Origin of the sequence: Sciscionella marina DSM 45152 (genome assembly GCF_000379465.1) — a bacterium.
Taxonomy (GTDB): Bacteria; Actinomycetota; Actinomycetes; order Mycobacteriales; family Pseudonocardiaceae; genus Sciscionella; species Sciscionella marina.
Genome location: NZ_KB905380.1, coordinates 57,672 through 113,760, shown reverse-complemented (window position 1 = coordinate 113,760; position 56,089 = coordinate 57,672). Strand labels below are relative to the sequence as shown.

Here is a 56,089-nt window from a genome sequence, read left to right as displayed (position 1 = left end):
AAACGCTGCCACGGCCGGTCCGGCTCCGTGCCGAGACGCGCGGCCAGCTCGCCCAGTTGTTCCTCGGTGAGCAGTGCCGAGTGGTTCTGCGGATGCCCCTTGGTGGCCAGCCCGTATCCCTTGACGGTGTAGGCGAAGATCACCGTGGGGCGGTGGTCCTCGATCGCGTCGAAGGCTTCGTCGAGGGCGCCGAGATCGTGCCCGCCGAGGTTGGCCATGGCCTCGATCAGGGTGTCGTCGGGGAGTTCGGCGAGCAGTTCGGTGATCCGGGCGGCGTCCTGGCCGGTTCCGGGCAGGCGCCGGCGCAGTTCCCGGGCAGGACAGCGCAGCAGCCGCTGGTATTCCGGATTGGTCATGGCATCGATGCGCCGGCGCAGCGCCGTTCCACCGGGGCGGGCGAACAGTTCCTCGAGCAGCTGCCCGTATTTGCAGGTGATCACCTGCCAGCCCGCCGCGGCGAACATGCCTGCCAGCTTGTCGGCGGCGATACCGGGGACGACGCGGTCGAGCGACTGTCGGTTCAGGTCGACGATCCAGACGGTCTCGCCCAGTTCGGTGGCCGTCGGGTCCAGCACGGCCTCCCACACCGCGCCCTCGTCCAGTTCGGCGTCCCCGAGCAGCGAGTACTGCCGTCCGGTACCGGCGTTTCCGCCGCGGGAGTTCACATAACGCCGGGACACCGCGCCCCACATGGGCGCGGTGGCACCGATGCCGACCGAACCCGTCGAGTAGTCCACCGGATCCGGGTCCTTGCTGCGGCTGGGATAGCTCTGCAAGCCGCCGAACTCGCGCAGCCGGGGCAGATAGGACTCGTCCAGCTCGCCCAGCAGATAGTTGATCGCGTGCAGCACCGGTGCGGCGTGCGGTTTTACCGAAACCCGGTCCTGCGGGCGCAGCCGGTGGAACCACAGGGCGGTCATGATGGACGCCATCGAGGCCGAGGAAGCCTGATGACCGCCGACCTTGAGCCCGCTCGGATTCGGCCGCACCCGGTTGGCGTGATGGATGATCGCCGAGGAGAGCCACAGCACCCGCTGCTCGATTTGGCGCAGTGTCTGGAAGTCGATGTCGCGGGACTGCGGGCTGAGTGCCGGGCTTCTCATGGCAGGTACTCCGATCCGTGCTGTAATACAGAACATTGTTCTATAATCTGGCACAGACGATAACTGCTCCGGCTCGCCGATGCCACCGGGTGTCGTGCCGGAATGCGGGACGGTTTGCCGGAGTCTTGGTAAGCTCCGGCACTCGACAGCGAGTGAAGGTGCCAGGTGACCGTGACAGAGAAGACGAACAGCAGCGCGATGAACAGCGTGCTGAGCACCCTCCACGTGCTCGAGGAGGTCGCGGCGCGCCAGCCGATCGGGGTTTCCGAGCTGGCGCGGGTGATGGAGATCCCGAAGAGCTCGGTACAACGCTGCCTCGTCACGCTCCAGCAGGCGGGCTGGCTGCGCATCGTGGACGCCGAGCGCACGCGGTGGGGGGTGACGATGAAGGCCCTCGCGATCGGCTTGCGCGGGGCGGGGGAGGAAGATCTCCGGGAACTGGCCAAGCCGGTGATCAAGCGGCTGGCCGCGGACACCGGTGAGACGGTGCACTTCGCGCTGCGCGACGGGGACGACATCGTGGTGATTCTGCGTGAGGACAGCACGCACGCGGTCCGCGTCTTCGTGGAGGTCGGGGCACGGCTGCCGCTGCGCGCGACCTCGGCGGGAGTGGCGATCCTGGCCGCGCTCGGCGAGGACGAAGCGAGCGAGGTGCTCGGCCGCGAGGTCAAGGAGTTCCCGGAGCCGCTGCCGAGCGTCACGGAACTGTGGGCCGCGATCGACCGGTCCGCCGAGCGCGGTTATGCGATCAACATGTCCGCCTGGTACCGCCCGCACGTCGCCTCGATCGGGGTGGCGGTGACCAACGCCGCGGGGCGGCCCATCGCCGGGATCACCCTGTCCATCCCGGAACTGCGCTACGAACCCGAGCGCGAGGAGGAGCTGGCGCAGCTCGTGCTCGCGGCGGCGGCCGAGATCGGCGAACAGGTCTCGGCCGCCTGAGGCACGTCTGAGAGCACATCGCTCAGAACGCGCGGTGGTACTGCTTCGGCCAGGACTCGCGCGGTTCGGCGTTCCTGGCGCGCAGCGCCCAGTACGGGTCACGCAGGATCGCCCTGCCGACCAGCACCGCGTCGACGAGGCCGGGGATCGCCTCGCCGAGCTGGTGTGCCTCGGTGAGCAGTCCGGAGGCCGCCGTCCGGATTCCCGCGGCGCGGAACCGCGGGCCGTACGCCGCATTGTGCAGTGGTTCGGTCAGGCGCCGGGCCTCCGGGGACAGTGCGCCGGAGGACAGGTCGATCATGTCCACCCCGGCCGCGGTCATCCGGCTCGCCACCTGCAGCATCTCCTCGACCGTGAGGCCGCCGTCCATCAGGTCCTCGGCGGGTAAACGCAGCAGCAGCGGTTTGTCCTCGGGCCATCCGGAACGCAGCGCCCGCGCCATCTCCAGCGGGAACCGCATCCGGCCTTCCAGATCCCCGCCCCATTCGTCGGTGCGGTGATTCGCCAGCGGGGAAAGGCACTCGTGCAGCAGATATCCGTTGGCCCCGTGGAATTCCAGGGCCTCGTAACCGGCGCGATGGGCATAGCGGGCCGCTTGTTCGAGGTCCCCCAGCACCCGTGCACCGTCCGCGGCGGTCATCTCGGCGGGCACGGCGAGATCGGCGAACGGGACCGGTGAGGGCCCGATCGGCTGCCATCCGCCGTTCTCCGGGGCCAGTGGGCTCCGGGTTCCGGTGTTGTCCCAGGGCACACCGTGGGAGCTCTTGCGCCCGGCCGCGCCGAGTTGGATCGCCGGGATGGAGCCGATGGTCCGGATCGCGCTCGCGAGCCGCTGGTGCCCCTCCAGCTGTGTCTCGGTGTACAACCCGAGATCCCCGGTCGTGGTGCGCATATCGGGTGCGACACCGGTGCATTCCACGAACACCATGCCGACACCGCCCGCGGCCCGCGCGCCGTAATGGGCGAGGTGCCAGTCCGTCGGTGCGCCGGACTCGTCCGCGGAGTACTGGCACATCGGGGAAAGCCACACCCGGTTGGGCACGGACAGTTCGCGGAGCCGGATCTCGGTCCAGGGCGCGGTGGCCGTGGTCATCAGTGCTGCTTCTGTCATGAATACCTCCGATTCGGACCGTCTCGATCACTCGAGAGCTCGGCGAGCAGCAACTCGGCGGTCTGCTCGGGTGCCTCGAGGTGGAAGTGGTGGCCGCCGAGCTCGTGCACGACGAACCCGATCCGGTCGCGATACTGGTCCACCGCGGCCGGATTCAGCAGTCGGCGCACGGCGAGCGTGCTGACCGGGGTGGTCACGGCGGCGAGTGCCTCGTCCATGTCCCAGCGCAGAATCCCTTCGAGAGCCCGGATTCCCACCGATTCGGGAATGCCCGCCATTTTCGCGAAGATCGTCTCGGTGAAGCCGGGGTCGGTGCCCGGGACCGAGCCCATGTCGACCAGTCCGCGTACGCCCGCGGGGAAATCGGCCGCGAACTCGTCGAGCAGCCGCCGGGCCGCGCTCTCCGCGACCGGTGGGTAGAGCGAAAGGTAGTGGAACGTGTCGATACCGATCACCCGGTCGGCCACCGCGGGCCGCAGCCGGGCGAACTCGACCGCCACCGCACCGCCCATGGAGTGCCCGACCACGGTGGCGCGCGCGACGCCTTCCGCATCGGTGACCGCGGCGACGTCCCGGGCGAACTCCGCCATGCTCCAGACCTCGCGGGTGGAACGGGAGTCGCCGTGCCCGGCGAGGGCGATGGCGATCACCCGGTGATCGTCGGGGAGGGCGGCCGTCAGTGCAGTGAAGTCGGCGCGCCGGCAGCCCCAGCCGTGGATGAGGATCCAGGTGTGCCCGGTCTCGGGACCGCGCACCGTGTAACGGATCGAGGTCGTGTCGTTCCGCTCTACGGCACGCACGGCGCCGAACTCACTCTGCGTGGACATGCCAACCCCGTTCTGTCTGCTTGCTGGGCCTGTCGATCGAACAACACGAGACGATAGTCGATTGTTCCCTTCTGCAGCACGACGTTTCGTATTATGGTACGTCGACATTCGCAGTATAGGGAGGCGAGGATGCCAACCAAGCGGTACACCGGTTACCAGTCCTTTGCGTATCTGGAAGCGGGGACGGACTACACCGCGTTCACGCCCGCGGCCGATGTGGATCGGCTGCCCGCGCACGATCTCGGACTGAGCTCCGGGGAACGGGCGCGGGCCGAGCGGCTGCTGACCGAGAACATCGCGGTGTCCCTGCACGATCACCCGGTCCGGCTGCCCCGGGACGCCCGCACCGAACTGCTCGCGTGGAACCGGGAAGCACGGCTGGCCTACGGCTACGAGGGCCTCAGCCGTTCCGGGCTCGACGCGGTGTTCGACAACCTGGGCTGGGGCGCCTGCGAGTCCCGGAACGGGTGGAAATGGGACGACGTCATCACCGATCTCGGGATGCGGTTCTGCGATTTCGCCCACCAGGACTACGTGATCCGGGCCGAATCGGTGGCCGATATCCGGCGCGCGCACGCCGAGGGGCGGCTCGCGGTCATCGCCGGGCTGGAGGGAGCGGCCCTGATCGAGAACGAGATCGACCGGCTCGACGTGCTCCACGGACTGGGCATCCGGCAGATCGGGATCGCCTACAGCGAGGCGAACGCGCTCGGCGGCGGGCTGCGCGAAACCCGCGACGGTGGGCTGACCGCGCTCGGGCGGCGTGCGGTCCGCCGGATGAACCGGCTCGGCATGGCCATCGACATCTCACATGCGGGAGACCGGACCGCGCTCGACGTGATCGCGGCCAGTGAGGTGCCCGTGCTGATCACACACGCCGGGGCCAGGGGACTCTGGGACACCCCGCGGATGAAACCCGATGAGGTCATCCGGGCCTGTGCCGAATCGGGCGGCATGATCGGCATCGAGGCGGCCCCGTACACCACGGTCAGCCCGGGCCATCGCAGGCACAGCATCGAGTCCGTGATGGACCACTTCCGCTACTGCGTCGATCTCGTGGGCATCGAGCACGTGGGATTCGGCCCGGACACCTTCTTCGGCGACCATCTGGACCTGCACCGCGTGATGGGCCGGAAATGGGGAGTCGGCGACACCATCCGCTCCGGCCCGGAGTTCGAGACCGTCGAGGCGGTCGCCGGGCTGGAGAACCCCGGGGAGAACTTCCGCAACATCACCGGATGGCTGGTCAGACACGGTTTCGGCGATGCGGAGATCGCGGCGGTCATCGGTGGCAATGCCCTGCGTGTGCTCGACGAGATCTGGTAACCCTTACCCATACGGAGTTTGTGATGCAGCAGCAGGCAAAACACCGGAAAGTCCTCGGCGCCGCGATGATCGGGCACGCCGTGGAATCCTACGATTTCGTCATCTACGGATCGTCGGCGACGATCATCGCGAAACACTTCTTCCCCGCGGGAAACCCGGCACTGGCGATCCTGTCCACGCTTGCCGTCTACGGCATCGCCTTCGTGGTGCGCCCGCTCGGTGCCGCCGTGTTCGGCAGTGTCGGCGATCGCCTTGGCAGGCGCGCGGCGCTGTCCTGGGTGGTGCTGATCATGGCGGTGTCCACCGCGGCGATCGCGGCGCTGCCCGGCTATGCGAGCGCGGGGATCGCCGCACCGATACTGCTGTTGTGCGCGCGCCTCGCGCAGGGCATCTCGATGGGCGCCGAATACACCAGCGCGGCCTCCTATGTCATGGAGCAGGCGCCACGGGCCAAGCGCGGGCGCTGGATCAGTGTCGTGGGCAGTGCCACCTTCATCGGCTCCGCGCTGGCGACCTTCGCGCTGCTGGCCCTGGAACTCGTCTCACCGGCGGCGTACGCGGACTGGACCTGGCGGCTGGCCTTTCTGTTCGGCGGGATCATAGCCCTTGTCGGGCTCTACATGCGCCTGCGCCTGGACGAGACGAGCACCTTCCGCGAACTCGAGGCCGAGGGCGAGACCTCGGCCCGGCCGGTGCGGGAAAGTTTCCGCGAGTGGCGGGTTTTTCTGCTGCTGTTCGCGATCTTCGCGCTGCTCGCCGTGCTGATCCACAATCTGCTCGGGTTTCTGCCCACCTACCTCACGACCACCGGTGGGCTCGCCGAGCGCACGGTGCTCATCGCGGGCGGTGTCGCGCTCGTGGTGTGTGCGGGCGTGTGCCTGCTCGCCGGGATGTTCGCCGACCGGTTCGGGCGCAGGCCCTTGCTGCTCGGCGGGGTGGCGATCGCGGTCGCCGGTTCGGTCCCCGCCTATCTGCTCGCCGGCGGCGGCACGCTGGTCTCCACCCTGGCCGCCGAGATCCTGCTCGTCGTCCCGGCCGCGCTGGTCACCATCGCGGCCACGACCATCGCGGTGGAACTGGTCCCGCCGCGGGTGCGCGCCACCAGCACCGCGCTCGCTTACAACGTGGCCTACGCGGTGTTCGGCGGGACCGCACCACTGCTCGGCGCACTGCTCACCCGGCGGTTCGGGCAGCTGGCCCCCGGCGCCTACATCGCGGTCGTCGCGGCGATCGCGCTCGTCATCCTCGTCCTCGCGCTCCCGGAAACCCGCGGCCGGGCGGCAAACGATTTCCGGGAGCGCGCAAGGAAATCCGTCACACGTTGACCGGGGTGAGCGCCTCGCCCATCCAGCGGGCGATGGCGACCATTCGGGCGTCCGTGCCCGGCTGGCCCATCACCTGCAGCCCGAACGGGAGACCGCCGACCGCCATCAACGGGACGTTCACCGCGGGCGCGCCCAACAGGGAGCTCGGGAAGTTGAACGCCGGATCCCCGGTCGGCCATCGCGCGGGCGGAACACCGGGAACATCGCCGAGCCATTCGGGAGCGGAACCGCTCGAGGTCGGCGTGATGACGGCGTCCACGCGCGGTCCCAGCCGGGTGTAGGCGGCCTGTGCCGCGGCCCGGTCGCGCAGTGCTTCCTCGTATCCCGCGGCGCCCAGGTTCTCCGCGGCCTCGATGAAGAAGCGCTTGGCGCGCGCACTGACGCCCTCCGGGTTGTCCGCGACCACATCGCGGAACGCCCAGTAGTGCTCCCAGGCCAGAATCCTGCTGCCGAGTTCGGTCGCGCCGAGCAGGGCTCGCTCGAACCGCTCCAGCACGGGGTCCTCGGTGCGCCGCAGCACGGTCACCCCGGCCGCCGCCAGCTGTGCGAGGATCTGCTCGAAGGCGCCCCTACTGGTGGCATCGAGTCGTTGCCAGCCCTCGGTTTCCAGTACGGCGACGGTGAGCGGCCGGTGTGCGGGTGGCGGGGTGGCGGGCCCAAAAAGCGCGGGCTTGCCCGGATCACCGCCGGCGCGCGCGGCGATCGCGATCGCGATCAGCCACATGTCCTCGGGGCAGCCGGCGAGTACCCCATGCGAGGTCATGCTCGCGGTCTGGCGCTCACCGCGATTGATGGCGCCCTGCGAGGGTTTGAGCCCCCAGTTGCCGTTGTAACTCGCCGGCCGCATGAGCGAGCCCCCGGTCTGGGTGGCGATGGTGGCGGGGACCATCCGGGCCCCGACCGCGGCACCCGAGCCGGAGGAGGAACCGCCCGGGGTGTGCCGCGGATCGAACGGGTTCGTGGTCGGACTGGGTTCCGGGCCGCCGAGTTCGGTGGTCACCGTCTTGCCGAGGATGACGGCGCCTGCCTGGCGCAGCGCCCAGACTGCCGCGTTGTCGTGTTTCGGGAAGTTCCCCGCGAACGCGGCGCAGCCCATCTGGGTCGGCATGTCCCGGGTCTGCAGCAGGTCCTTGATGCCGATGGGGAGCCCGTCGATCGGGGAGAGCGGTTCGCCGCGTCGCCAGCGCTCGGTACTGGCCGCGGCCTGTGCGCGGGCGCCGGACTCGTCGAGCACCACCCAGGCGCGCACGACGGGTTCGCGCTCGGTGATCGTCGCGCGGCACCGTTCCAGATAGTCGCTCGGGGAATCGGTGCCCGCGCGGAAATCCTGGACCGTGGTGTGGAATCGCAGGCCCTCGAAGGTGGCGGGATCGTATCCGGGGACGTGCTCGGGGATCGCGGAATTCATGGTTTCTCCTTGTCGCCTGTGATCACGGTGTGGACTACCATGTGGTACGTCGTATCGTATCGCAGAACAGCAGCGGAGGAGAGCATGAGCGAGCTGGAACCGTGGCAGTGGGACGAGCCGACCTGGCGCGGGTACGTGGAAAAGGTGCGGGCCGGACGTCCGCTGGTGCCGGATTCCTGGCCGGGCGGTGCGAAGGTCGCGGTGGCCCTGTCCTTCGATGCCGATCACGAGACGCCGATGCTGCGGGACGGCGAAGTGTCCGCGGGCAAGCTGTCCCAGGGCGAGTACGGGGCCCGGGTCGGGGTGCGGCGGATCATGCGGCTGCTCGAGCGCTTCGGGGTACCGGCGACGTTCTTCATACCCGCCGTTTCCGCGTTGCTGCACGAGAACGAGGCCAAGTCCTATGTGGACGCCGGGCACGAGATCGCGCTGCACGGCTGGATCCACGAACGCAATACGGTGCTGCCGCCCGGAATCGAACGCGAACTGGCGCTGCGGGCCATGGAGACCCTGGAGAGGGTCTCCGGGATGCGCCCGGCCGGTGTGCGCACCCCGTCCTGGGATTTCTCCCCGCACACCCTGGCGATCACCCGGGAACTCGGGCTCGCCTACGACTCCTCGCTGATGGCCGACGACGACTGCTACGAGATCCTCGCCGGGGGCGAACCCACCGGAATCGTCGAGCTGCCGGTCGAATGGATCCGCGACGACGCGGTGTACTTCAACATGGAGCGGTTCAGCGCGCTACGGCCCTACACGCCACCGCGTGGGGTGCTCTCGCTGTGGCGCGACGAGTTCGACCAGGCCTATGCCGAAGGTGGGATGTTCCAGCTGACCATGCACCCGCACATCATCGGGCACCGGTCCCGGATCGCGATCCTCACCGAGCTGCTGGAGCACATCGGCGCGCACGAAGACGTCTGGTTCGGCACGCACGCGCAGGTGGCCGAGCACGTTTCCGGGTTGTGACGGCTATTCGGGTACCAGTTCGGCGGCGGGCCAGCGCTGTTCGGCGACGGCGATGCCGATCTGGCGGGTGACCTCGCGCGCGGCGATGTCGACCGCGGCCGGTACCCGCCCGGTGCGGGGCATGGCCAGGACGACGGTGCGCCACACCTCCGGCTCGGACAGCGGCGCGGCGCACAGCAGCCCGGTGGCGATCTCCCCGGTGAGCCCGATGGCGGGCAGGATGGTCCAGCCATGTCCGGCCTGCGCGAGTTTCTTCTGCAGTGCCATGGAATTCGTGCTCACCGTGCCGTCCAGGGCGCGGCCTGCCCGCCGGGCGCCGCCGTCGATCAGGGTGCGCAGTCCGTGCCCGGTCGTCGGCAGGACCAGGGGGTGTGCCGCGGCCTCGGCGAAGGGCACCGGCCGGTCGCGGCGCAGTCCTATCGGTGCGGGGGCGGCGATCCAGAGCTGCTCGCGGACCAGCCGGGTCACGTTCAGCGAGGGCGATCCGGTGATGTTGTACAGCAGGCTCAGATCGAGATCGCCCTCGTCCAGCCAGCGCTGCAGGTGTCCCGAATAGGCGGTCTGCAGCCGCAGTTCGATGCCGGGATGGTCCCGGGTGAGCCGGGCGACGAGTGATTCGGCGAGCAGTTCGGCGGTGCTCTCCAGCAGTCCGAGGGTGACGATCCCGGTCACGACTCCGGGCGTGGGGGCGAGCTCGGCGCGGGCGCGATCGAGCTCGGTCAGCGCCCGGCGGGCCCGCTCCACCAGGGCGCTCCCGGCCTCGGTGGTGCGCATGCCGGTACGGGTGCGGTCGAACAACGGGACACCGAGCTCGTCCTCGAGCGCCCTGATCTGCCGGGTCACGGCGGGCTGGACCAGGTGCAGCAGTTCGGCGGCACGGGTCACGCTGCCTGCCTCCGCGACGGTCACCAGTGCGTTGAGCTGTTTGAGGTCCATCGCAACCGCGCATATCTCCATCAGGAAAGAGTATTTCTCAGCTGAGGTCATAGTAATTCATGATGGAGCTCGAGGGCGAGACCGAGGAACGGGAGGGCAGCTGATGGACGGGCTCGAGGAGGAGGAAAGCGCGATCGTCGCGCTGGTCGGCGAGTTCGTCGACCGTGAGGTGAAACCGGTCGCGCAGGAGCTGGACCATACGAACACGTATCCGGAGAAGCTCATCGAACAGATGAAGGAGATGGGCATCTTCGGGCTCGCGATCCCGGAGCCCTGGGGTGCGGCAGCGGTCTCGGCGCGGTGCTATGCGGCGGTCACCGAGGAACTGGCGCGCGGCTGGATGAGCCTGGCCGGTTCGATGGGCGGGCACACCGTGGTGGCGAAGCTGCTGCTGGCCTTCGGCACGAAAAAGCAGCAGGACAGGTACCTGCCGCGGATGGCCACCGGCGAGGTACGGGCCACCATGGCGCTGACCGAGCCCGGTGGTGGCTCCGACCTGCAGGCGATGCGCACGGTGGCGCGCCGTGAAGGGGAGCACTACGTGGTGAACGGCGCGAAGACCTGGATCACCAACGCGCGCCGCTCCCAGCTGGTGGCGTTGCTGTGCAAGACCGATCCGGGCGCAGAACCCCCGCACAAGGGGGTGAGCATCCTGCTCGTCGAGAAGGGTCCAGGTTTCCAGGTCTCCCGCGATCTGCCCAAGCTCGGTTACAAGGGTGTGGAGAGCTGCGAGCTGTCCTTCGACGATGTCCGGGTCCCGGCGGACGCCCTGCTCGGCGGCGCGGAGGGCCGTGGTTTCGCGCAGATGATGCGGGGCCTGGAGATCGGCCGCATCCAGGTCGCCTCCCGCGCGCTCGGGGTCGGCCAGGCGGCGTTGAACGACGCGCTGCGTTACGCCCAGGAGCGGGAGAGCTTCGGGCAGCCGATCTGGCAGCACCAGTCGATCGGCAACTACCTGGCGGACATGGCCACCAAACTCGAGGCCGCGCGTCAGCTTGTGCAGCACGCGGCGCGCCGCTACGACTCCGGGGAGCGCGCCGACCTGGAGGCCGGGATGGCGAAGTTGTTCGCCTCGGAGACGGCGATGGAGGTCGCGCTCAACGCGGTGCGCATCCACGGCGGCTACGGCTATTCCACCGAGTTCGACGTGGAACGCTACTTCCGGGACGCGCCGCTGATGATCGTCGGTGAGGGCACCAACGAGATCCAGCGCGACGTCATCGCCCGGCAGCTGATCAAGCGCCACCGCATCTGAAGGGGGCGCGGCATGTCCGGACCGCTGACCGGTATCACCGTCCTCGCACTCGAACAGGCGGTGGCCGCCCCGTTCGCCACCCGCCAGCTCGCCGATCTCGGGGCGCGCGTCATCAAGGTCGAACGCCCGGCCGCCGGTGACTTCGCCCGCGGCTACGACCGCGCCGTACACGGGCAGTCCAGCTACTTCATCTGGCTCAACCGCGGTAAGGAAAGCGTCGAGCTCGACCTCAAGGATCCCGCGGACCGGGCGGTGCTGATGCGGATCCTCGCCGAGGCGGACGTGTTCGTGCAGAACCTCGCCCCGGGTGCGGCCGACCGCCTCGGACTCGACGCGGCCACGCTGCGCGCCGCCCGGCCCGAGCTGATCCACTGCTCGATGTCCGGCTACGGCCCCGGAGGTCCCTACCGCAGCAAGAAGGCCTACGACCTGCTCGTGCAGTGCGAGGCCGGACTGGTCATGGCGACCGGGACGCCGGAATCGCCGTCGAAGGCCGGTTTCTCCATCGCCGATATCGCCACCGGGATGTACGGCTACAGCGGCATCCTGACCGCGCTCTACGAACGCGAACGCACCGGGCGGGGCGCCACCCTGCGGATCGCGATGCTCGACGCGCTCGGCGAATGGATGAGCCAGCCCGCCTCCTTCGCGCACTACAGCGGAACACCTACACGGCGAACCGGGGCGAAGCATCCCTCGATCTCGCCCTATGGCCCGTATCGCACCGGGGAGGGGACCGTGTTCCTCGGTATCCAGAACGACCGGGAATGGTCCGTGCTGTGCCACACCGTGCTCGAACGTCCGGAACTGGCCGGAGATCCGCGCTTTCGGTCCACTGTGGACCGGGTTGCGAACGACGCCGAACTGACCGTGGTCATCGAGGCGGCGTTCGCCGGATACACCGCGGCGCAGGCCGTCGAACTGCTGGAGAGTGCGGGGATCGCCAATGCCACCCTGCGCACCCCGGACGAGCTCCTGGAGCATCCGCAACTGCGGGAGCGGGACCGCTGGCGCCGCGTGGACACCCCGGAGGGCCCGGTCCGTGCGATGCTTCCCCCGGTGGAATCGGATACCGGGGAACCGCTCATGCGCCCGGTCCCGGCGCTGGGTGCGCACAACGAATCGGTGCGCGCCGAGTTCGGCCCGCAGCAAGCCGAGGAGGCGTCATGATGAGCGAAACCGTTGAGCGAGAAGAACTCCTGCTCCCCGGGCCGGCGCAGGCCCTCGGTGCACTGCTCGGCGTACCGGTGCCCGATCTGGCCCGCGGCGCCGGGATTCCGCTGCTGTGGCATTGGATCTACCTGCTCGATCACCCGGCGCAGTCGGACCTCGGTACGGACGGGCATCCGGCGCGCAACACCGTGCCAGCGCCACCGAAACCGGGACAGCGGCGGATGTGGGCGGGCGGACGGGTGCGCCAGCACGGCGAACTTCGCTGTGCCGAGCACGCGAGCAGACGCACGAGAATCCTCTCGGTCCAGGAAAAACAGGGGCGTTCCGGTCTGCTGACCTTCGTGGTGGTGGGGCACCGGATCGAGCAAGGCGGCCGGTTGATCGTGGACGAGGAGCAGGACATCGTGTACCGGCCGATCCCGGAACGGGGCGGTGCGAGCGGCGAACCGGATTCCACCGTGCCCGTGGCGCCCGGGGAATGGGCCGTGGACATCTCGCCGGTGCTGCTGTTCCGCTTCTCCGCGCTCACCTACAACGCGCACCGCATCCACTACGACCGCGACTATTGCCGGGACGTCGAGGGCTACCCCGGACTGCTCACCCACGGGCCGCTGCAGGCGATCGCCATGGCCGAAAAAGCCCGCGATGGCGCCCCTTCCGCGCACACCGTGTTCGACTACCGGCTCGTCTCCCCGCTGTTCGACCACCAGGGGATGGTGGTCAGCGCGGTTCCGGGCGAGCAGGGGGAGAGGGTCAGCGCGGTCCGGGACATCCACGGGCGGCAGACCGCGAGCGGCAGGCTGCGCTCGCGGCAAGACTGACTCCGCCGGAGGAGCGCTACTGGTCCCGCAACGCGCGGCAGCCCGCACTGCGCAGGAAATCCACGATCACCTGCGGTGTGGTTCTGCTGTGCGCGAGGGAAAGGCGCAGATCCCGCAGCGGGGTACGCGGCCGGTGCGCGGTGAGGATTCCCGCGTCCAGGTCGGCGCGCACCAGCCAGTGCGGGAGAAAACCGATGCCACCACCGGCCGCGACCAGCCCGCTGGTGACCGGGAGGCTGTTGCAGGTGCTGAAGTTGGGCAGCGGGACGTCCGCCTCGCCGAACCAGCGCGCGGTGATCCCGTGGATGGCCGAGGGCGGTGGATTGATCAGGATCCGTTGCCCGGAAAGGTCTTCTGGTCCGATCCGGCCCGGGAGTCCGCGGTGTCCGTTGCTGACGATGGTCAGCGCGGTGTCGCCGAGCTCCTCGACGCGCACGTGCTCGCTCGGCTCGGCATTGCTCATGAACGCGAGGTCCAGCTCGCCCCGGTCGAGCATCCGGGCGAGGGCGACACTGGACGAGGCGGTGAGGCGCACATTCACCTCGGGGTGGCTGCGTTCCAGTCGTTCGAGCACCCTCGGCAGACAGGTCATGGCGAACAGGTCCGAAGAACCCAGGCGCAGCGTTCCCTGCCACGGATCGCCGGCCCGCAGCCGCTGGCCGAGCTCGTCGAGCAGGGCGAGCTCGCGTTCCGCGTAGTGCAGCAGCAGCGTCCCGTCCGCGGTGAGCCCGACCGCGGAGCCCCGCCGGTGGAACAGTGCGGTACCGGCGGCGGTCTCCAGCTGGCGGATGCGCAATGAGATGGCCGGCTGACTGAGCCCGAGGCGTTCGGCCGCCGCGCGGAAGGTGCCGAGCCGGACGATCCAGACGAACGCCTCCAGCTGACGCGGCGTGATATCCAGCATAAGGAAAACTTATCAGAAATGACGTGAATAGCTGATCAACGAGAGCCGAGTCGTTGCCTAGCATCGAGGACGTGAATTCAGCGTCGAAGCATGGTCCCGCCGTCACAGGGGTGGACACCCATGTGCACATCCTGCGGGTGAACGCGAGCCTGGCCGCCGACCGGCATTCCGCGCCGAGCCGGGACACCACGGTTCCCGAGCTGCTCGGTCTGCTGGACGCGCAGGGGCTCTCGCACGCGGTGCTCACCGCCCCGAGTTTCTACGGCCAGGACAACACGGTGCTCCTGGATGCCTTGGCGCAAGGGGGATCGCGGCTCCACGGCACGATCACGGCCGGGCCGGAGACGAGCGTGACGGAGCTGCACCGGCTCGCCCGCTCCGGGGTGTGCGGGATCCGCTGCAACCTGATCGGCCGCCGGGACACCGGGCTGCGGCCCCTGGCCGAGAAGGCCGCGGACGCCGGGCTGCACCTGGAACTGCTCGCCGAGTCCGACCGGATCCCAGCGCTCGGGGCGAGCGTGCTCACGGCCGGTGGCGTGCTCGTGCTGGACCATTTCGGACTGGACGCGGACCTGGGATTCGTGCTCGAGGCGGTCGCGGGCGGTGCCACCTGGGTGAAGCTCTCCGCGCCGTATCGCCTGCCGAACCTCGCGGTGGCCGCGAGCCGGGCAGCCGCACTGCTCGCGCATCGGCCGGATCGCTTGCTGTGGGGCAGCGACTGGCCGTGGGTCAGTCACGAACACGAGGGCTTCACGTATTCGTCCACAGTGGACTGGCTGAGCGAATGGGTTCCCGAGGAACGCATGCGCAGGGCCGTTCTGGTGGACAATCCGGCGCGGTTGTTCGGATCGGCGGCGATCGGGTGAGCGCGCCGAACGCCGCGGGCAGGTTGGACCGGCTGCCCGCGTCCCGGTTTCTGTGGACCTGCCTGGTGCTGATCAGCCTCGGGGTTTTCTGGGACACCTACATGCTCTACTCGATCGGGCCGTTGTCCTCGGCGTTCGTGAAGGCCCAACACCAGGAGCAGCTCGCGACCCGGATTCCGACCGCGCTGTTCCTCGGCACCTTCATCGGTGCGGTGCTGCTCGGCCGGATCGCCGACCGGATCGGCCGTGCCCGGGCCTTCACGCTCAACCTCACGGTGCTCGCGATCGGGGCCTGTGTGGCCGCGCTGGTTCCGGTGAACTTTCTGCTGCTGCTCGCGATCTTCGTGGCCGGTATCGGAACCGGTGCGGAGATCCCGCTCTCGGTGACCTATGTGCAGGAGCTCGCCCCCTCCGCGCGCCGCGGGCGGCTCAGCTCGCTGATGCTGGCGATCGGCTTCCTCGGCGGTACGACGGGTGGCATCATCGCGGCGGCGATGGCCGAGGTGTCCGGTGGATTCCGGATCGGTCTGCTGATCGCCGCGGCGGGTGCGCTGATCACCATCGGGCTCCGGCTCTGGGTCCCGGAATCGCCGCGCTGGCTCGAGCGCGGGGGCCGTCATGCCGAAGCGGAAGCGGTGCTGCGGCGGATCGAGTCCGCGGTACAGCGCGGGATCGGCGCCGAGCGGCTTCCCGAACCGGCACCGCCCCCCGCGGTTCCCGAGGCACGCACCGTCTCGACGATGACCCTGCTCAAACCCGCCTATCTGCGCAGGACACTGAGCGCCTGGCTGATCGAGCTCTGCCAGGGGTTCGGCTCCTACGGATTCACCACCTTCGTTCCGGTGATGCTGTACGCGCGCGGCTACGATCTGGTGCACGCGGTCGGCTACACCGCGCTGATCCAGCTCTCGTACCCGGCCGGCACGCTGTTGTCCTCGTTCATCACCGACCGGATACCGCGCAAATGGGGCATGGCCGCGTTCTACACGCTCAATGTGGGTATCGGCATCGGGTTCTATTTCGCCGGTACGGACTGGCTCGTCGTGCTGTGCGGATTCCTGACCTCCATGCTGATCTTCATCGACGGCCCCTTGCTGCACACCTATGAGGCCGAGATCTATCCGACCGAGCTCCGCGGCCGCGGAGCCGGTACCTCGTTCTCGATCAGCAGGCTCGGTGGTTTCCTCGCGCCGCTGGCCGCTTCGGCGATCATCGCCTCGCTCGGGGTCGAGGCAGCCGGGCCGTATCTGATCGTGATCGCCGCAGCGAGCTGGCTGGCCTGCGCACTGTTCGCCGCGTTGCTCGCCGTCGACACGAGCACCCGCAGCCTCGAACGGCTCGCGGAACCCGAAGCCGTATCGTGATCCGGTTCGCCGATCAGGAAGGACTGTCCATGTTGCACTCCACGAGAACACCGGCGCAGAAGCGGGCCGCTTTCCGCGAACGGCTGCACGGCGGTGAACTGCTCCGGCTGCCCGGCGCGTTCAACCCGCTTTCCGCGAAACTGATTCAGGACAAGGGGATGGAAGGCGTCTACCTCTCCGGCGCGGTGATCTCCGCCGACCTCGGACTGCCGGACATCGGGCTGACCACGCTGACCGAGGTCGCTGGGCGGGCCGGGCAGGTCGCCAGGGTCACCGAGCTCCCGGTGCTCGTGGACGCGGACACCGGATTCGGTGAAGCGATGAACGTGGCCCGCACCGTGCAGTGTATGGAGGACGCCGGGGTGGCCGGGATCCATCTCGAGGATCAGGTCAACCCCAAGCGGTGCGGGCACCTGGACGGGAAACACGTGGTGCCCGTCGCGGACGCGGTGCAGCGGATCCGCGCCGCCGTGCAGGCCCGCCGTGATCCGAACTTCCTGATCATGGCGCGCACCGATGCGCGCGGTGTGTCCGGAATGGACGAAGCCGTCGAACGCGCGAAGGCCTACGTGGACGCGGGGGCGGACGCGATCTTCCCCGAGGCGATGACGGGCCTGGAGGAGTTCGCCGCCATGCGCGCGGCCGTGGATGTGCCGATCCTGGCCAATATGACCGAGTTCGGCAAGAGCGAGCTGTTCAGCACCACGGCCCTTGCCGAGGTCGGCGTCAACCTCGTGATCTTCCCGGTCTTCCTGCTGCGGCTGGCCATGGGCGGCGCCGAACGGGCGCTGGACACGATCACCGAACACGGCACCCTGGACTCCCTGGTGCCGCAGATGCAGACCCGCGCCCGGCTCTACGAACTGCTCGATTACGAGTCGTACAGCCAGTTCGACTCGGGCGTGTACGACTTCACCGTCTGAACCGACGTCCCGTAGCGCGGCACGCGATGGGTGTTGCGCACACGGAAGCGCGCTCGTGTAGGCTTACTGAAAATGATTGTCATCTTCAGTGGAGCCTGGGGGTCGCATGTCGCAGTATCGGTCGTTGCCCATCGCGTCGGGTGGTGCAGGCGATGACCTGGAACACGCGCGGCGACGGCGGCATACGCTCACCTGGCTGGGCGGTCTTTCGCTGATCCTGCTCGGTACGATTCCCGTGGCGGTCGGGATCGGACCGGTGGGCATTCCGCCGGGGACCGTGGTCCGGATCGTCGGGCACCATCTGTCCGGCCTGCCCGCCCTGCCGGACTGGCCCGGCTCGGCGGACACGATTGTCTGGCTGGTGCGCATTCCGCGGGTGCTGCTCGGGATCGCGGTCGGCGCGGGCCTCGGCATGACCGGTGTCGCGCTGCAGGCTCTGGTGCGCAATGTGCTCGCCGATCCCTATATCCTCGGCGTGACTTCCGGGGCGTCCACCGGGGCGGCCGCGACGATCCTGTTCGGGGTCGGCGGCGGCATGGGGGCGGCGGGCCTGACCGGGAGCGCCTTCATCGGCGGTGCGGCGGCGACGGCCCTGCTCTTCCTGCTCGCCAGGGTCGGGGGACGGATCACCTCGATCCGGTTGCTGCTGGCGGGGGTGACGATCGGTTTCGTGCTCTCCGCGGTGACCAGTTTCCTGATCTTCCTCTCCGATGCCCCCGATGGTGCGCGCGCGGTGCTGTTCTGGATGCTGGGTTCGCTGGCGAGGGCACAGTGGTCGTCGATCGGTATCGCGGTCGTCGTGGTGCTGGCCGTGCTCGTCCTGCTCGTGTTCTGGGCGCGCCGGTTCGACGCCCTCGCGGTCGGGGACGACAGCGCGCGCACCCTGGGGGTCTCGCCGGACCGGTTCCGGGCGCTCTCGCTGGCCCTGGTCTCGCTGTGCGTGGGGGCCGTGGTCGCGGTCGCGGGGGGAGTCGGGTTCGTGGGCCTGGTGGTTCCGCACATCGCGCGGCTCTGTGTCGGTGGGGCGCATCGGCGGGTTTTCCCGGTGGCCGCGCTGATCGGCGCGATCTTCCTGGCGTGGGCGGATGTGTTCGCGCGGGTGGCCTTCGCTCCGCGGGAGCTGCCGCTGGGCATCGTCACCGCGGTGGTCGGTGCGCCCTTCCTGGCGGTTCTGGTCCGCCGGTTCTACGCGGGAAATGTATGAGCGGCAAGGAAAAGGGGACTACGTGATGATATCCGCTCAGCAGGTGTCGTTCGCCTACGCGGAAACGCCGGTGCTCGAGGAGGTCACGGCCACCGCCGGGGACGGCGCCATGATCGGGCTGATCGGGCCGAACGGCAGCGGCAAGACGACCTTGCTCCGGACCCTCTATGCGGCCCTGCGACCGGGATCCGGCCGGGTGGAGGTGGACGGAACACCCGTGGCACGGCTGCGGCCGATCGAACTCGCACGGCGGATCGCGGTCGTCGCCCAGGAAAGCGCGCCCGAACTGCCGCTGACGGTGGTGGACATGGTGCTGCTCGGGCGTGCGCCGCTGCGTTCGGTTTTCCAGTCCTACAGCCGGGAGGATCACCGGAAGGCGGCCGCGGCGCTGTATCGGATGGGCGCCCGGGAGCTCGCGGAACGCTCCTTCAATACGCTCTCGGGTGGCGAGAAACAACGGGTGCTGATCGCCAGGGCATTGGCGCAGGAAGCCGACCATCTGCTGCTGGACGAGCCGACCAACCACCTCGACATCCGTTACCAGCACGAGATTCTGGCCCTGGTACGGACCTTGGCGATCACCACGGTCGTGGTGCTGCACGACCTCAACCTGGCCGCGCGGTACTGCGATCGGCTGGTGCTGCTCGACGGCGGCCGGGTGGTGTCCTCGGGCGAGCCGGACACCGTGCTCTGTCCGGAGGTACTCGAACCGGTCTATGGGGTCGCCGTGCGGCGATTCGAGGAACCCGACTGTGTTCAACTCGGTTTCCGGCCGCATGCCGGGAAACCGGATTACGAGGCGACACCGCGGGCCTGATGGCGGGCGAGGAAAGGAATGCGTTGTGCGATCTGGAATGCATGCACGTTCTGGAATGAAGGTGGCCGGTATGGCCTCGGCCGCCGTGCTCGTGCTGAGTGGCTGCGGTTCCGGTGATTCCGCCGACCGTTCGGCGAACAGCGAGAACGGGTTTCCCACAACGGTCCAGAACTGCGGTCACCGGGTGGCGATCGAGCGCCGCCCGGAACGGGTGGTCGCGCTCGGCCCTTCGGAGGTGACATCCCTGTACACGGCCGGTGCCGCCGGGAAACTCGTCGGGCGGGACGACGCGGGGATGAAAAGTGCCCCGTACACACCGGAGATCAGGTCCGCGGTGAGCAAGGTTCCGCAGCTGGGGTCGGGCGGTGAGCTCACCCGGGAGAACCTGATCGCCATGCAGCCGGATCTGGTCGTGGGCTCGGTCAGCGAGTCGATCACCCCGGAATCCCTGGAAGCGGTGGGGATTCCGATGCTCAGTCTGCGCGGGAACTGCGGCTCGAACCATGCGCCGGGGGCCAGCGACGGTACCGCGGACTTCGAGGATGTGTTCAGCGATCTGCGGCTGTACGGCCGGTTGCTGGGTACCGAACGGCAGGCCTCCGCCGCGGTTGCGAACATGCGACAGCGGATCGAACAGGCCACCTCGACGGCCCCGCTGCGCGGCAGGACCGCGGCCGCGGTGATCGTGTTCGACAGCTCCCTCGAGGCATACGGCCGCCGCTCGATGGCGCACACCCAGCTCACCGCACTCGGCGCCAAGGATGTGTTCGGGAACTCGGACAGCCGGGTGCTCGAGGCGAACATGGAGGAAATCGCCGCGCGCAACCCCGATGTCATCATGATCCTCTCGTACAGCGATACCGCGGAAGCGGCCAAGAAGAAGTTCCTCGCCCTGCCGGGAGCTTCGAACTTGGCCGCGGCACGCAACCACTCGCTGTTCGTCCAACCCTATGAATACTCGTCTCAAGGCACCTTGTCGGTGAACGGTCTGGAGAAGATGGCCGGGAACATGCCCCGGCAGCGCTAGCCGACCGAGCGCCGGTGTCGAACAATCCCCGATACGCACAGGAGAATGCATGACCTTGACCGAAACACTCCCGGCCCTGGTGTGGACGGACCTGCTCGAGCGCTGGGATGCGCAACAGAGCGTCTATGTTCCGGGAAGGGAGAGCGGATTCGAGGCGATGTTGTCGGTCCTCGATGCGTTGCTTCCCGAGGAGATCGTCGTTCTCGACCTCGCCGCGGGCCCTGGCTCGCTCAGCAAACGCCTTCTGGAGCACCGGGAGAACGCGCGCAGCGTGGCGGTGGACCTGGATCCGGTGCTGCAGGCCGTCGGCCGGGGTGCGCTCGGCGAAATGGGCGGACGCCTGCGCTGGGTCACGGCCGATCTGCGCGAGCCGGACTGGACCGATCGGCTGGGGGAGCGGCGGTTCGACGCGGTGCTGTCCTCGACGGCGCTGCACTGGCTCACCCCGGATGCGCTCACCGAGCTGTACAAGTCGTTGGGCGCGTTGCTGCGTCCGGGCGGTGTCTTCCTGAACTTCGACGGATTTCCGTTGTCCAATCCCACATCCGGCTACGCGGCAGCGGCCAGGGCGGTCGACCGCGCCCGCCAGGACCGTGCCCTGGCCGTGGGTAGTGAGGCCTGGCAGGACTGGTGGGAGGCCATGCGTGCGGTACCCGAGCTGAGCGCGGCCTTCGCCGAACGCGACCGGGTGCTCGCACCGGCCCGGGGCCGCTTGTTCTCCGGTTCGGATCGGCCGGAGGGCACCACCCTGGAAAGCCACGAGTCAGCACTGACCGCAGCGGGCTTCGTCGAATTCGCCGTGATATGGCAGGACTTTCACCGCAAGATCTTCCTGGCCGCGCCTTAGCGTCCAGCCTACCGAAACTGAGGGGAATCAGGCCGTGGACCCGAAACTCACGAACTATCTCTATCGGAATCCCAAACTCTACGATGATGTGTTCCGTTACGCGGAAACCGGCGACAAGCTGAAAGAGATGTGTCACGCCCTGCTGGTGCGCAACGGCAAGGAACCGCCGAGCTCGATCCTCGACATCGGCTGCGGAACGGCCTTCAAGCTCGCGCATTTGCGGGCCAAGGGGTACGACTGTACCGGCGTCGACTACCAGGAGGCGATGGTCTCGTACGCCCGGGAACAGTACCCGGACATGCGGTTCGAGGTGGGGGACATCCGGGATGTCCGGGTGGGTGGCAGGTTCGACGTGATCACCTGTCTCGGCTGGGTGATCGAGAACGTCCACTCCTGCAGCGATATCGCCAAGGCGATGGCCACCTTCGAGGCGCACGCGAAACCCGGCACGCTGCTGGTGTTCGACACCCACAATCCCATCGGGGACCTGCACGGTCTCGGCTCGCGCAAGGATTTCTCGATCGACCTGGAGGGGTTCAAGGCGACCGGTCAGGCCTCGTTCACCGTGGACCGCCGCAACCAGATCCTGACCAGGCACCGGACCTGGTCGCTGCCGGAAGGCGCCACCGAGCAGGACATGGCGCGGTACCGGTTACTGTTCCCGATGGAGCTGGAGCGCTATCTCACCTCGCACGGTTTCCGGGACATCGAGATGTACGACAACACCGATATGACGCCGACCGAGCTCGAGGGATCGATGCTCTATGTCACCGCGGTCTACGGCGGCGGCAACGCGCAGCGGACCGGCCGGGCAGTCCCGCCGCCGAAGGAGTGATGGCGTGACCGTGACGGAAACCGCGCCACGCAACGGATTCCGCCCGCTGCTCGCGCTCGGCACCCGGCTGACCGGGGTGCAGCTGGCCCAGGTCGCCCTGACCACCACCGACATCGCCATGCTGGGCACACTCGGGGTCAAGGCGGTCGCCGCGGGCGGTCTGGCCGCGCTGCTCTACAACCAGATCCGCACCATGACGGTCGGAATGGTCACCCCGGCAGGCAATCTCGTCGCCGGGGCGCTCGGCAGGCACGAATCCGGTGCCACGAGCGGGGAGCGGACGGTGCACGACGAGGTCCGCGGCGTGGTGCGGGCCGCGTTCGCGGTGGCCACGGTGGTCGGCGCGCTGGCCGCCGGGGTGGTCATCGGGATCGGCTGCATCTTGCCGTGGTTCGGCCAGTCTGCGGATGTCGTGGCCGTCGCGTTCCCGATGATGGCCGCCCTGGCTCCCGGGCTGATTCCCATGCTGTGGCTGCAGGTGCTGCGGCAGTTCGCGGTCGGCATGCACCGGGCCGGTTCGCTGCTCGGGGTCACGATCGCCTCGATCGGGGTGAACCTGGTCCTGGACGGCGGATTCCTCTACGGCTGGCTCGGCCTGCCCATCATCGGGGTGACCGGGATCGGCCTGGCCACCGCGCTGGCCCAGTTGCTGGGTTTCCTCGCCTATCTGCTGCTCGTGCGCCGCGATCCGCACCTGAGGCCGGCGCTCTCGCTGCGCGGCTGGCGGGTCGAGCGGGAGCGGGTGACCGAGATCGTCCGGCTCGGTACCCCGGCCTGCCTCACCTACGGTTCCGAGGCGGGCATCACCTCGGTGGCCACCCTGGTGATGGGGAACTTCGGACCGGTCGCGCTGGCCGCGCACAACCTGGTCAACCAGATCACCTACATCGTCTACCAGGTCAGCATCGGGATTTCCCAGGGCGCTTCGATCCTGGTGAGCCATTCGGTCGGGCGCGGTGACCGGGCCGAGCCCCGCCGGATCGCGTACCGGGCTTTCGCGCTCGCCGGTGCGCTGCAGCTCGTGCTCGCCGCGGTCTACCTGCTCGCCCCGCGCTCGGTGCTCGGCCTGTTCCTCGGCTCGAACGACACCGTCGTGTTCGGCACGGCGACGACCCTGCTGTTGCTCGGTATCATCCAGCAGATCACCAAGGGCGGGCAGAACATCGCGGTCGGGCTGATGCGCGGGCTCGGCGACACTAAGGCCGGATTCCGCAGCAGCCTGGTCGGCTACTGGGGCGTGGGTGTTCCGGGGATGCTGCTGTGCGCCTACGTGTTCGGCTGGGCGGCCGCCGGGGTCTGGGTCGGGCTCTGCCTCGGATTCGGGGCGACCGCGGTACAGTTGCTGGTGCGGTTCTCCCGGACGGAGGCCCGCCAGCGGTAGGTCGCCGTCCGGCGTGCGAGGGCTGGTGGCGTGGGCGAGCGGATGCAGTCAGGGTGGTTTCCGGCTCTACACCGGATCCGAAGTCGCGCGGTTGATGCTGATCAAGCAGATGAAACCGCTCGGGCATCGGGCAACGCGGCACGAGCGTGGAGACCTTCGGGCCGAACACGCACCGCGGCCGCATCCACGAACGGCTCAGTGGGGTGCTCGCCGACGGTCACGAGGCGGTGAGATCGCGGTCGGCGGCAGAAGCCGCCGACCGGCAGGATCACTTCGGTTCGAGCAGGAACACCGGGATGCGGCGGTCGGTCTTCTTGCGGTAGTCGGCGTACGACGGGTAGGCGGCGACCGCGCGCTCCCACCACTCGTCGTATTCGGCGCCGTCGATCTCGCGCGCCACATAGGTCCGCGTTACGGTCCCGTCCTGCAACGGGAACTCGGGGTGCGCCTTGATGTTGTAGTACCAGGTGGGGTGTTCCGGGGCGCCGCCCTTGGAGGCGACGGCCGCGTACTTGCCCTCGTGCTCGACCCGCATCAGGGGCGTGTAGCGCAGCTTGCCGGACTTCGCGCCGCGCAGCGTCAGCAGCACGATCGGGGAACCGCGGATCTCGATTCCCTCGGTGGTTCCGGTCTCGAGGATCTTCTTCGTCTGGTCCTGTACCCAGCTCGTGGGGCTCAGCTCTACGGTTTGATCTGACATGCCGTGGTCAACACGCTCCGGGGCGCGACTATTCCCGGCCGGTTCAGCGCAGGGCGTCGGGGTGGTCACTGGCCGGGCCGTCCGCATTGCGCGCCGGCGGCTCGAGTGCCGCCGGACGGGCTGGTCCAGCATGCGCAGCCGCGCCCCTGAGCCACCGAACCCGGCGAGGCGTGGATCAGCGCCACGCAGAGGCCCGCGGCCACCAGCCCGTCTTCCCGTTCACCGTCGATTCGCACGGCGCGAGCGCGATGTTCGTGTACCCATGGTCGCGGTGACCCGGCTGCGTCGAGGTCCCGGCGCGGATATGGGGCTACCCGTGGCTGAGCCTGGGCGCCTACCAGGTCGAGTTTGTGGCGGGCCCGCCACCGGACAAGGCCGACATCGGGCGGCGGCCAGGAACTCGCCGCGCCGGTTTCCGAGGAGCGGGGCAGCTCGTGAGCGACCGCGCGGTTCGCTGGGAGCGGAACCACTGCCCTCCCGGGCGTGCCGGTGCCAGGATGAGGAAATGGCGGACATCCTCTCGTTCCAGCAACATCGCAGCCAGCGACACCGCGACCGGGCGCACGAGGACGAGCCGGAACCGCTGTGGCGTGAGCTGCTCGGTCAGCGCCTCCGGGCGACCAGGGAAGAGCGCGGCGGCCGCCTGGTGGACATCGCGGAGCGCGCCGGTATTTCGCCGCAGTACCTCTCCGAGATCGAGCGTGGCCGCAAGGAACCCTCGAGCGAGATGATCGCCGCGGTCACCGGTGCGCTCGAGATCGACCTCACCGGCCTGCTCACCGGCATCGTCGGGGACGTGCATCAGCAGCGGAACACGGGACCCGTTCCCGGGCACCGGCCCACGGGCCCCGTGCTCATGGCCGCCTGATTCGACCGCCGAATCAGGGACGGTGGTCAAGGACGTGGTCGGCGAGGCCGTAGCCGACCGCGCCCGCCGCGTCGAACACCCGGTCGCGGTCGGTGTCCCGGCGCAGTTCGGCGATCTCGTGCCCGGTGTGCGCCGAAAGGATCTCCTCCATCTGCGCGCGCACCCGCACGACCTCGTCGGCCTGCAGGATGAGATCCGGGATCGCGCCGCGGCCCTGTGCGGCGGGCTGGTGGAGCACCACCCGGGTGTGCGGCAGCACCCGGCGGTACCCGGATTCGCCCGCGGCGAGCAGTACCGCACTGGCCGCGACGGCCTGACCGACGCAGGTGGTGGCCACCGGTGCCTTGATGTAGCGCATGGTGTCGTAGAGCGCGAGCATCGCGGAGGGATCACCGCCCTCGGAATTGATGTAGAGGTTGATCTCCAGCTCCGGGTTGTCCTCCTCGAGATAGAGCAGCTGGGCGATCAGCGCGTTCGCCACCCCGGAATCGATCGCGGTGCCGAGGTAGACGATGCGGGCCGAGAGCAGGTGCGAGTAGATATCGGTGATCCGCTCGCCGCCCGCGCCACGGGTGATGACGTTGGGGATGGTGTAGGTGCTCATGCCTTCGCTCCCGCCGTCGAGCCGAGGCCCAGCTGATGGGTGCGCACCGGCACCACCTGGCCGAGGTCCTCGACGATGTGATCGATGAAGCCGTACTCGCGGGCCTGTTCGGCGGTGTACCAGCGATCGTGGAGTGAGTCGGAGAAGACGCGCTCCAGTGGTTGCCCGGTGTCCTCGGCGATGAGGCCGAGCACCGTGTCCCTGGTGTGCCGCAGATCGTCGGCCTGCACCTCGATCTCCACCGCCGATCCGCCGATCCCCGCCGAACCCTGGTGCATCAGCACCCGGGAATGCGGGAGAGCGAAGCGTTTCCCCGGGGTTCCCGCCGAGAGCAGGAACTGGCCGGCGCTGTAGGCGACGCCGAGCACCAGGGTGGACACATCGCAGGGCACGATCCGCAGCACGTCCCGGATGGCGAGCATCGCCGGAACCGAACCGCCCGGCGAGTGGATCCACAGCGCGACATCCCGGCGGGGATCCTCGCTGGCCAGCGACAGCAACTGGGTGGCAAGCACGGTTCCGTTGTCGTCGTCGAGCACGCCGTCGAGCACGAGCACGCGCTGGCTGAAGAACCGTTCGCGCATCCGGTGATCGAACAGCGGCTGCTTTTCGTTTTCCGTCATACCGCAGACGATGCCTTCACCCGGCGTGCGGATGCCTGCTTTGCTGCCCTCAGCAGAACCGCCCTCGGCAGCGCGGAGCACGCGTGGTCGACGGGTGTCGTGTCGTGGACCGGTGTTGTGCGACATCCGGGCAATGGTGGCGCTTCCACGTGACGGGCATGCTCTCCGGTGGGAAGGAGGCCGGATTCGATGACGGATGTGCGTGGTACGCCGGGATATCGCAGGCGCGCGAATTCCGCGGCGTGCTGCGGGCCCACGGTATCGAGTCCGCGCCGGCGATCCACCCGGAGCAAGCGCATCTCGTGCGGTCCTGTCCGGCCCGGACGGATGTCCTCGCCCGCATTCTGAACTGGTTCGAGCGGCACATGCCCGCTGATCGGAGGGACAGCGAATGACGACGGATGTGGTGGTGATCGGCGCCGGGGTGCTCGGCGCCTCGATCGCACTGGAGCTCGTCCGCCGGGACATGCGGGTGACCGTGCTCGACAAGGCAGGAGATGCGGGGCACGGTTCCACGGGTGCCTCGAGCGCGGTGGTGCGGTTCAATTTCTCCACGCTGGTCGGGGTTTCCGCGGCGTGGGAGGCCAGGTTCGGCTGGCAGGACTGGGCCGAGCATCTCGGCGCCGAGGTGGGTGAGCTGGCCCGGTTCGAACGCTGCGGGCTCGCGATGCTGGATGCCGATCCGGCACCACGTTCGGCGTATCTGCCGTTCTTCGACGAGGTGGGTGTGCCGTACGAGCAGTGGTCCGCCACCGAACTGCGGGAGCGGATCCCGGGAATCGACGCGGGCCGGTACTGGCCGCCCAAACCGATCACCGAGGACCGGTTCTGGGCCGAGGCGACCGAAACGCTCGGCGCGGTCTACACCCCGGACGCGGGATTCGTGACCGACCCACAGCTGGCCGCGCGGAACCTCGCCGATTCCGCACGCGCGCACGGGGCCGAGTTCCGGTTCCACGCGGAGGTTCGCGCGATCGCCCGGCCCGGGAACCGGGTGCGGGCGGTGACGCTCACGGACGGGACCGTGCTCCCGTGCGCGGTGGTGGTGAACGCGGCGGGCCCGTGGTCCGGCCGGATCAACGAACTGGCCGGGGTGGGTTCGGACTTCACGGTGCGCACCCGCCCGATGCGTCAGGAGGTGGCGCACGTGCGGGCCCCGCAGGGCAACGGAATCGGGATCGCGGTCGCGGACATGGATCTCGGCACCTATATGCGCGGCGAGTCCGGCGGCGGGCTGCTGGTCGGCGGCACCGAACCGGAATGCGATCCCTTCGACTGGATCGACGACCCGGACAGGGTGCACCCGCATCCCACGATGGCGGTGTTCGAGGCGCAGGTGACCCGCGCGGCTCGGCGATTCCCGGAACTGGCCGTGCCGAACCGGGCCCGCGGAGTGGTGGGGGTCTACGACGTGGCCGCGGACTGGACCCCGGTCTACGACCGCACCGAACTCGGCGGGTACTACGTGGCCATGGGCACCAGCGGGAACCAGTTCAAGAACGCGCCGGTGGTGGGGAAGTTCCTGGCGGCGATCATCGAACAGACCGAACAGGGCATCGATCACGACGAGCATCCGGTTCGGTTCACCGGCGAGCACACCGGACGCGTGCTCGACCTCTCGGCGTTCTCCCGGAAACGCCCGTACAACGCGGAGAACTCCGGCACGGTCATGGGCTGATCAGGTGAGGAGCACCGGACGAATGAGTGATATCGAGATTCCGGAGACGCGCATCGGCGCGGAAACCGATGAGGCGGCTGGGGTGCGGTTCCCCGATCTCTACCGGTGGTTGGAGGCCGACACCGCGGAGGTGAACCGCTGGCAGGACGCACAGGGTGAGGCGGCGGCCGCCTATGTGCGGGACTGGCCGCACTTCGACCGGCTGCGCGAGCTGGTGGAGCGTTACGACAGCGAGCGGTTTGGCTCGGTACCGGTATTCGCGGGCGGGTACTGGTTTCGGATCGAGGCGGTTCCCGGCGCCGAGCGGCCCAGCGTGCTGGTGTCCGGGGAACCCTATGGCGAGGCGCGGGTGCTGTTCGACCCCGGGACGGAGAACCCGCCGAAACCGCCGTTCCTGTCCTGGATCTCGCCCTCGCCCGATGGCCGCGTGCTCGCCGTCGGGGTGTGCACGGATGGCAGTGAGCGCAACACGATCCGCCTGGTGGACACCGAGACCGGCGCGCTGCTCCCGGATCCGCCGCCGCAGTTTCTCAAGGACAGTTGGACCGGCGGGGCGAAATGGTTGCCGGACTCCTCGGGGTTCTTCTTCACCGCGACCGACGAGGATCCGGTCAGCGCGGCACATCGGATCGTGCTGCACCTGCGCCGCGGTACACCCTCCACTGTGGACATCGAGGTGCCCTGGCTGCCCGGGGACGACTACCGCGCCGTGCTCGCCTCGGCCGACGGCCGGCGTGTCGTTGCGGTGCAAGGGCTCTTCGATCCGGTTCCGGTGGCGGTGGCGGAACTGACCGATCCGGTCGCGCTGCACTGGCGGCCGTTCGTCACCGATCCCGCGCTGAATCTCGCGGGCTTCCTGCTCGGCGAGGAATGGATCGCGGTCACCGACGCCGGGGCGCCGCGCGGTCGGGTGGTGGCGATCGGCCTGGACAGCCCGGCCCCGAACGATCCGGGCACCTGGCGCACCGTCGTGCCGGAGTCCGAGGCGGTGGTGCGGGCGGTGCGCCCGGTCGGGGATGTGCTCTATGTGCACGAGTTCGCCGACACCTACGCGGGACTGCGCGTCGTGGACCGGCAGGGCGCTGCGCGGGGAACGGTGGCGTTGCCGGGCAAGGGCGCACTCGGCGAGCTGCCGTTCGCCATCATGAACATTCTCGGCCCGGTACCCGAGGACCAGCTGGTGTTCTCGTTCAGCACGCTGACCAGTTCCTGGGGCACCTACCGGCATCGGCCGGGCACCACCGTGCTGGAGACCCTGCGCGAACCGGCCGCCCGGCTGGAGAACTGCGTGGTCGAGGACGGCTGGTCCACCTCCCCGGACGGCGCCCGGGTGCCCTATCACCTGGTGCGCCGCCGTGACCTCGCGCTGAACCGGCCGCGCCCGACGCTGTTGTGGGGTTACGGCGGGTTCGGCGCACCCTGGCTGCCCCAGTTTCCCGGTGCCATGGCCGCATTCGTCGCCTCCGGCGGGGTGTTCGTGCACACGCATCTGCGCGGTGGCGGGGAACTGGGCCGGGACTGGTGGGAGCAGGGCCGCCTGCAGGGCAAGCAGAACGGGTACGCGGACCTGTACGCGATCGCCGAGGACCTGATCGCCACCCGGGTCACCAGCCCGGATCTGCTCGCGCTCGCCGGCGGCTCGAACGGCGGGCTGCTGGCCGGGGTCGGCGCGACGCAGCGGCCGAACCTGTTCCGGGCGGTCGTGCCGCGGGTGCCGTTGCTCGATCTCATCGGCGGCTGCCGGGACGGCTACGGCCGGTGGGTGATCGACTCGGATTTCGCGCGTGTGGACGATCCCGAGGAGATCCGCCGCCTCGCCGGGTTCTCGCCCTATCACCTGGTGCGCGACGGGGTGGACTATCCGGCGGTGTTCATCGAGGCCGGGCACACCGATCCGCGCTGTCCTGCGTGGCATGCGCGCAAGTTCGCCGCCCGTATGCAGGCCGCCACCGCAGGAGATTCGCCGGTGCTGCTGCACATCTGGCGCGGTTCCGGACACGGCTGGGCCACCGACAGGGACATGCTGCTCACCCAGGAGACGGAGTCGCTCGCCTTCCTGGCGAAAGTCCTTGGCCTGACCCCGCCGGACTGATCGGCGTGATCAGGAGACCGAGCGCATCCCGCGCGGATCGGCCGTGGCCGGTTCATTGCGATAGGCCGCGGCGAGGGCACGCAGTTTGAGTCCCAGATGCAGGGTCAGCCGGTCCTCGCCACGGCTCAGCGCGCAGCCGCTGAGCCGCTCGATGCGTTTGAGCCGGTGGTACAGCGTGGCGCGGTGCACGTTGAGCTGCGCGGCGGTACGCGCGACATCGCCCGCGTTGTCCAGGTAGGTCTCCAGGGTGGCGAGCAGTTCACCGGATCCGTGTTCGAGTGCGCGTAGCGCGGGCACATCCGAGGCGGCAAGCAGGTTGCCCGCGGGCATGGTGAGCAGCAGTTCGTACGGCCCCAGCTCGCCCCATCGCGCGACCGGACCGAGCGAGGGGATGAGCGCCGCCCCGCGTGCGGCCAGGAACGCCTGCCGGTAGGAATCGGCGATGTGCCCGATCCGGTCGACCACCCCGCCGATCCCGAGCACCAGCCGCCCGCTGCCGTCGGTGAGCCGGGCGAACCGCTCGGTCAGCCGTGCGCAGATCTCGTCCAGTTCCTGGCGCGCGGGCGGTTTCCGCCTGCCGAGCAGCAGCCAGGCCCTGGACCGGTTGGCGGCCATGAGCGCACACCCGGTGGTGGTCGGATGCAGGTTCCCGGCCTCCTCCACCGCGGACTCCAGCGCGACATCCTCGGAGGCGACCTCGTCCGGGCCGAGCCGCTGCACCCCGATGATCTGGAAACGCACGCCTTCGCTGGGGAACAGCTGCTCGGCCCGGAGATCGTCCACCGCCTGGGACCGGATCGCGCGATCGGCGGACACCAGCTCCCACAGGATCGCCTCGTGCCGGGCCTTGGTGCGTTCGTGCACGACGAGGCGCCGGTAGAGCACCGCCCCGGCGCGGTCGGCGACCTCCCGGGCGGCCTTGCGGTGCCGTTCGCTGAACGAAGAGCCCGAATCGATCAGCCACAGATAACCGAGCAGCAGCCCGGCGCAGCGGATCGGCGCGCACAGCCGGTGCCGCGCCTGCTCCACCGGGGCGGTAACCCGGCCTGGGCCGGTCCACTGCGCGATGCCCTGCGCGAACACCACCTCGCGGATGTCCGGCTCGATCGAGCGGTTGAGCACCGAGGAGACTCGCAGCTCGTCCTCATCGCCGAAATGCCTGCTCGCCGCGAGCAGCCGGAGCGAGGGATCGTCGATCGCCACCGAGCGCTGCAGCCGTTCGGCCAGATCGTCGACGATCTCCTGCAGATCGTCCGCCATGACCAACGCACCTCCCATCGAACACCGTGCTCGACTCCCCACTGTGCACCGGTGCGGCCGGGAAGGCGAGCGACAGATGATGCGCCCGACCTATCGATGGTGCGACAGTTGACGCGGATGATCCAGTCCGAGGTCCGCCGGGAGCTTGCGCAGGGTGAACCAGAGGAACAGGGGTTCCGTCGCCCACCGCGAGGCGGGGTTGTTCGCGTCCACCCCGGCGATGGCGGGTTCGCGGACGGCCGTGACGGCAAGGCCCGCGGTGTTCAGGGCGGTGATGTAGTCCTGCAGCGGTCGCGCCCAGCCGGAGAACCGCATGGTCAGCCCGTCCCGGCTGTCCACCGAGTCGAACCGTTTCTGTTCGAAGTAGCTGCGTCCTTCGGTTTCCATGACCTGCTCGGTGAACGGGTGCACCACGGAGACGAACACCTCGCCCCGATCGGCGAGGACCCTGGCCAGTTCCCGGGCCGCGCCGGGCAGATCGTCCACATCCATGAGCATGTTGTAGGAGACGACCTTGTCGAAGGTGCCGTCGGCGAAGGGAAGCCCGGTGATCGGCGCGACCCGGTAGGCATCGGCCGAGTCCGCCGCACGTGCGGCCTCCACGAGTGTCTCGACCACATCGACCGCCGTGACCGTGTAGCCGAGGGCGCGCAGCTCGCGGGACACGCGGCCCTCACCGCAGCCGACGTCGAGCACGTTTCCCTTGCCCTCGCCGAGGAATTCGTGCAGCGCGCCGAGGTAGTTCCAGAAAACATCGTGCCCAGGTGTCCTGGCCCACGCGATCCACTGCTCGGCGACTTCGGTCCAATGCTTCCGATCCCTTGCCGTGTCCATGAGCGGCATTCTCACGTCTCCTGCGGGACGTGTCATCCGCGTTATTCGGCCGGTCGCGAGCCGTGCAGGATCCGCACCTCGCTGAGCACCACCGGGCACCCGGCGATGAGCGGACCGAGCTGGTCCAGGAACGCCGCAATCCGGTCCGGCCGGTCGATCAGCACCACTTCGGCCGGCGTCCGTTCCCAGGAGCTCACCAGCCGTTCGGTGTGCAGTGCACCGGATGCGCCGTAACCCTCGCAGCCGTGCAGCACGGTCGCCCCGGTCAATCCCTCCTCGGCCGCGCGGTGCACGATCTCGCTGAACAACGGCCTGCCGTGGCAGCGGTCGTCGTCGTGCAGGTGGATGCTCGCCCGTGTGCCCGGCTCGCCCGTGTCCATGGTGGCTTCAGTGCTCGAGGAGTTCGACGTGCTCGAGGGTCATCATGCCCCCGAGGGGCAGGTCCTCCAGATCCCGTGCGAACTCCGAAACCGGCTCGTCCTCGTCGATGATCGTGATCACCATCGGCAGTTCGTCGTTGAGCCGGAACACGTGTTCGGTGTGCACCCGCCGATGCGTCCCGAATCCCTCGATTCCGTGCTGTACCGTGGCTCCGGCCAGCCCGGCGCGCTGCGCACGGTGCACGATCTCGGCGTAGAGCGGTGCCCCGTGCCAGGTTTCCCTGTCGCTCACGTAGATCGTCAACCGGACGCGTTGCATGGTCACGCCTCCCGTGTTCGGGCTCAAGGCTCACCGTCAAGTGCACTCCGCGGGCGGGCATCAGTCAACTGTGCAGCACAGCCGCGCCGAATCGCGGTGACCTGCGCGATGGGGCCAGGCCGCCGAGACGCGGTCGCTCGACCCGCGGTGGACCGGGTCCCGGGGCGGCTGTACTTCGGTCCTGGGGGTTCACCGCGTGCGTTCGTAGTGGCGGCGTGCCTTCTCCCGGTTGCCGCAGACGGCCATCGAGCACCAGCGGGCCCGGTTGGCGCGGCTGCGATCGAGCAGGAACAACCGGCACTCGTCGTTGGCGCAGGGGCGCAGCCTGCCGGGCAGTCGTTCCTCGGTGGCGGCCCAGGCGAGCACGATCTCCACGGCCAGCCGGGCGTGCGGGGGAGTCCGGACCGTCCAGCGCAGACCGTCCGCGGTGAGCTCCGGCGTCTGGTGAACTCCGTCGAGCAGCGGGCGCAGCGCGGTGGGGGAACTTTCTCCGCGCACCACCGCTTCCACGAGGTCCCGCGCCTCGCGCAACAGCCCCAGTTCCGCACGACCGCCCTCGCCGCCGTGCTCGCGCGCCCACTGCCTGCCGCCTGCCGGGTCACCGAGCGCGTCCTGTTCCTCGCCGTTGATCAGTGGCCTGCTGTTGAGCAGGTCCAGCAGTGCGTCCATGGTGCGCCATCCTCTAACCAGATCGGATCCATTGACAGGTTAGTACATCACATGCTTGTCTGGCCAGGAATTAACCGGATCGAACTTTTGAAGGGGTTAGGCATGACTTCGGTGCACCACAGAACCACCACCGTTCGCGGGCAGGAGATCTTCTACCGCGAGGCCGGGCCGGCCGAGGCTCCCGCGATCGTGCTGCTGCACGGGTACCCGACGAGCTCGTTCATGTTCCGCGAGCTCATTCCGCTGCTGGCCGGCGACTATCATGTCCTCGCGCCCGATCACCTCGGTTTCGGCCGCTCCGCCGCGCCGGGCGTGGAGGAGTTCACCTACACCTTCGATGCGCTCGCCGAGCTCACATCCGAACTGCTCGGGCAATTGGGCCTGAACCGCTACGCCCTCTACGTCCAGGACTACGGTGCCCCCATCGGCTGGCGGCTCGCGCTCGCTCACCCGGAACGGATCACCGCCATCGTCACGCAGAACGGCAACGGTTACGAGGACGGATTCGTCGACTCGTTCTGGAACGACGTCTGGGCCTATGCGGCGAATCCCGGTCCGGAGACCGAACCCGCCGTTCGTGCCGCGCTGAGCCTGGACGCCATCCGCTGGCAGTACCTGCACGGCGTGCCCGATCCGAGCCTGGTCAGCCCGGACACCTGGGAGCACGACTTCGCCCTCGTCTCCCGCGCGGGCAACGACGAGGTCCAGCTGGCGCTGCTCCGTGACTACCGGAACAACCGCCCGCTGTACCCGCTGCTGCATGAATTCCTGCGCAGCGGCGAGGTTCCGGTGCTCGCGGTGTGGGGCTGCAACGACGAGATCTTCGGCCCGGCCGGTGCGCAGGCTTTCGCCCGCGATGCCCGCGATGCCGAGGTGCACCTGATCGACGGCGGGCACTTCCTGCTGGAGAGTCATCTGGACGTGGTCGCCGGTTATCTGCGCGGCTTTCTCGGCCGGGTGCTCGGCACGAACCAAGAGCGCATTGCACGATGACGCCACCTGCTGCGCTGCAACGTCGGCGAAGTACCTTCGCATGCCAGATCGGCGCTGCCATGGCCTCCAGTGCCGGCTGGCACGGCGGGCATTGTCGTCAATGACCATAGCTGCCGCTATGGCTCAATCCTCAGCCTTGCTGATCCCGGGTGCCGGTGCCCCGTAAAGACACCGCCGATCTGATCCCCGCTCGCAACGGAAGTCATCATGCAACGAACTCTGAACAGACCGGTATAGAACCGCGCTAGTGTGGCTGCATGCCGGACGTCATCGACTGGACCCCGAAGGCACGCGTGGTGCTCGAGGCCGCGGCGGAACTGTTCTACGCGCACGGGATCCACGCCGTCGGGGTCGATGTGATCGCCGAACACGCGGGGGTCACCAAGAAGACGCTCTACGACCGGTTCGGTTCGAAGGAGCGGCTGGTCGTGGAGTACCTGGCCGAACGCAACAGGCAGTGGTGGGCTTTTCTGGACCGGTATCTGGAAAAGGCCAGGCCCGATCCGGTGGCCCGGGTCGCCGCGGTCTTCGAAGCGGCGGCGCGGTGGGCGTGCGAGCGGGGCCGGAAAGGGTGCGCCATGATCAACGCGCACGCGGAGGTCGGCGACCCGGCCCATCCGGCCTATTCGGTGCTGACCGAGCAGAAACGCCGGATGCTCGCGCTGTTCACCGAGCTGTCCACGGAGGCGGGCGTCATCGAACCGGAATCGGCCGGAGCGCACCTCATGTTGCTGCATGAGGGCGCGCTCGTCTGCGCGGGCATGCACAGCGTCGGGGACGCCTTCACCCGCGCGGGTAAGGTCGCCGCGGATCTGCTGCGCTGACCGCGCCGCCGGCGAGACGGGGCTAACCTGGTCCGCGAATTCCCGAGAACTCCGGATACCGGCAGAGGAGCCGAACATGTCAGAGAACGCGGATGTCGTCGTCGTCGGAATGGGGCCGGGTGGGGAGCATGTCGCGGGCTCGCTCGCCGCGGCCGGGCTGGACGTGGTAGGGATCGATTCCCGGCTGGTGGGCGGGGAATGCCCGTACTTCGGGTGTGTGCCGAGCAAGATGATGATCCGCGCGGGGAACTCGCTCGCCGAAGCGCGCCGGGTGCCGGTGCTGGCCGGGGATGCGCAGGCGCGCGCGGATTTCGCGCCGGTGGCGAAACGGATCCGGGAAGAGGCCACCACCGACTGGGACGATGAGATCGCGGTCCGCCGGTTCACCGGCAAGGGCGGCCGGTTCGTGCGCGGGCGTGGCCGGGTGACCGGTCCGGACACGGTGCGCGTCGGCGATCAGGAGTTCATCGCGGACCGGGCGCTCGTCCTGGCCACCGGAACCGATCCGGCGGTGCCACCGATCCCGGGTCTCGCGGGGACCCCGTTCTGGACGAACCGGGAGATCGTGAAGGTCGAGCAGGCGCCGGAGTCGATGGTGGTGCTCGGTTCGGGGGCGATCGGCATCGAGCTCGCGCAGGCGTTCGCCAGGTTCGGCACGGCCGTGGACATCGTCGAGCTGGCCGGCCGGGTGCTGCCGCTGGAGGAGCCCGAGGCGAGCGAGGTGCTGGCCGGAGTACTCGCGGCGGAAGGGATCGGGGTGCACACCGGGCAGGCCGCCGAACGGGTCGCGCACGACGGGCAGCGGTTCACGGTGTCCCTCGGATCGGCGGAGCTCACCGCCGAGGCGCTGCTCGTGGCGGCCGGGCGCACCGTGGACCTGGCCGGGCTCGGGGTCGGCGCGCTCGGCCTGGATACCGGTGGCAAGGCCCTGGAGACCGACGCGTTTCTGCGGGCCGCCGACGGGGTGTACGCGGTCGGGGACATCACCGGCAAGGGCGCGTTCACGCACATGTCGATGTATCAGGGACAGATCGTGGTCGACCACATCCTCGGGCGGGACACGATCGGCGCCGAGTACCACGCCGTGCCGCGGGTGACGTTCACCGATCCCGAGGTCGGCGCGGTCGGGCTGACCGAACAGCAGGCCCGGGAACGGGGTTACCCGGTACGCACGGCGACCGCGCAGGTGCCGTCCTCGGCGCGCGGCTGGATACACAAAGCGGGCAACGAGGGGATCATCAAGCTGGTCGAGGACAGCGATACCGGGGTACTGCTCGGCGCGACCAGCGCGGGCCCGCACGGTGGCGAAGTGCTCTCCGCTCTCGCCGTCGCGGTACACGCCAAGGTACCGGTGCGACGGCTGCGGCAGATGATCTACGCCTATCCGACCTTCCACCGCGGTATCGAGGACGCGCTCGGTCAGCTGGCGTGAGCGTCACCCGGCATGCCAGCTGGCTGGAGCTGTTCTTCGACCTCGTCGTCGTGGTGGCGGTCAACCAGCTCGCGCACCTGCTGCACGGTGGCGCCGCGCACGGCCCGGGCGCGCTGGACATCGTCGCGTTCTTCACCCTGTACCTGGCGATCTGGCTGGTGTGGGTGACCTTCACGCTGTATTCCAACGTCGTCGCCGAGAAGGTGCGGGTGTCGGCGATGTTCGTCGGCATGGCCGGGATCGCGGTCATGGCCGCCGCCGTGCCGCACAGCATGGACGGCCGCGCCGCGGTGTTCGCCTCCGCCTACCTGGCCACCACCGCGATCGGGTCCAGCGCGTTCCAGCGCTCCGGGACGGTCGTGCTCAGCTGGACCGCAGCCTCCCAGAATGCCGGCCTGGTGCCGTGGATCGTCTCGTTCTGGGTCGGGAATCCGTGGGGCAAGCTGGGACTGTGGCTGTTCGGGCTCGCGCTCACCTTGACGGTCAGCGTGTTCGCGAGCCGTGGGGATCACGACGAACTGCTCGCGCGGCTGAACGAACGGGCGCGGCGGCGGGCGGAGTCCCGGCTTCCGGTGATCGAGGCCGCGCAGTTGGACACGCGGCATCTGGGGGAGCGGCTGGGCCTGTTCGTGATCATCGTGTTCGGTGAGGCGATGCTGCAGGGTGTCCGGGCGGTGGCGGGAGTCGAGGACTGGCGGCCGGGTGCCGGTGCGGGCTGGTTGCTGTTGCTCGCCGTGGTGTCCGCCTTCCTGTTGCTGATCACCTTGTGGTGGTTGAACATCCGGCACGGTTTCGCCGAGGAGACCCGGTTCCCGGCGGCGCTGGTGTTGCCCGCACACTTCGTGGTGATCGCCTCGATCACGACCGTCGCCGCCGGTCTCGGGGCGGTCGCCGCCGGGCCGGTCGCACACCTCGCCCCGTCCTCGGCCTGGCTGATGTGCGGTGGCACCTCGGCCTTCCTGCTGGTGATCGATTTGCTGGTGGCACACGCGCGCCGATGGCCGCTGCGCGTGGCCGCGCTCCTGGTGCCGTTGGTGGCCGCGATAGCGGCGCCATGGCTGCCCGCCGCGGTGCTCGTGACCGCGATGGCGGTGGCGGCCGGTGCTCAGCTGCTTGCCTTGAGCACCAAGCGGATCACCCGGGCTTGATCAACTTCGGCGAGCTGTTGACACTGCCACCGAGTCGCCCTACCGTTCCTGCAGACGAAAAACAAATTCCATATTACAGAATGTTATTCGTTCTGTGGTGACTGCCCGGCGCACCGGGATCCGTGGTGTGCGTCTGACCGACATGAGTTCGTGACCGGTAGCAGGCAGGGAGCGCTGATGTCCGTACAACGAGGTACCCGATCGGCAGCCGAACGGCACCCGGTCGATCAAGTCCCGCCGCCATGGCAACTGCTCGCCGCCGGCGTGCAACACGTGGCCGCGATGTACGCGGGGGTGGTGGCGCCACCGCTGATCATCGGCGGGGCGGTCGGCCTTTCCCCGCTCGAGCTGAGCCTGCTGATCGGGGCCAGCCTGTTCACCGCGGGCATCGCCACCATGCTCCAGTCGCTCGGTGTATGGCGCATCGGTTCCCGGCTGCCGCTGGTCAACGGCGTCTCGTTCGCGACCGTCGCACCGGTTCTCGCGATCGCGAAGCAACACGGCACCCAGCAGGCGCTGCCGATCGTCTACGGCGCCACGCTGATCGGCGGCGTGTTCGTGGTGCTCGCCGCACCGTATTTCGGCAAACTCACCAGGCTGTTTCCCACCGTGGTCAGTGGCACCGTGATCACTCTGATCGGGCTCTCGCTGTTCCCCGTCTCCATCGGCTGGATCAGCGGGACCAACGCGAGCGCGCCCGATTACGGTGCCCCGCGCAACATCCTGCTCGCCGCATGCACGCTGGTGATCGTGCTGCTGTGCAACCGGTTCCTGCGCGGATTCGCCCAACGCATCTCGCTGCTGATCGGCCTTGCCGCGGGCACCCTGCTGGCCTGGCCGCTCGGCGCGGTGCACGCGAGCTCGCTGGCCCAAGCCCCCGTGTTCAGTCTGGTCACCCCTTTGCATTTCGGCGCACCACAGTTCGATGTGGCCGCGATCGTGTCGATGTTGATCGTGATGCTCACGGTGATGACCGAGAGCACCGCCGACATGGTGGCCCTCGGTGAGGTGGTGGACCGGCCCGCGGGTGAGCAGACCATCGCCGCCGGGCTGCGTGCCGATGGTCTCGCCACGGCGGTGAGCGCGGTCTTCGGGGGCATGGCGTGTTCGGCGTTCGCGCAGAACATCGGATTGATCGCGCTGACCAGGATCGTGAGCAGGTACGTGGTCGCGGTGAGCGGTGTGATCCTGTTGCTGCTCGGTCTTTTTCCGGTCGCCGGTGGGGTGGTCGCGCTGGTACCGCATCCGGTGCTCGGCGGTGCCGGTATCGCGCTGTTCGGTTCGGTCGCCGTCAGCGGCGTGAAAACCCTCGCCTCCGCGGATCTGACCGTGCCGGGCAACGTGCTGATCGTGGCCACCTCGATCGGGATCGGGCTGATTCCCATTGTGGCTCCAGGGTTCTACCACCGCTTCCCGCCCATGGTGCAGACCGTGCTCGGCTCGGGGATCTGTGCGGGCGCCGTGGTGGCCGTATTGCTGAACCTGTTGCTGCGCGGCGGGAAGCAGCGAGATCCGGTCACGGATTCCTGAGCGGGCGGGTGCCGCGCAGGAATTGGGCCACCGCGGTCTCCACGAGTTCGTCGAGCAGCTCCCCGGCGATCATGTCGCCGTTGATCATGGTGGTGATGCCGTGCACGGTCGCGTACAGGACGAGGCCGATCCGCTCGGGATCGCCGGGCTCCAACGCGCCATGAGCCTGCCCCTGCTCGATCAGTTCGATCAGTGGCCCGAAGGCGGCACCCGCTGCCTCGGCGATCCGGGGTGCCTCCGGCCGGTGCTTGCTGGTGTACATCAGCTCGAGCAGCGCGGCGTTGTCCGTGGCGAAGTGGGCGTAGGCGGTCACGCTGTCGCGCACTCGCGCGGAGAAGTCGTCGGCCGCCTCCGCGAGGGCGGATCGCAGAGTGTCCGCCAGCCGCAGGAAACCGCTTTCGGCGAGCGCGTCGAGCAGCGCCTGGCGGTCCGCGAAATGCCGGCGTGGTGCGGCATGGCTGACGCCGATCTCTCTGGCCAGATCGCGGAGCGAGAGCTGATCGGCGCCGTGCTCGCGCAGCCCGCGTTCGGCCGCGTCGAGCAGGGCGGTGCGGAGGTTTCCATGATGATACGAGCGCGGTTCGGCTTCGGGCACGGCGCCGAGCTTAGCCGTGAGTGTTTCCTTTGACAACATTGTTTCCGCTGTCTACATTGAGGTCATGACACCATTCTCCACTTCGAATGTCCCCTCCATGGCCGGTTGCACCGTCGTCGTCACCGGTGCGAACAGCGGGATCGGCCGGGTCACCGCGCGAGTGTTCGCCGACCGTGGTGCGCGGGTCGTGCTGGCCGTGCGCAGCCGAGAGAAAGGGCAGACCGCGGCTGCGGAGATGACCGGCCGTGTCGAGGTTCGCCTGCTCGACCTCGCCGATCTGTCTTCGATCCGCTCCTTCGCGCGGGAGTTCACCGAGCCGATCGATGTACTGATCAACAACGCCGGACTCACCGTGCCGCCACTGCATCGCACCGCCGACGGGTTCGAGCTGCAGTTCGGTACCAACCACCTGGGCCATTTCGCCCTGACGAACCTCCTGCTGCCGCGCATCCGGGAACGCATCGTCACCGTGGCCTCCCTCGCGCACCGGATAGGCTCGGTCGATCTCGCCGACCCCAACTGGGAACGCAGACCGTATCGGGCGATGCGGGCCTACGGGCAGTCCAAACTCGCCAACCTGTTGTTCACCGCGGAGCTCCAGCGCCGGCTCGGTATCATCGGTTCCACGGTGATCGCGACGGCTGCACATCCCGGAATGTCGGCCACCAACCTGGTGCGGTCCGAAGGGCGCGGCGCGGGGTTCCGCATCGGGAAAGCCGTGATCGATCTCGTCACCCAGAGCGCGGAAGACGGTGCCCTGCCCACGCTCTACGCCGCCACCGCCGAGATTCCGGGCAACAGTTACGCCGGTCCGGGTGGTCTCCTGGAAAGCCGCGGTGCGCCGAAACTCGTCGGGCGTACGGCGAAGGCACGGGATGCCGTGGCGGCGCGAAGGTTGTGGGAGCTCTCCGAAGAGCTGACCGGCGTCGCGTTTCCCTTGCCGATCCCGGGTGCCGGGGGAGCGGCCATCAGCAGGTCCACCACATAGGTCTCGGTCACCAGTTCATCGGGGAAAATCGCGCGCAGGCGCTCGCGTTCCTCGGTGAAAAAGGCCCGGTTCGCCGTCTGTTCCGGCACCAGGAACGCCGAGCGGCTGCCGATGTCGGCGAGATGCGTGCGGAGTGGAACCGTTCGCCGCCAACGGATGTGTCTGCGCGGCACACGCAGACCGGTCAGGCCCGCGAGCCGGACGGCTTGACCGTCGTCCGGACATTCCGCGGACCGCGCGGGTATTCCGCAATGGTGCGCGATCCGCGCATGCTGGTCGCGGATCCACGGTACGTCGAAAGCCGTGGTGTTCCACCAGATCGCGAGCACGCTGCCCGGGTGTAGCACGCGCAAGGCCTCCGGGACCGACCGTGTCGGTCCCCAGCCAGGACTGCGCATAAGTGATCAGACCCTGCGAGGAATCGGCGAGGGGGAGGGTATTGCCGTCACCCCGGACGATCGGCGCGGCCGGAAGGGCTCGGCGAACCTCCGCGGCCACCCTCCCCCGGGATCCACAGCGATCAGCCCGGCGCCCCGCTGTTGCAGAAGAGTCGACGCGATCCCGGTGCCCGCACCGATATCGGCCACGCGAATACCCGCCGGCGGCCGGTTCAGGAACTCTCGATGCCCCTCGACGAGCGCGTGAGATCGCGGTCATCCTCCCATCATCGGTGATCGAGCTCGGGCCGTCCTTGTCCGGGTGTGCGGATGAGCGGGGTCACCCAGCCTGCGGTGCCTTGTTGTTCGCCGCCAGCTCGGCGAGCGCGTCGAGCAGCACCGTGACCTGAAGTTCCGGATCGAACGCGCGCTGGACGCCGAGGCCGATGCCGAGCGCGAGCAGGTGGGTGGCGACATCCTCGGCGGGCGCGGGCAGGGTGATACCGAAGGTCTCGGCCTGTTCGTGGAGTAGTTCGGCGAGTGCGGTCGTGACGCGGCGGCGCCGGTCGGCGAGCGCGGCCCGGACTTCCTCGATGTGCCTGGTGCTGGTGGCGAATTCCACCTCGAGCGCCGTCCAGCCGACATCGCCGATGTTGGTCTCGGCCCACCGGCCGAAGGCGGCGAGCTTGTCCTCGAACGTGTCCGCGCCGACCAGCAGGGTGACGACGGCGGCGATCCGCTCGCGCTGCACGGCTTCGAGGACGGCGAGGCCGAGCTCGTGCTTGGTGGCGAAGTTGGAATAGACGGCGCCTTTGCTGTACCCGGCCGCCTCGGCGACCTGGCCGAGCGAGGTCGCGTTGTAACCGCTCGCGAGGAAGAGGTCCTTGGCGGTCTCGACCAGGCGCGCGCGAGTCTGCTCCTGCGTCTCTTTTCTGGTCAGCCGGGCCATGGACACACCGTAGCAGTTGGGATACCGTTGACATTCAAATACCGCTGGTTTTTGAATGAGGTAGACGATGAGCGCACCGAGGCGCGGACTCGCGATCGGTTGTGGCGGCACCTTGGGATTCGCCTGGACCGCGGTCCTGCTGGGCGCCGTAGAGGAGGCTCTCGGCTGGGATCCGCGCACGGCCGATGCGCTGATCGGTACCTCGGCGGGCTCGGAGCTCGTGGCGGCCCTCGGTGCGGGCCGGAGTCCGGCCGATCTGCTTGCCGCGCTGGATGGCTCCCCGCACGCCGACCCGGTGCTGAGCGCGCACGTGGATCGGGCTCCGGGCCCGGTTCCGCCGCGCCCGGCCCTCGGTTTCCCCGGACTCGGCCTGGTCCGGACGGGGCTGCGGACCCGCCGGCCGTACACCGCCGCGGCGGGCCTGCTCCCCCTCGGACGCGGCGATGCGAGCTGGCTGCGCGCCTACGGCGATGCCCTCGCCGCGCCGCACGGCTGGACCGCGCACCAGCGGACCCGGATCGTCGCCAGTGACACCGGAACGGGCGAGCGGGTCGCGTTCGGCAGCCCCGGTGCGCCACGGGCGGAGCTCGGCGAGGCGATCGCGGCTTCCTGGGGGATTCCCGGCTGGTTCCCGGCGGTGGAGATCGCCGGTCGCCGCTACCTCGACGGCGGCTCGGTCTCCTCGGTCTCGGCCGATCTGCTGCTTCCGCTCGAACTCGACGAGGTGGTCGTGCTGGCACCGATGACCTCCCGCGGTGGTGCCCGGGCGCGCGGACTTTCCCGCGTCGAACGGATTCTCCGCGCCCAGATGACCAGGGGACTGGATCGTGAGGTCGCGCGGCTCGAGGCGGCCGGAACCCGGGTGATCCGGATCGAGCCGGCCGCGGCGGACCTGGCGGCGATGGGTGCCAACTTCATGCGGGCGCGCCGCCGCGCGGTCACGCTCGCGACCGCGCGGCGCACCGCGGCGGACACCGTCGCCGAGGCTCTCGGGCACGGCGAACGTCAAGGAACACGAGCACGACCGAATTGAGGAGTCGTTGGTATGAGCCGGTATCCCACGATAGAACTCGACGGTGCACTGGTCGCGGTGACGGGTGCGGCGCGCGGCATCGGGCTGGCGACCGCCCGGGCGTTCGCCGAACGGGGTGCCTCGGTCGCGCTCGGCGACCTGGACCACGAGCTGGCCCGTGCCGCTGCCGATGAGCTCGGCCCACGAGCCTCGGCCCATCGGCTGGATGTCACCGACCGGTCCTCGGTGCGGGATTTCCTTGCCGAGGCGCAGGAATCGCACCACGGGCCGCTGGAGGTGCTGGTGAACAACGCCGGTGTGATGCCGAACGGGGCGTTTCTCGAACAGTCCGACGCGGTCGACGAACTGACCATGAACGTGAACGTGTACGGACTCATTCACGGAATGCGTGCCGCCGCCCCGGGAATGATCGAACGTGGCCGTGGGCACATCGTGAACGTCTGCTCGCTGGCGGGAAAATTCCCGGTCAAGGGTCTCGCCGTGTACAACGCGAGCAAGTTCGCCGCGGTCGGTCTCACCGCGGCGACCCGGCTCGAACTCGAGAACACCGGGGTGAGCGTGAGCGCGGTCCTGCCGAGCGCGGTCAAGACCGAACTGTCCTCCGGAATCGACTACGGCCCCTTGCCCGCGGTCGAACCGGAGGACATCGCGGCCGCCGTGGTGCGATCGGTCGGCAACCGCAAGGCCGAGATCGCGGTTCCCGGCTATGTCGGCACCGCGCAGGTCCTGTCCACACTCGTTCCGGAAACCGTGATGCGTGCCGTGCGCGCCGCCGTCCGCGATGACCGGGCCATCACGGCGGTGGACACCGAGGTGCGCAGCACCTATCTCGACCGGATCGGCAAGGGCTGATCGCCTTGGCGCTACTGGGATTCCGGACTCAGCTCCGTCGAAGCCCCGTTGGCCGCACCGGTTTCCGGCCGGTCCCGGAGTCGGCGAATCCGGCCCACCGCGAGGATGGCGAGCAGGCATGGCGCGATCCCGCAGGCGAACAGCATCGAGTAGTTGGTGCCCTCGGGGGAGGCAACGGCCAGTAGCAGCGGGCCATAGAGCGGAACCAGCGAACTGGGCAACGTCAGCGCGATGTTCACCACCCCCATTTCCCGTGCCGCCTCGTCGTCCGCGGAAAGAAGTTCGGCGGGCAGGCCGAAATGGCCGCAGTAGTATCCGCCGCAGCCGAGCCCGGTGATCGCCGCACCGAGGTAGAGCCCTGGCATGCTGCGGAGCGCCACGATGGTGAACAGCCCGATGGCGAGCAGCAGGCCCGCGAACACCATCGTCTGTTTGCGGCCGCCGATGCGATCGTTGAGCCAGCCCGCGAGCAGACTGGTCGGGACCGCGAGGCCGTAGGTGATCAGGTTCACCAGGAACGCCACGTGCGGCACCTCGGCGGCTGCGATGCCGAGCCCATCGGAGAGGAAGTAGACGAGATAGGTGGACAAGGTCCCGGTCCCGATGGACAGCAGGAAGATCACCAGGCAGGCCCAGGCGAAGTCCGGATTGCGGCGCGGCCGGACGGCGAAGGTCCGGGTCAGATCGCGCAGCGTCAGCGGCGCACGGTTCTCCTTGGCGAGCCGCCGGTCGCGCAGCACCACGCACAGCACGAGCACGGTGACCGGAGCCGGGAGGGCGGGGAGGACGAACATCCAGAACGGCGGAAGCGTGGAAACCGCCTGTGCGACAAAGCTTCCGAGTACCAAGGAGACGGGGAAGCAGATCCCCATCAGCCCGCTGACCAGGCCACGCCGACGCGCCGGGATCTGGTCCGGGAGCAGCGCCACGACGGCGGTGAGGGTTGCGTTGTAGAAGGTCTGGGTGATGCACCAGCCGAGCACTACGATGGCCACGGTCGACGCGAAGGCGACCATGATCAGTCCCGCGGTTCCGGCGAGAACTCCGATGACCAGCCACGGTTTGCGCATCCCGAACCGGGATGCGGTGCGGTCGCTGAGCTGGCCGAACACGGGGTTGGCGATGACCGCGCACAGCGCGCCGAGGCCGAGCGCGAGCGCCAGCCCGCCGACCTTGCCCTGCGGGTCGATCTGCCCGATGCGCAGGGCGACGGTGAGGTTCGCCGGGGTGATGATGGCGAGATAACAGGCGAACAGGGTCGCGATGTAGGCGACCACGAACCCGGTTCCGGGGTGCCGTGTGGACTGTCCGCCAGTGCCCGTGTGCGTCATTGCTTTCTCCCGGGGAAGGATCGATAACGCGTGACACACAGAGGAAAGCGGGCCACGCGGCCGCCGCCGCGCGGCGACGCTTCCGGCTTCCCGGGCGTGAGACAAGAAGAATAGTCCGGTGTGCGGCGCGCTGTGTCAAGTCCGGGAACCGGGAAGCGATCCGATGCCGCCGGGGGAGAGGGTGTGTTCCACCGCGGCCACGATTCCACCGGCCACGCCGGCGAACCGGCCGAGTTTGCTGTGAGTGAGCACCAGGTTCCGGGTGGCCAAGGGCAGCGCCCGACGGTAGACGACGCTGCGGATCCCGGCCAGTACATCGTCCCCGGAGGCCGTGATCAACCCGCCGAGCGCGATCGTGCGCGGATTGTAAGAGTGCACCAGCATCGCCACGACCTCGCCGATGGTCTCCGCGGCCGCCCGGATGCCGCGCACCACGCTGGGTTCGCCGTCGTGCAGTGCCTTGGCCAGATCCTCGATGGTGCGCAGTGCGGGCTGGTCCTGTTGCAGCGAGCGCAGTACGGCACCGGCGGAGGCCACGGCTTCGACACAGCCGACGTTCCCGCACTGGCAGACTGTGTCGTCCGCGCCGGGAACCCGGACGTGCCCGATATCGCCTGCCGCGCCGTCGGAGCCGCGGTGGATGCGCCCGTCGGCGAGCACCAGGCCACCGCCGATCCCGGTACCGATCTTGAGGAACAGCAGCGGACCGGCATCGGCGGGGCGGGACCGTGCCTCACCGAGCGCCATCAGGTTCACGTCGTTGTCCACGAGGACCGTGCAGGACAGGCGTTCGCCCATCACCTGGCCCACCGGGAACCGGTCCCAGCCGGGCATGATCGGGGGGCGCACCGGGGATCCGGTCTGCGCGTCGACCGGTCCCGGCAGCCCCATGGCCAGTGCGCTGAGTTCCGCACGGCCGATACCGAGTTCGCCGAGCAGATCGCTGATCAGCTCGGTGAGCCGGTCCAGCGCCGGTTCCGGCCCCTGCGCCAGGTCGAGGGTGATCTGGCGCTCGGCGAGGATGGCCTGGGTGGTGTCGGCGACGGCCAGCCTGCTGGTGTGCACCCCGAGATCGGCGGCGACCACGATGCCCGCGCGCGCGGCGAGGCCGAGGCGTTGCGCTGGCCTGCCCCGGCCGTTGTGCTCCGTGGCCCCCAGCTCGACGAGGCCGGAGCGCAGCAGCGCGTCGAGGTGCCCGTTGAGGGTCGAGCGGGCGAGTCCGGTCGCCCGGAGTAGGGCCACGCGGGTGTTCGCCGAGCCGGATGCGATCAGCCGGAGCAGTTGACTGCGGATCCGGTTCTCGGCATCCGCCGGTGAGATGTCCGGATGGGAGAGTCGCAGGGGCGTCCAGGCGGTCATGGCCCCGACCTTAGGCCAATAATGACGGAATTAAAGACTGAAGATGGCTTTATTTTTGCCTTGATCCGTCAAAAGTCGGCCGGTTAACGTTCCGGTACGACGGAACTGGGCGTGAGACACCCACCTCCTCTCGGCACCTGGAAGGGGCTCGATGGTAGAGCGGATTCCCCAGCAGAACGGATCCGGCGGCGGCCGGCCACGCGGCGCGGCCGTGCTCGGCGCGGGGATGATCGCCGCCGTGCACCGGCGGGCCGCGCTGGTGGCGGGCGCGGAGGTGACCGGGGTACTGGCCTCGAACCCGGAACGATCCCGGGAGGTCGCCCGGCAGTGGCGGACGACCGGATACCGGGACCTCGAACAGGTCCTCATCGACGAACGCGTGGACGTGGTGCACATCTGCACCCCGAACGCGAGCCATGCCGAATACGCCGAAGCCGCGCTGCGCGCGGGAAAGCATGTGGTGTGCGAGAAACCGCTCGGGGTGAGCCCGGCGCAGGCACAGCGGATGGCCGAACTCGCCGCGAGCAGCGGACTCGTGGCCACGGTGCCGTTCGTCTACCGGTACCACCCCATCGTCCGGGAACTGCGCGCCCGGTTGCGGGACGGCGAGCTCGGCGACCGGTTGCTGTTGATCCACGGCAGCTATCTGCAGGACTGGATGCTCTCCCCGGATTCCTCCAGCTGGCGAGTGTTCCCGGAAAGCGGCGGCCCCTCGCGCGCCTTTGCCGATATCGGCTCGCACTGGTGTGATCTGGTCGAGTGGATCACCGGAGACCCGTTCACCGAGCTGACCGCCGCGACCTCGGTCGCCGTGCCGGACCGGCCGAGCACCGGCGGGCCGAGCTTCGGGGCCGCGGGATCGGGAGCGCGATCCCAGGTGCGGACCGAGGATTCCGCCGCGCTGCTGCTGCGCACCGAGAGCGGGGTGCTCGCCTCGACGACCATCTCGCAGGTGGCCGCGGGCCGGAAGAACCGGTTGTGGTTCGAGCTCGACGGTTCCACAGGCAGCGCGGTCTTCGATCAGGAGGCCCCGGAGAGCATCTGGTTCGGCGGGCCGGAAGAATCCCGGATCGTGGTGCGGGACAACGGATCCGGCTCGGCCGAACAGCGCAGACTCTCGCACCTTCCCGCCGGGCACGCGCAGGGATACGCGCAGTGCTTCGAGGACTTCGTCGCGGACACCTACGCCGCCATCGACGGCGGCACCCCGGAAGGTCTGCCGGGCTTCGCCGACGGGCTGCGCTCGGCGCGGGTGGTGGACGCGGTACTGCGCTCGGTCCACGAGGGCGCGTGGACGAAGGTGGAACGATGAAACTCGGTTTGCTCACCGCTTGCCTGCCGGAGTGGGATCTGGACCGGATCGCCGCCTGGGCGAGCGAAACCGGTTACGAAGCGCTCGAGGTCGCCTGCTGGCCCGCCACCGGTGGCCGGGACTTCGAGGCAGCGCATCTGCCCGTAGCCGAGTTCGGCCCGGAACAGGCCGAGCGCACCCGCACCCTGTGCGAGCGTCACGGGCTGGGGCTTTCCGCGCTGGCCTACTACGAGAACAACCTGCACCCCGATCCCTTGCGCCGCAAGGAGATCCACGCCCATCTGCGGCATACCATCGACGCCGCGCAGAAGCTCGGGCTCGATCTCGTCGGCACCTTCATCGGCCGCGATCCGGGCCGATCGGTGCGGGAGAACCAGACCGAGGCCGAGGCCGTGTTCGGAGAACTCGTGGAGTACGCGGGCGAGCGCGGGGTCCGGCTGATGGTGGAGAACTGCGTCATGGAGGGCTGGCATCCGGACGGTTACCCCGGCAATATCGCCTATTCGCCCGAGCTGTGGGAATGGATGTTCGGGCTGGGACTCTATCTGAACTGGGATCCCTCGCATCTGATGTGGATCGGCATCGACCCGGTGGAGACCATCGCCGCCTACGCCGACCGCATTCCGCACGCGCAAGCCAAGGACATCGAGCTCGATCCGCGCGCCCGGCAGCGCTACGGCGTGTTCGGCAAGGTCGGCACAGCCGATCCCTGGGAGACCGGCTGGTGGCGCTACCGGGTGCCCGGCCTCGGCCAGGTGGACTGGGACCGGGTCGTGGATCGGCTCGCCGAACACGGTTTCACCGGAACCCTTTCGGTGGAGCACGAAGACCCGGTGTGGGGCGGCACTCCCGGGCGCGTCACCCGTGGACTGGAGATCGCCTACCGCAGGCTGCGCCCGCTCGTGCTCGCCGAACCGGAGGAGACCCTGTGACGACCGAACACTTCGACGTACTGCTGGTCGGCGGCGGGCTGATGGGGGCGGCGGTGGCCAGTGAGCTGCGCGCCGCCGATCCCGGACTGCGCATCCTGATCGCCGATGGGGGGCCGGTGATCGGTTCGGTGCCCGGCCAGCATCTGCACGATGTGGCCGAGCCGGAGGTCTGGGAGCGGTACAACGACCGGGTCGCGTCCGGAGTGCAGGGTTTCTACACCGGTGTCGAGCCGACCCCGGCCGTCGGGGCGAGTGTGGCCGCCGCGGAACCCGGGATGTATCACCTGAGTTCGCTCGGTGAGTCCGCGGACGAACTGCCCGCCGCCTCGCTGGCCTGGAACGCGGGTGGTATGGGAGTGCACTGGACCGCGGCCACGCCGAGCCCGTGGGGTGCCGAGATCCCGGATTTCCTGGACGGTGCCGAATGGCGCAGCGATCTGGCCCGTGCCGCCGAACTCCTGCGGGTCAATCCGCTGCCGTTCCCGCCGACCGCGGCCGGCCGGGCCATGGCGGACGCGGTCGAGGCGGTGTTCGCCGGTATGGACGCCCCGGACCGTGGAATCCAGCCGATGCCGATGGCGGCCAACCCCGATGCTACGGGCGTATTGCGCCGCACCGGACCAAACGTGATCTTCCCGCCGATCGCGGACCCTGCACGCGATCCGCGGTGCACGCTGCGGACCGGAATGCGGGTGACCCGGCTGCTGCACGCGGACGGCCGGGTGCACGGTGCCCGGCTCGAGGACGTGCGCAGTGGTGCGGTGCGAACGGTCCACGCCACGGCGACCGTGGTCTGCGCGGACACCATCCGCAGCCCGCAGTTGCTGTTCGCCTCGGGGATCCGGCCACCCGCGCTCGGCCGTTACCTCAACGAGCACGCTTTCCTCACCGGGCGGGTACTCGCCGATCCGGAGCGGCTCAGCTTCGAGCTGGCGAGCCTGCCCGTCCAGGCCGAGGGCGAGACCATGCTCGAGCACTACTGGCAGCCGCACAGCGGTGCGCGCCAGCCCTTCCAGTTCCAGATCGGCACCCAGGTGCGCACGGCCGAGGACGGAACACCGCTGGCCTATCAGGTCGGTCTCGGCGTGTACATCCCCACCGAACTGCGCGCCGAGAACCGGCTGGAGTTCAGCGAACAGGAGGTCGATGCCACCGGGATGCCGCGGATCACGGTCCGATTCTCCTGGAACGAAAGCGATCGGGCGCGGATCGAACAGGGCCGTAAGGTTCAGCGCGAGGTCGCCGAAGCCCTCGGTCCTTTCGATCCGGAAACCGAATCCGCGCTGCTGGATCCCGGATGTTCGCTGCATTTCACCGGAACCATGCGGATGGGCACCGGAGAAGACGGCACCAGCGTCTGCGATACGGGCTGCCGGGTGTGGGGATTCGAGAACCTGTTCGCCGCCGGTAACGGAGTCGTCCCGACCGCGCTGGTGTGCAACTCCACCCTGACCGGGATGACGACCGCGGTACGTGCCGCCCGTTCGGTGCTGAACCGGCTCGCCTGACACGATCCGATCGATTCACGAGGAGTTACCAATGACGCTCGACCGTTCCCAGTTCGCCATCAACACCCTGCAGTGGACGGATCTGGCCAGCGGATGGGAGTTCGCCGACCCCGCGTTCCTGGCCAAGCAACCGCGCGTGCTGCGCGAGGTCGCCGAATCCGGTTTTCCCGCGGTGATGCTCGAAGTGCTGCCCACGCAGACCATCAGCGCCTACCGCACACTCATCGGGGAGAGCGGCCTACGCGTCGCGCCCGGCTACCTTTCGGTGCCGCTTCCCGAAGAACACGGCGTCACGCTGCCCCCGGGATCGGCCGAGGAATTCCGCTGGTTCGACGGGGTGCGCCGCAGCGCAGACGAAACGCTGCTGCTCGGACTCGACACCGTGTTCCTCTCCGCCGAAATGGTCACCGGCGGTGGCATGCCGCGGTTCGACGTCGCCGCGGGCGTCGGGCACGGATTCGACGCCGGGCGGCTCGAGCGGTTCACCGAGACGATCGGACGCGCGGCCGAAATCCTGACCGCGGAAGGAGTGCGGCCCGCGTTCCACAACCACGTGGGATCCTGGATCGAGACCCAGGACGAAGTCGAACACGTCCTCGACGCCATCCCGGACACCGTGCTCGGCGCCGGATTCGACCTCGGGCACCTGTACTGGGCCGGTGCCGATGTGCCCGGCCTGATGCGCCGCTACCGCGACCGGATCGCCGGACTGCACATCAAAGACCTCGACACCACGCGGCTTGCCGAACTGCGGGCCGAACCCTTGCCCTACTTCGCTTCCACCCAAAACGGATTCTTCCTCGAACCCGGATCAGGGGGAGTGCCCCTGCTCGACTACCTCCGCGAACTGCCCGAGAACTTCGACGGGTGGATCATCGTGGAGGTCGACCAGCCCTCCATCGAACCGCTGGCGAGTGCCAAGTCCAGCTGGCAGTGGGTGACGGAGAACTTCCCCTCGGCAAGCTGAGAACCCCAGGGTTCCCCCTGGCCAGTGGGCTTGTGTCAGATCGCCCGGTCCTGCAACAGCTCGATTTGGCGTTCGGTCACCTCGCGGTGGAATTCCTCGTGGTGCGGTGGTTTCCGGTTCAGGTAGCGGTTCTTCGGGTAGATCGGGCGCTCGTAGATCAGCTGGCCGAGTTCGGCGCGGATGTCTTTGGCCCAGTTGCTGATCTGCGCGCTGGCCCGGTGACTGCGCAGGCCTTCGATGTCGATCACCCCGCTGACGAAGGTGGAACCGCTGGTGTCGAACTGCTTCCCGACGATCTGACCGCGGTGGTCGACGATCATCGAATGCCCGCCGCCCGCGTCGATCGGTTGCGGGCTTTCCGGATAGAGGTGGTATCCGCCGATGTTCGGGGCGATGACGTACATGTTGTTGTCCAGGGCCCGGGCCCGGTCGGTGACTTCGAAGACGTCGTTCTCGGTGAACGGAACGGGCAGTGATCCGTGGTAGACGACCTCCGCTCCGTTCAGTGCCAGTCCGCGCCCGTACCGTTCGACCCACCAGTCGGACAGGTCGTGCGGGGACACCGAACGCTCGACTGGAAGCAGCGCGTTCAGTTTGTAGTGCCGTAGCAGGATTTCCGCTTCGGGACCGATGACGAGGCCGACGTTGAAGAACAGATCCGGCCATTCCGGGTGCCGCGCTTTTGCCTGCGCCCGGCCGCACCCCAGGTGCGGGAGCTGTTCACCGAGGCGGCGAACACACCCCAGCTGGCTCGTGCCCTGGTCAACGGGTTCGACGATCCGCGTTCGCTGCAACCCTGGTGGTTCGACGCCGAGGAGGCGTGTCGGTTCATCACCTCGGCCCGGGCCGGACGGCTCGGCCAGCGCGACTACCGCACCGCGCTCGGTCAGTACGCGACCGCCGTGGCCGTGGTGACCGCCACGGCACCGGACGGGCGGCGATTCGGGGTCACCGCGAACTCCTTCACCTCGGTGTCCGTGGATCCGCCGCTGGTGTCCTGGTGCGCCGCGCACCAGCACGATCTGTCCCGTCAGTTCGCCACCCGGGCCCCGGACAAGTTCGCCGATGTCGAGCTCGAGGAGGGGATCGCCGGGGTGCCGCTGCTGGCCGGCGTGGTCGCCCGGTTCGAGTGCCGCGCCGTGCGGCGGGTTCCCGCCGGGGACCACGTCATCTTCCTCGGCGAGCTCGAACGCTATACCGCGCCCGGTGGGCAACCCCTGGTCTTCCACTCGGGCGCATACCACGTTCCCACCCGGCACCCGGACCGTTGAGAAGCTCCGGGCTCGCGCGGATCGTTATGGTGAGACACGGGCGCGCAAGGGAGCGGAGGCACCATGACGGATTCTCGGGACCTGGTCGATCGTGCAGGCGGGCTGCGGCGGTGGCTGCAGCCCGAGATCGGCCGGGGTAGCGGTAATGACGAGGTGTTCTTCGCCGGACGCGCTGATCTGGTGCGGGTCGCCACCCGGGCCGCCCGGTCACTGCGTGGCGAGACGGTGAGTTTCCTGGATGTGCGCGAGGGCGTGGTGCGGCGGGTGGTGGTCGAGGTATCCGATGCCGAGCGGCGCACCGCCTGCCTGGTGGTGTGCGCGGAGGAACCCCCGTTCGGCCTGACTCCCCGTGAGCTTCAGGTGGCCACCTGTATCGCTGGCGGGCTGAGCAATCCGCAGATCGCCGAGGCGCTCGGCTGTTCACGACGCACGGTGGCCACGCATGTGGAGCACGTGCTGGCGAAGACCGGCGTCGCCGCGCGGGCCTCGGTGGCCACCCTGCTCGCCGACCACGATGCCTACACCGCGCCGCTGCCGAAGACTCGACTGACCCTGCCCGCGCGACTGTCGGCCGTGCTGTGCGGATCCACGCTGCCCACGGCCACCGGGACCCGGCGGCAACGACCGGTCGTGCTGGGCACGGTGTATCCGTCCGGGTGCGCCGCCGGCGCGGACGCCGCGGCCATGCGCCGGGGTGCGCGGCTGGCCGTGGGGGAGCTGAACGCGCGCGGGGGAGCGGGCGGGCGCCGGGTTGAGCAGGTGGCGGTGGAGGCCGCTCCGGACGCCTTGCGGGGCGCGGTCGAGGACCTGGCGGCGCGCGGGGCGGACGCGATCCTGTTCGGCAACTTCCCGATGAAGGTCGCACACCCGGCGATCACCGAGGCGGCGGCCACCGGGGCTCCGGTGCTGCACTCGATGACCGGGCGGGCCCTTTCCGATGCAGTGTACGAGGATCCGGCCGGACTGGGCGCCGTGTTCCAGGTCTGTTCCACGGAATCCGCGTACGTGCCCGGGCTGCTGCGGGCGGTGCGCAGGCTCGAGAGCACCGGCGGGTACCGGCCGCGGCGGCGCAGGCTCGCCGTGCTGCTGCGGGAGAGCACGTATTCGGACGGGGCGGTCGAGCAGGTGGCGCGCAGTTGCGCGGAAGCGGGATGGGAGCTGAGCCTGCTGCGCAGAATCCCGGACCACACCGAGGATTTCACCGAAATCGTGCACGCACTGGCGGATGCCGATCCGGATGCCCTTTCGCTGTCGGTGTTTCCCGAACCGACGCTGCGTGCTTTGCTTGGCGCGACGCGGGAACTCGCCGGGCGGATGCTGATCCACGCCGCCTGGTCACCCGCGGCACCGGAGTTCACCGGCCGCTTCGGTGAGCTCAGCGAGGGGCTGTTGTGGTCCACCGTGATCGGGCACGCGGGCGGACCGGTGTGCGCGGAGTTCGAACGGCGGTACCGGTCCGCGTACGGCGGGGACCCCGGTCTCGGCGCGGCCGCGGTGCACTACGACATGGTGAACGTGCTCGCTCAGGCATGGGGCCGGGTCAGCAGGCCGTGGGAATTCCGCGCCGTCCGGGAGCACCTGCGTTCGATGACCTGGTTCGGGGTCACCGGCGCCCACCGGTTCGCCGGGCGTGGTCAGCGCGGACTGAGCAATCCGGACGACACCCTCGATCCGACGCTGGCCCATCCGCACCTGGTGTACCGCATCCACGGCGGCCGCAGCCGCCAGCTGGCCGCGGGTGCCGTGCCGCACTGACCGGATCAGCTCAGCCAGGACGGCCCGGAAACCGAGCCGATGCCGTCGCCACCGTCGACCGGGATAGTCCTGCCGTTGACCCATTCCGCATCCGGGCTGAGCAGCCAGGCGATGACCGCGGCGATGTCCCCGGCACGCCCGAGGCGGCCACGCAGACAGGCGGCCCGGAGATCGTCCACATAGGACGGTGGGACGGGATTGATCGCCGAAGCCACGTCCACGAAACCGGGAGCCACGGCACAGCAACGGATTCCGTCTCGTCCGTGTTCCAGGGCGAACCCGCGTACCAGGGCGTCGAGCGCGGCCTTGGAAGCGGCATAGACCGCGGTACCGGCCCGCGCGCGCGATGCGGCCCCACTGCTGACGAACACCATCGAGCCGGTCCGGCCCGTTGCCGTGCAGGCACGGACGAACTGCGCGCCCGCGCTCAGCGCCGAGCGGGTGTTCACCGCCATGACGCGGTCGAAAAGGTCCTCGTCCGAATCGGTGACCGCCGCGGCCGGGAACACGCCCGCCGCGTGCACGAGCGCGTCGAATCCACCGGCCTGGTCCCAGAGTTCCGCGATATGCGCGGTGACCACATCGCGTTCGGCGAGATCCACATCGGGCAGATCCGTTCCGGTGACCGCACAGCCCGCCGCGGTGAGCCGCTGCACGACCGCGCCGCCGATTCCGCCACGCGCGCCCAGCACCAGCACCGAGCCTCGTGGTTCGCTGCCCGCCATGCTCAGCCGCCCATGATCATCGGGCGGAACCGGCGGGCCACGGTGGCGCACTGCGCGAACTCGACACCGAGCCCGGCGCAGCCCGTGATGAAGGCTTCGAGGGCGTTCATCCGCGCCCCGCGGCCGATGACCTGTGGGTGCAGGGTGATCGTGGTGACCCCCTGGGTGCCGGACTCGGTCATATAGCGCACATCCTCGAGGAATCGGGTGAACATGGCGTGCGCGTCCTGCAGTCCGGGCATCACGCGATCGCCGGTGCGGACGAATTCCAGGTGCGGATAGTCGTCCAGGGTCCAGGAGACGGGCAGTTCGACGATCGAGGACGGCTCCCCGAACCGGAACGCGTCGTCCGGCGGGCAGTCATCGCCGGAGCGGGCGGCGTAGGGCTCGAAATCGGTGCCCATCAAGGAAGAGTCGTACTCGATACCCAGCTCGGTGAGGATGCCGATGGTGTGCACGGTGAAATCGAAACTTGGTGTGCGGTGGCCCGCCGGTGGTTCTCCGGTCAGCTCCTCGATCAGCGCCACGGAACGCCGGTTGACCGCCAGCTCGGCGTCCCGGTCCAGGATCGAGACCGGTTCGTGCGCATAGCCGTGCAGGGCGATCTCGTGTCCGGCGTCCACAATGGACGAACAGTGTGCCGGGTAGGTCTCCAGGGTGTGTCCCGGGACGAAGAAGGTGGCGGGCACCCGGTGCCGGTCCAGCAGGGCCAGGATCCGGGGGATCGCGTGGGCGCCGAACTCGCCGCGGGAAATCGGACCCGGGGTCGCCAGGTCGCGGGAGAGCCACAGCGAGATGGCGTCGAAGTCGAAGGTGA

At 69.0% G+C, this 56,089-nt stretch carries 55 protein-coding genes (2 of these 55 only partly in view); 34 read left to right on the top strand and 21 right to left on the bottom strand.

Annotated elements, in window-relative coordinates; all coding sequences use genetic code 11:
- Positions 1–1,103, bottom strand: partial view of a transketolase-like TK C-terminal-containing protein gene (locus tag A37U_RS0100470; protein ID WP_020494628.1) — the 5' end (the start) only. Its footprint begins 1,219 nt before the window's first position; the window shows 1,103 of its 2,322 coding nt (coding positions 1–1,103); it begins with the start codon at positions 1,101–1,103; the stop codon falls past the left edge of the window.
- 171 nt (positions 1,104–1,274) lie between these two features.
- Between A37U_RS0100470 and A37U_RS0100465 the strand changes: the two genes are divergently transcribed.
- Complete coding sequence (locus A37U_RS0100465; protein ID WP_240437462.1) at positions 1,275–2,045, top strand: IclR family transcriptional regulator; 771 nt, start codon at positions 1,275–1,277, stop codon at positions 2,043–2,045.
- A gap of 22 nt (positions 2,046–2,067) precedes the next feature.
- Here A37U_RS0100465 and A37U_RS0100460 read toward each other — a convergent pair whose 3' ends face one another.
- Positions 2,068–3,156, bottom strand: a complete 1,089-nt coding sequence (locus tag A37U_RS0100460) for an oxidoreductase (protein ID WP_205622843.1) — start codon at positions 3,154–3,156, stop codon at positions 2,068–2,070.
- The gene (locus A37U_RS0100455) at positions 3,153–3,983 is read right to left on the bottom strand and encodes an alpha/beta fold hydrolase (RefSeq protein WP_020494625.1); all 831 of its coding nucleotides are present in this window, start codon (positions 3,981–3,983) and stop codon (positions 3,153–3,155) included. Before A37U_RS0100455 ends, A37U_RS0100460 begins: the two co-directional genes overlap by 4 nt.
- Before the next feature lie 129 nt (positions 3,984–4,112).
- Between A37U_RS0100455 and A37U_RS0100450 the strand changes: the two genes are divergently transcribed.
- Both A37U_RS0100450 and A37U_RS41795 read left to right on the top strand, forming a co-directional pair.
- Entirely contained in the window at positions 4,113–5,309 is a 1,197-nt protein-coding gene (locus A37U_RS0100450) for a dipeptidase (protein ID WP_020494624.1), read from the top strand.
- 23 nt (positions 5,310–5,332) lie between these two features.
- Entirely contained in the window at positions 5,333–6,634 is a 1,302-nt protein-coding gene (locus tag A37U_RS41795) for an MFS transporter (RefSeq protein ID WP_020494623.1), read from the top strand.
- Here the strand turns inward: A37U_RS41795 and A37U_RS0100440 are convergent.
- A complete protein-coding gene (locus A37U_RS0100440; RefSeq protein WP_020494622.1) occupies positions 6,624–8,042 on the bottom strand; it encodes an amidase in 1,419 nt (472 codons plus the stop codon). The two genes, A37U_RS41795 and A37U_RS0100440, sit on opposite strands and share 11 nt — an antisense overlap.
- A gap of 84 nt (positions 8,043–8,126) precedes the next feature.
- On the opposite strand from A37U_RS0100440, the gene A37U_RS0100435 reads away from it, so the two are divergent.
- Complete coding sequence (locus A37U_RS0100435) at positions 8,127–9,011, top strand: polysaccharide deacetylase family protein (protein WP_020494621.1); 885 nt, start codon at positions 8,127–8,129, stop codon at positions 9,009–9,011.
- A 3-nt stretch (positions 9,012–9,014) separates the two neighbouring features.
- On the opposite strand, the gene A37U_RS0100430 is transcribed toward A37U_RS0100435, so the two are convergent.
- Positions 9,015–9,998, bottom strand: a complete 984-nt coding sequence (locus tag A37U_RS0100430; RefSeq protein ID WP_240437461.1) for a LysR family transcriptional regulator — start codon at positions 9,996–9,998, stop codon at positions 9,015–9,017.
- A 52-nt stretch (positions 9,999–10,050) separates the two neighbouring features.
- Here A37U_RS0100430 and A37U_RS0100425 point away from each other — a divergent pair, with 52 nt between their 5' ends.
- The 3 genes from A37U_RS0100425 to A37U_RS0100415 are packed head-to-tail and all read left to right on the top strand — an operon-like array spanning position 10,051 to position 13,196.
- Positions 10,051–11,202, top strand: coding sequence for an acyl-CoA dehydrogenase family protein (locus A37U_RS0100425; RefSeq protein WP_020494619.1), 1,152 nt, complete (start codon positions 10,051–10,053; stop codon positions 11,200–11,202).
- Positions 11,203–11,214: 12 nt separating this feature from the next.
- The gene (locus A37U_RS0100420; RefSeq protein ID WP_020494618.1) at positions 11,215–12,372 is read left to right on the top strand and encodes a CaiB/BaiF CoA transferase family protein; all 1,158 of its coding nucleotides are present in this window, start codon (positions 11,215–11,217) and stop codon (positions 12,370–12,372) included.
- Positions 12,369–13,196: an HTD2 family dehydratase gene (locus A37U_RS0100415; protein WP_240437460.1), complete on the top strand. Its 828-nt coding sequence runs from the start codon at positions 12,369–12,371 to the stop codon at positions 13,194–13,196. Before A37U_RS0100420 ends, A37U_RS0100415 begins: the two co-directional genes overlap by 4 nt.
- Positions 13,197–13,212: 16 nt before the next feature.
- Here the strand turns inward: A37U_RS0100415 and A37U_RS0100410 are convergent, their stop codons facing one another.
- On the bottom strand, positions 13,213–14,100 hold the full coding sequence (locus A37U_RS0100410; RefSeq protein WP_020494616.1) for a LysR family transcriptional regulator: 888 nt from the start codon (positions 14,098–14,100) through the stop codon (positions 13,213–13,215).
- 71 nt (positions 14,101–14,171) lie between these two features.
- On the opposite strand from A37U_RS0100410, the gene A37U_RS41790 reads away from it, so the two are divergent.
- The 9 genes from A37U_RS41790 to A37U_RS0100365 all read left to right on the top strand — a co-directional run bounded on the left by A37U_RS41790 (position 14,172) and on the right by A37U_RS0100365 (position 23,364).
- Entirely contained in the window at positions 14,172–14,966 is a 795-nt protein-coding gene (locus A37U_RS41790) for an amidohydrolase family protein (RefSeq protein WP_040586387.1), read from the top strand.
- Positions 14,963–16,330 (top strand): MFS transporter, encoded by a 1,368-nt coding sequence (locus A37U_RS0100400; RefSeq protein WP_020494614.1) that lies wholly within the window; start codon positions 14,963–14,965, stop codon positions 16,328–16,330. Before A37U_RS41790 ends, A37U_RS0100400 begins: the two co-directional genes overlap by 4 nt.
- 29 nt (positions 16,331–16,359) lie before the next feature.
- Complete coding sequence (gene prpB, locus A37U_RS0100395) at positions 16,360–17,253, top strand: methylisocitrate lyase (protein ID WP_026196751.1); 894 nt, start codon at positions 16,360–16,362, stop codon at positions 17,251–17,253.
- A gap of 124 nt (positions 17,254–17,377) precedes the next feature.
- On the top strand, positions 17,378–18,457 hold the full coding sequence (locus A37U_RS0100390) for a FecCD family ABC transporter permease (RefSeq protein WP_026196750.1): 1,080 nt from the start codon (positions 17,378–17,380) through the stop codon (positions 18,455–18,457).
- A 25-nt stretch (positions 18,458–18,482) separates the two neighbouring features.
- Positions 18,483–19,274 (top strand): ABC transporter ATP-binding protein, encoded by a 792-nt coding sequence (locus A37U_RS0100385; RefSeq protein ID WP_020494611.1) that lies wholly within the window; start codon positions 18,483–18,485, stop codon positions 19,272–19,274.
- Between the two features lie 70 nt (positions 19,275–19,344).
- On the top strand, positions 19,345–20,301 hold the full coding sequence (locus tag A37U_RS0100380) for an ABC transporter substrate-binding protein (protein WP_157182555.1): 957 nt from the start codon (positions 19,345–19,347) through the stop codon (positions 20,299–20,301).
- 49 nt (positions 20,302–20,350) lie between these two features.
- A complete protein-coding gene (locus A37U_RS0100375; protein WP_020494609.1) occupies positions 20,351–21,148 on the top strand; it encodes a class I SAM-dependent methyltransferase in 798 nt (265 codons plus the stop codon).
- A gap of 34 nt (positions 21,149–21,182) precedes the next feature.
- Entirely contained in the window at positions 21,183–21,983 is an 801-nt protein-coding gene (locus A37U_RS0100370; protein ID WP_020494608.1) for a class I SAM-dependent methyltransferase, read from the top strand.
- A 4-nt stretch (positions 21,984–21,987) separates the two neighbouring features.
- Positions 21,988–23,364, top strand: coding sequence for an MATE family efflux transporter (locus A37U_RS0100365; protein ID WP_020494607.1), 1,377 nt, complete (start codon positions 21,988–21,990; stop codon positions 23,362–23,364).
- A 268-nt stretch (positions 23,365–23,632) separates the two neighbouring features.
- Here A37U_RS0100365 and A37U_RS0100360 read toward each other — a convergent pair whose 3' ends face one another.
- A complete protein-coding gene (locus A37U_RS0100360) occupies positions 23,633–24,064 on the bottom strand; it encodes a nitroreductase family deazaflavin-dependent oxidoreductase (RefSeq protein WP_020494606.1) in 432 nt (143 codons plus the stop codon).
- A 505-nt stretch (positions 24,065–24,569) separates the two neighbouring features.
- Here A37U_RS0100360 and A37U_RS0100350 point away from each other — a divergent pair.
- On the top strand, positions 24,570–24,932 hold the full coding sequence (locus A37U_RS0100350) for a helix-turn-helix domain-containing protein (protein WP_020494604.1): 363 nt from the start codon (positions 24,570–24,572) through the stop codon (positions 24,930–24,932).
- 13 nt (positions 24,933–24,945) lie between these two features.
- Here A37U_RS0100350 and A37U_RS0100345 read toward each other — a convergent pair whose 3' ends face one another.
- Together A37U_RS0100345 and A37U_RS0100340 are read right to left on the bottom strand one after the other, a co-directional pair.
- Positions 24,946–25,536: a ClpP family protease gene (locus tag A37U_RS0100345; protein ID WP_020494603.1), complete on the bottom strand. Its 591-nt coding sequence runs from the start codon at positions 25,534–25,536 to the stop codon at positions 24,946–24,948.
- Entirely contained in the window at positions 25,533–26,159 is a 627-nt protein-coding gene (locus A37U_RS0100340; RefSeq protein ID WP_020494602.1) for a ClpP family protease, read from the bottom strand. Before A37U_RS0100340 ends, A37U_RS0100345 begins: the two co-directional genes overlap by 4 nt.
- A 149-nt stretch (positions 26,160–26,308) precedes the next feature.
- Here A37U_RS0100340 and A37U_RS0100335 point away from each other — a divergent pair, with 149 nt between their 5' ends.
- The 3 genes from A37U_RS0100335 to A37U_RS0100325 are packed head-to-tail and all read left to right on the top strand — an operon-like array spanning position 26,309 to position 29,929.
- Entirely contained in the window at positions 26,309–26,554 is a 246-nt protein-coding gene (locus tag A37U_RS0100335) for an alpha/beta hydrolase (RefSeq protein ID WP_157182554.1), read from the top strand.
- On the top strand, positions 26,551–27,837 hold the full coding sequence (locus tag A37U_RS0100330; protein WP_020494600.1) for an NAD(P)/FAD-dependent oxidoreductase: 1,287 nt from the start codon (positions 26,551–26,553) through the stop codon (positions 27,835–27,837). Before A37U_RS0100335 ends, A37U_RS0100330 begins: the two co-directional genes overlap by 4 nt.
- Positions 27,838–27,859: 22 nt before the next feature.
- Complete coding sequence (locus A37U_RS0100325; RefSeq protein ID WP_020494599.1) at positions 27,860–29,929, top strand: prolyl oligopeptidase family serine peptidase; 2,070 nt, start codon at positions 27,860–27,862, stop codon at positions 29,927–29,929.
- Between the two features lie 9 nt (positions 29,930–29,938).
- On the opposite strand, the gene A37U_RS47990 is transcribed toward A37U_RS0100325, so the two are convergent.
- The 5 genes from A37U_RS47990 to A37U_RS0100300 all read right to left on the bottom strand — a co-directional run bounded on the left by A37U_RS47990 (position 29,939) and on the right by A37U_RS0100300 (position 33,391).
- Positions 29,939–31,189, bottom strand: a complete 1,251-nt coding sequence (locus tag A37U_RS47990; protein WP_020494598.1) for a helix-turn-helix domain-containing protein — start codon at positions 31,187–31,189, stop codon at positions 29,939–29,941.
- Positions 31,190–31,279: 90 nt separating this feature from the next.
- The gene (locus tag A37U_RS0100315) at positions 31,280–32,023 is read right to left on the bottom strand and encodes a class I SAM-dependent methyltransferase (protein ID WP_157182552.1); all 744 of its coding nucleotides are present in this window, start codon (positions 32,021–32,023) and stop codon (positions 31,280–31,282) included.
- Between the two features lie 41 nt (positions 32,024–32,064).
- The gene (locus A37U_RS0100310) at positions 32,065–32,403 is read right to left on the bottom strand and encodes a DUF190 domain-containing protein (protein ID WP_020494596.1); all 339 of its coding nucleotides are present in this window, start codon (positions 32,401–32,403) and stop codon (positions 32,065–32,067) included.
- Positions 32,404–32,410: 7 nt separating this feature from the next.
- Positions 32,411–32,722 carry a DUF190 domain-containing protein gene (locus A37U_RS0100305; protein ID WP_026196748.1) on the bottom strand — a complete coding sequence of 104 codons (312 nt, stop codon included), beginning with the start codon at positions 32,720–32,722 and terminating at the stop codon, positions 32,411–32,413.
- 189 nt (positions 32,723–32,911) lie between these two features.
- Positions 32,912–33,391 (bottom strand): CGNR zinc finger domain-containing protein, encoded by a 480-nt coding sequence (locus tag A37U_RS0100300; RefSeq protein ID WP_020494594.1) that lies wholly within the window; start codon positions 33,389–33,391, stop codon positions 32,912–32,914.
- Between the two features lie 102 nt (positions 33,392–33,493).
- Between A37U_RS0100300 and A37U_RS0100295 the strand changes: the two genes are divergently transcribed.
- The 5 genes from A37U_RS0100295 (at position 33,494) to A37U_RS0100275 (ending at position 39,318) form a co-directional block, all read left to right on the top strand.
- Positions 33,494–34,384, top strand: coding sequence for an alpha/beta fold hydrolase (locus tag A37U_RS0100295; RefSeq protein WP_020494593.1), 891 nt, complete (start codon positions 33,494–33,496; stop codon positions 34,382–34,384).
- A 257-nt stretch (positions 34,385–34,641) separates the two neighbouring features.
- Entirely contained in the window at positions 34,642–35,208 is a 567-nt protein-coding gene (locus tag A37U_RS0100290) for a TetR/AcrR family transcriptional regulator (protein ID WP_020494592.1), read from the top strand.
- A gap of 76 nt (positions 35,209–35,284) precedes the next feature.
- A complete protein-coding gene (locus tag A37U_RS0100285; RefSeq protein WP_020494591.1) occupies positions 35,285–36,640 on the top strand; it encodes a dihydrolipoyl dehydrogenase family protein in 1,356 nt (451 codons plus the stop codon).
- Complete coding sequence (locus A37U_RS47985) at positions 36,637–37,788, top strand: low temperature requirement protein A (protein ID WP_020494590.1); 1,152 nt, start codon at positions 36,637–36,639, stop codon at positions 37,786–37,788. The genes A37U_RS0100285 and A37U_RS47985 overlap by 4 nt, the downstream gene beginning before the upstream one ends.
- 177 nt (positions 37,789–37,965) lie before the next feature.
- Positions 37,966–39,318 (top strand): nucleobase:cation symporter-2 family protein, encoded by a 1,353-nt coding sequence (locus A37U_RS0100275; RefSeq protein ID WP_020494589.1) that lies wholly within the window; start codon positions 37,966–37,968, stop codon positions 39,316–39,318.
- Here the strand turns inward: A37U_RS0100275 and A37U_RS0100270 are convergent.
- Positions 39,305–39,913, bottom strand: a complete 609-nt coding sequence (locus tag A37U_RS0100270; protein WP_020494588.1) for a TetR/AcrR family transcriptional regulator — start codon at positions 39,911–39,913, stop codon at positions 39,305–39,307. The genes A37U_RS0100275 and A37U_RS0100270 overlap by 14 nt on opposite strands.
- A gap of 64 nt (positions 39,914–39,977) precedes the next feature.
- On the opposite strand from A37U_RS0100270, the gene A37U_RS0100265 reads away from it, so the two are divergent.
- Positions 39,978–40,901, top strand: coding sequence for an oxidoreductase (locus A37U_RS0100265; protein ID WP_040586385.1), 924 nt, complete (start codon positions 39,978–39,980; stop codon positions 40,899–40,901).
- Between the two features lie 717 nt (positions 40,902–41,618).
- On the opposite strand, the gene A37U_RS0100260 is transcribed toward A37U_RS0100265, so the two are convergent.
- On the bottom strand, positions 41,619–42,227 hold the full coding sequence (locus A37U_RS0100260; protein WP_020494586.1) for a TetR/AcrR family transcriptional regulator: 609 nt from the start codon (positions 42,225–42,227) through the stop codon (positions 41,619–41,621).
- A 67-nt stretch (positions 42,228–42,294) separates the two neighbouring features.
- Between A37U_RS0100260 and A37U_RS0100255 the strand changes: the two genes are divergently transcribed.
- Together A37U_RS0100255 and A37U_RS0100250 are read left to right on the top strand one after the other, a co-directional pair.
- Positions 42,295–43,260 (top strand): patatin-like phospholipase family protein, encoded by a 966-nt coding sequence (locus tag A37U_RS0100255; protein WP_020494585.1) that lies wholly within the window; start codon positions 42,295–42,297, stop codon positions 43,258–43,260.
- 12 nt (positions 43,261–43,272) lie between these two features.
- Positions 43,273–44,112 (top strand): SDR family oxidoreductase, encoded by an 840-nt coding sequence (locus A37U_RS0100250; RefSeq protein ID WP_020494584.1) that lies wholly within the window; start codon positions 43,273–43,275, stop codon positions 44,110–44,112.
- 11 nt (positions 44,113–44,123) lie between these two features.
- On the opposite strand, the gene A37U_RS41775 is transcribed toward A37U_RS0100250, so the two are convergent.
- Positions 44,124–45,443 (bottom strand): MFS transporter, encoded by a 1,320-nt coding sequence (locus A37U_RS41775; protein ID WP_020494583.1) that lies wholly within the window; start codon positions 45,441–45,443, stop codon positions 44,124–44,126.
- A 135-nt stretch (positions 45,444–45,578) separates the two neighbouring features.
- On the bottom strand, positions 45,579–46,802 hold the full coding sequence (locus A37U_RS0100240) for an ROK family transcriptional regulator (RefSeq protein WP_020494582.1): 1,224 nt from the start codon (positions 46,800–46,802) through the stop codon (positions 45,579–45,581).
- A 151-nt stretch (positions 46,803–46,953) separates the two neighbouring features.
- Here A37U_RS0100240 and A37U_RS0100235 point away from each other — a divergent pair, with 151 nt between their 5' ends.
- The 4 genes from A37U_RS0100235 to A37U_RS41770 are packed head-to-tail and all read left to right on the top strand — an operon-like array spanning position 46,954 to position 51,521.
- A complete protein-coding gene (locus tag A37U_RS0100235; protein ID WP_020494581.1) occupies positions 46,954–48,114 on the top strand; it encodes a Gfo/Idh/MocA family protein in 1,161 nt (386 codons plus the stop codon).
- Entirely contained in the window at positions 48,111–49,046 is a 936-nt protein-coding gene (locus A37U_RS0100230; protein ID WP_020494580.1) for a sugar phosphate isomerase/epimerase family protein, read from the top strand. The genes A37U_RS0100235 and A37U_RS0100230 overlap by 4 nt, the downstream gene beginning before the upstream one ends.
- The gene (locus A37U_RS0100225) at positions 49,043–50,554 is read left to right on the top strand and encodes a GMC oxidoreductase (protein WP_020494579.1); all 1,512 of its coding nucleotides are present in this window, start codon (positions 49,043–49,045) and stop codon (positions 50,552–50,554) included. Before A37U_RS0100230 ends, A37U_RS0100225 begins: the two co-directional genes overlap by 4 nt.
- Positions 50,555–50,585: 31 nt before the next feature.
- A complete protein-coding gene (locus A37U_RS41770; RefSeq protein WP_020494578.1) occupies positions 50,586–51,521 on the top strand; it encodes a sugar phosphate isomerase/epimerase family protein in 936 nt (311 codons plus the stop codon).
- A gap of 35 nt (positions 51,522–51,556) precedes the next feature.
- Here the strand turns inward: A37U_RS41770 and A37U_RS0100215 are convergent, their stop codons facing one another.
- Entirely contained in the window at positions 51,557–52,084 is a 528-nt protein-coding gene (locus A37U_RS0100215) for a nitrilase-related carbon-nitrogen hydrolase (protein ID WP_020494577.1), read from the bottom strand.
- Positions 52,085–52,192: 108 nt separating this feature from the next.
- Between A37U_RS0100215 and A37U_RS0100210 the strand changes: the two genes are divergently transcribed.
- Positions 52,193–52,792 carry a flavin reductase family protein gene (locus A37U_RS0100210; protein ID WP_020494576.1) on the top strand — a complete coding sequence of 200 codons (600 nt, stop codon included), beginning with the start codon at positions 52,193–52,195 and terminating at the stop codon, positions 52,790–52,792.
- Positions 52,793–52,855: 63 nt separating this feature from the next.
- Positions 52,856–54,547 carry an ABC transporter substrate-binding protein gene (locus tag A37U_RS41765; protein ID WP_020494575.1) on the top strand — a complete coding sequence of 564 codons (1,692 nt, stop codon included), beginning with the start codon at positions 52,856–52,858 and terminating at the stop codon, positions 54,545–54,547.
- Positions 54,548–54,552: 5 nt separating this feature from the next.
- Here the strand turns inward: A37U_RS41765 and A37U_RS0100200 are convergent, their stop codons facing one another.
- Positions 54,553–55,272: an SDR family NAD(P)-dependent oxidoreductase gene (locus A37U_RS0100200; RefSeq protein ID WP_020494574.1), complete on the bottom strand. Its 720-nt coding sequence runs from the start codon at positions 55,270–55,272 to the stop codon at positions 54,553–54,555.
- A gap of 2 nt (positions 55,273–55,274) precedes the next feature.
- Positions 55,275–56,089, bottom strand: the 3' portion of a protein-coding gene (locus A37U_RS0100195) for a polysaccharide deacetylase family protein (protein WP_020494573.1). Its footprint extends 22 nt past the window's final position; the window shows 815 of its 837 coding nt (coding positions 23–837); the start codon falls outside the window, past its right edge — the gene reads right to left on this strand; its stop codon occupies positions 55,275–55,277.

Coding starts and splice junctions, on each gene's coding strand:
- A37U_RS0100460 (WP_205622843.1), bottom strand. CDS start 3,156: ATGACAGAAGCAGCACTGATGACCACGGCCACCGCGCCCTGGACCGAG.
- A37U_RS0100455 (WP_020494625.1), bottom strand. CDS start 3,983: ATGTCCACGCAGAGTGAGTTCGGCGCCGTGCGTGCCGTAGAGCGGAAC.
- A37U_RS0100450 (WP_020494624.1), top strand. CDS start 4,113: ATGCCAACCAAGCGGTACACCGGTTACCAGTCCTTTGCGTATCTGGAA.
- A37U_RS41795 (WP_020494623.1), top strand. CDS start 5,333: ATGCAGCAGCAGGCAAAACACCGGAAAGTCCTCGGCGCCGCGATGATC.
- A37U_RS0100440 (WP_020494622.1), bottom strand. CDS start 8,042: ATGAATTCCGCGATCCCCGAGCACGTCCCCGGATACGATCCCGCCACC.
- A37U_RS0100435 (WP_020494621.1), top strand. CDS start 8,127: ATGAGCGAGCTGGAACCGTGGCAGTGGGACGAGCCGACCTGGCGCGGG.
- A37U_RS0100430 (WP_240437461.1), bottom strand. CDS start 9,998: ATGACCTCAGCTGAGAAATACTCTTTCCTGATGGAGATATGCGCGGTT.
- A37U_RS0100425 (WP_020494619.1), top strand. CDS start 10,051: ATGGACGGGCTCGAGGAGGAGGAAAGCGCGATCGTCGCGCTGGTCGGC.
- A37U_RS0100420 (WP_020494618.1), top strand. CDS start 11,215: ATGTCCGGACCGCTGACCGGTATCACCGTCCTCGCACTCGAACAGGCG.
- A37U_RS0100415 (WP_240437460.1), top strand. CDS start 12,369: ATGATGAGCGAAACCGTTGAGCGAGAAGAACTCCTGCTCCCCGGGCCG.
- A37U_RS0100410 (WP_020494616.1), bottom strand. CDS start 14,100: ATGCTGGATATCACGCCGCGTCAGCTGGAGGCGTTCGTCTGGATCGTC.
- prpB (WP_026196751.1), top strand. CDS start 16,360: ATGTTGCACTCCACGAGAACACCGGCGCAGAAGCGGGCCGCTTTCCGC.
- A37U_RS0100385 (WP_020494611.1), top strand. CDS start 18,483: ATGATATCCGCTCAGCAGGTGTCGTTCGCCTACGCGGAAACGCCGGTG.
- A37U_RS0100380 (WP_157182555.1), top strand. CDS start 19,345: ATGGCCTCGGCCGCCGTGCTCGTGCTGAGTGGCTGCGGTTCCGGTGAT.
- A37U_RS0100375 (WP_020494609.1), top strand. CDS start 20,351: ATGACCTTGACCGAAACACTCCCGGCCCTGGTGTGGACGGACCTGCTC.
- A37U_RS0100360 (WP_020494606.1), bottom strand. CDS start 24,064: ATGTCAGATCAAACCGTAGAGCTGAGCCCCACGAGCTGGGTACAGGAC.
- A37U_RS0100350 (WP_020494604.1), top strand. CDS start 24,570: ATGGCGGACATCCTCTCGTTCCAGCAACATCGCAGCCAGCGACACCGC.
- A37U_RS0100345 (WP_020494603.1), bottom strand. CDS start 25,536: ATGAGCACCTACACCATCCCCAACGTCATCACCCGTGGCGCGGGCGGC.
- A37U_RS0100340 (WP_020494602.1), bottom strand. CDS start 26,159: ATGACGGAAAACGAAAAGCAGCCGCTGTTCGATCACCGGATGCGCGAA.
- A37U_RS0100330 (WP_020494600.1), top strand. CDS start 26,551: ATGACGACGGATGTGGTGGTGATCGGCGCCGGGGTGCTCGGCGCCTCG.
- A37U_RS0100325 (WP_020494599.1), top strand. CDS start 27,860: ATGAGTGATATCGAGATTCCGGAGACGCGCATCGGCGCGGAAACCGAT.
- A37U_RS47990 (WP_020494598.1), bottom strand. CDS start 31,189: ATGGCGGACGATCTGCAGGAGATCGTCGACGATCTGGCCGAACGGCTG.
- A37U_RS0100315 (WP_157182552.1), bottom strand. CDS start 32,023: ATGGACACGGCAAGGGATCGGAAGCATTGGACCGAAGTCGCCGAGCAG.
- A37U_RS0100310 (WP_020494596.1), bottom strand. CDS start 32,403: ATGGACACGGGCGAGCCGGGCACACGGGCGAGCATCCACCTGCACGAC.
- A37U_RS0100305 (WP_026196748.1), bottom strand. CDS start 32,722: ATGCAACGCGTCCGGTTGACGATCTACGTGAGCGACAGGGAAACCTGG.
- A37U_RS0100300 (WP_020494594.1), bottom strand. CDS start 33,391: ATGGACGCACTGCTGGACCTGCTCAACAGCAGGCCACTGATCAACGGC.
- A37U_RS0100295 (WP_020494593.1), top strand. CDS start 33,494: ATGACTTCGGTGCACCACAGAACCACCACCGTTCGCGGGCAGGAGATC.
- A37U_RS0100290 (WP_020494592.1), top strand. CDS start 34,642: ATGCCGGACGTCATCGACTGGACCCCGAAGGCACGCGTGGTGCTCGAG.
- A37U_RS0100285 (WP_020494591.1), top strand. CDS start 35,285: ATGTCAGAGAACGCGGATGTCGTCGTCGTCGGAATGGGGCCGGGTGGG.
- A37U_RS0100275 (WP_020494589.1), top strand. CDS start 37,966: ATGTCCGTACAACGAGGTACCCGATCGGCAGCCGAACGGCACCCGGTC.
- A37U_RS0100265 (WP_040586385.1), top strand. CDS start 39,978: ATGACACCATTCTCCACTTCGAATGTCCCCTCCATGGCCGGTTGCACC.
- A37U_RS0100260 (WP_020494586.1), bottom strand. CDS start 42,227: ATGGCCCGGCTGACCAGAAAAGAGACGCAGGAGCAGACTCGCGCGCGC.
- A37U_RS0100255 (WP_020494585.1), top strand. CDS start 42,295: ATGAGCGCACCGAGGCGCGGACTCGCGATCGGTTGTGGCGGCACCTTG.
- A37U_RS0100250 (WP_020494584.1), top strand. CDS start 43,273: ATGAGCCGGTATCCCACGATAGAACTCGACGGTGCACTGGTCGCGGTG.
- A37U_RS41775 (WP_020494583.1), bottom strand. CDS start 45,443: ATGACGCACACGGGCACTGGCGGACAGTCCACACGGCACCCCGGAACC.
- A37U_RS0100240 (WP_020494582.1), bottom strand. CDS start 46,802: ATGACCGCCTGGACGCCCCTGCGACTCTCCCATCCGGACATCTCACCG.
- A37U_RS0100235 (WP_020494581.1), top strand. CDS start 46,954: ATGGTAGAGCGGATTCCCCAGCAGAACGGATCCGGCGGCGGCCGGCCA.
- A37U_RS0100230 (WP_020494580.1), top strand. CDS start 48,111: ATGAAACTCGGTTTGCTCACCGCTTGCCTGCCGGAGTGGGATCTGGAC.
- A37U_RS41770 (WP_020494578.1), top strand. CDS start 50,586: ATGACGCTCGACCGTTCCCAGTTCGCCATCAACACCCTGCAGTGGACG.
- A37U_RS41765 (WP_020494575.1), top strand. CDS start 52,856: ATGACGGATTCTCGGGACCTGGTCGATCGTGCAGGCGGGCTGCGGCGG.
- A37U_RS0100200 (WP_020494574.1), bottom strand. CDS start 55,272: ATGGCGGGCAGCGAACCACGAGGCTCGGTGCTGGTGCTGGGCGCGCGT.